Genomic DNA, 45,767 nt, shown 5'->3' with positions numbered 1-45,767 from the left:
TGAAGGTGGAAAGGTTGCCGCTGCCGTCATAGGCGTAACCAATGCTGCGGCTGCCATCTCCCACGGCGGTGATGCGTCCCGAAACGTAGGTGAACGTCAGGGTGCGGCCCAGGCTGTTCTGCACCTGGGTGAGGTTGTCGCCGGTATATGTATACTTGACCTGCAGGCCGTTCGCATGGTTGTAAGTGGCGATCTTCCCCGCAGAATTGAAGTTGAGCTTGTCGCGGTTGACTGTCTCGTAGGTATAGGTGCCATCGCCGTTCTTGATCAGCCTGACGGAATTGGCGGGAGGGGGATTGTAAGTGCCATCCGGCAGCTTGACGAAAACCTCGCCGTTCAACCCCTGGCGCACGATCACGGTATTGTCGAGCAGCTGGTCGCCGAACCAGCGCTGGCCCAGCGTGGCGATGACCATCTTGTCCAGGGGCTTCGCCGTATCGGAGAGCAGATCGAAAGAGACCATTTGCTCCACCAGGGTCGTCACCGCATCCAGGGCCGAATCCTCGCCCATGCCCTGGAAGCCGTCGCTGCTCACGAAAACACTGGAGGCAAGGTTATGGCTCCAGCCCTTGCCCAGGGGACCCGCCTGGGCACGCGCGCCCGAGCTGTAGGCTCTTTGCAGGATGAGCGCATGCGGAGGGCTTCCCACCCCCACACCGATGTCGTCATTGGCATACAGGTAGTTGCCCTTGACCATGTCGATGGGGTCGCCAAAACTCCTGCCGGTGGAATAGGTCAGCGCCGGCGGACTCCAGGAATTGTTCAGGGTGTTGCCGACGTAGGGTGCCGGCAATTGACGCGACGACGAGAACCCGCCTGCGAGATTGCCTTCTATGATTGCGCTGATGCGCACGCCGCTTGGTGGAAACGTCGAATCAAGGAATAATGGTCAGATCGGAGACACGATTCCCTGCCGCGTCGTAGATATACACGACCGACCCGGACAATGCCGGGGTGCTGAACGAAGCAAAGGTGAGCCCCAGGAACATCAACTTGCACATGCGGGAAATAGCCCCACCTCTGGGTATCCAGCCATAAGTCGCCCCAGTCAGAAATTTCATGTCGTTTCTCTCCGATGAAAATGCGGTTTCAGATGACTTGCAGACTGCCTATCCATACAATTAACTCATGCTGAGCAGTAATTTGAGAGTAAACGCTTATCATTCGCAATTGTCAAGTTTATCTTGATCCTCGTATACGGATCACATCTGGACTTGACGCAAACTTGCGTGGACTTGGCCGGAAACCGACGGCATTGGATAGCGTGGATTATCATGTGCGCAAAAGGCCGCGCTCGCTCCATCCGCGCCTCGTGGCGGCCCATTGCCACCGATATCTGCCTTGCCCGCGGTAGCGTATAATCGGGGTAGCGGCGGGTGTAGCTCAATGGCAGAGCAGAAGCTTCCCAAGCTTACGACGAGGGTTCGATTCCCTTCACCCGCTCCACTTCGACTTTCCAGGGCCTTCCACCGAACGCCAGGGAACGTCGCAAGTCATTGTCAGGATTGAGGATTTTCACCAAGCCTCGATCCACTGACATCCAGCAAAATCCACTGGCAGCCAGCTCAAACTGGTACAAAAAGTGGCCCAAACAATGCGCGAGCTTCCCTTGCCGCATTGTTGCTGGAGGAGCTGGCGTTAGAAGGGAACGATTGCATTCAACTCGCCTTCTGGAGTTGGACATATGCTCTCGGACCTCATGGCTCGGCAAGCCAAGGCCACCGGCAAGCCGTACTCGCTTGCCGATTTCGACGGCCTTTACCTCTACGTCTCCGCCATCGGCAGCAAGGTATGGCACTTCCGCTATTCCTGGCTGGGCAAGCGTGAGCGCATCACGTTTGGCGGCTATCCGGCCCTCTCCTTGAAACAGGCTCGCGACTTGCGTGAAGAGGCGCGGTCGCTGCTGGCCAAGGACATCAACCCGCATTCGGAACGCAAGCGCAAACGCCACGTGATTGTCCTGGCGGGCGAGCACACCTTCCAGGCCATCTACGACAAATGGCTGGCCCACCGCAGCCTCTCTCTGGAAAATGAGGGCCGCCAGAGCACGCCCAAACAGATCGGGCGCGTCTTCGCCAAGGATGTGTTTCCCGTATTGCGCCACCTGACCGTCTACGACGTCACTCGCGCCCACCTGCTGGACATCATCGGCAGAGTGGAAAAACGTGGCTCGCTGTCGGTCGCCGAGAAGCTGCGCACCTGGTTCAGCCAGCTATTCACCTACGCCTCGGTGGTGGTGCCCAACATGGGCGACAACCCGGCCAAGGATTTGGATGTGGTGGCGATGCCGCTGCCGCCGGTGGAGAACAACCCCTTTTTGCGCATGCCCGAACTGCCGGCAATGCTGCAGACGTTGCGCAAGTACAGCGGCCGCCTGAATACGCAACTGGGTCTACGTCTGCTGCTGCTCACGGGCGTGCGCACCGGTGAATTGCGCTACGCCACGCCCGATCAGTTCGATCTGGAGCGCGGTCTGTGGATCATCCCGGTTGTCAGGCTCAAGCAACGCAAGCAGCTCACCAAGAAGAAGCGCCAGCGTTTCGCCGACATCCCGCCGTACATCGTGCCACTGTCGTTGCAGGCACAAGAAGTCGTTCGTCATCTGCTGGGAAATCTGAAGCCAGCGCAGGTCTATCTCATTCCCGGTGATTGGTGCCTGAAAAAACCTCTCAGCGAGAACACGCTCAATGGCGCGCTCAAGCGCATGGGCTATGAAGATCAGCTCACTGGGCACGGCGTTCGCGCCACCATATCGACCGCGCTCAATGAATTGGGCTATCCGCCCAAGTGGGTAGACGCCCAACTCTCGCATGCCGATCCGGATCGGATCAGCGCGACCTACAACCACGCCGAGTACGTCGAGCAGCGCCGCGTCATGATGCAAGACTGGGCCGACCGCCTGGACTTGTTCGAGCAGAATCAGGTCGAAGTTGCCAGCACGCACCTGACCATCACGCTGCAGGGTCTGCCCACGATTGCCGGACAGGCGGCAGCGCAGCCGCCCGCCATGAATCCAAACGCCCCTCAGTTGATCGTTGCGCCTGCACCGGATGCGCCAGCGGTTCCAGCTTCCGTCTATCGACTTTCGGCGGTGCATCTGCCCGAGTACGCGCGACCCACGCTGTCAGAGGTGCAGCGCGAGCGCTTGCAATTGCTGGAGATGTTCGAGGCATCCCACAACCTGTCGGTGGCCGACTACGCCAAGCTGGTTGGCAAGTCCCGCCGCTGGATCACTTACGAGATTCAGGCTGGCAATCTCCTGTCGATCCATCTGGGTCACCGTGGACAGCGCGTCCCGGACTGGCAACTCGACCCCATCAAACGCAAGCTGATTCAGGCTGTCCTGAAGCTGGTGCCGCGCGGCATCGACACCTGGCACATCTATCACGCACTGCTGCGGCCATACGATGCCCTGGGCAAGTGTCCAGTCATCGAGGCAGTCGATCCGACCAACCTGCATCTTGCAGCTCGACTGGTCGCCGCACATGCCATAGAAACCGATGAGCTTGCAGAGCAATCGGAAGTATCTCCGGTGCTGGCCAGGCAGACTGTAGAGCGCCTGGTAAAAACGGCAATGTTGGTTGATACGCCCGAAGATCTGGTCGCCCGTTGAGCTGAGGCCGGACGGCAGCCCGTCCGGTCAAGGTCCAAGCAGGGAACCAATAGGTCGATCGTTGCATGACCACCCGCCAACTCGCGATTTCCAAGTATTGGCAGGCAGTGTTTAGCGTCGAATCTGCGCTTGGCAGTCACCATAGGCGACTTCTCTGTGATGCTATCTCGCTATATCAGTATCCTGATCGGATATGACGCCAGCGGATTTCCGCAGCCAATCCCAAGCCCCGATCAATAGATTCCGACCGCTCGCAGTTTTTTCAACCCGCTGCCGTATCAGACCATACCGATACGGTTTTGCGTGAACCGCCACTTCTCACGATCCTGATAGCGCAAGCGTCACTGTCGAGCCGCGACGGACGCTCGCTTTTCTTGTGCTCAATGGATTTTTGTACATCGAGCACACAACGCCTACTCGTTGCGCGAACTGATCAGAAGTAATCAAAAGCGGGCGTCATCACTCGCGTCTTGCGCGGACAACAGGCCGACCATGGGGACGGCTGCAAAAGCAGTCGGCCCTGTAGTTCTTCTCCTGGAAGGAGACGGAGCATGCACGAGAACAAAAATGATGCACCAACATCAAAGGTGTTCTACCGCCCGCTCGAAGCGTCCATCCGCTGGGCCGGACTGCTGCGATACGAGCAGGTGATTCTGGCTTCGGTCTCGTCGCCGATGAATCTGCCGCAGTCGCTGGACTGCCCACGTTTGGGCGAACTGCGGCTGTACACCGACCGCATCTATGACGGCATCCTCAACGGGGAACTGCCCTTCGGGCAGCACGGCATCACGACGCGCGACACCACGTTGATCGAATCGCCTGATCTGACGGTGCGCCATGTCGATCTGAAGTGCTGGATGCGCCAGCACTACCCCGAGCAGCGGCCCGGCTTTCTCTTCTCCCGCAGCGAGCGCATCACCCATCCCTTCATCTCTCTGGAAACAGGGCAAGCCATGCTGGTCGAACGCCAGGCTTTGAAATCCGTCCTGGAACAGACCAAACGTCAGCTTCGCGAGTTGCAGGACAAGCATGACGCGCTGCTCAAGCAGCCCACGGTGATTCCGGCATGCGCGCAGTGTCCGATCAGTGATCGAGCCGAGGCCACCTACCTGAACATCGTTGGCGGCCTGTTGGAGCTGATGCTCGGCCAGTCGCCATCGGGCACGCCGTACTCCAGCTTCAAGACGCAGGAGGCCGTGGTCAGCGCGCTGGTCGCCCATCACAGCGGCGCCATGGGCATCGCGGAGCGGACATTGAACGGTAAGTTTGCCACCGCCAGGCGCCGGCTGCGTAGCGCCTCCCGCTGAGATTTGCCAGCTTGTATGTGCAGTCGCGGAGATTGCATTTGCAATGTCTTTTCGCAGCCGTGTCTATTGAATAGAGGTCACGCCAACAAACGCCGCTGAGCGTTCAGGAGTGACTGCCATGTCGCAAACATCTGTACTGCAGCCAAACGAGCGCCGCATCCTGCGCTTGGAAGAAGTCGAAGCGAAATCCGGTTTCAAGCGCGCCCACATCTACAACCTGATGAAGAAACGCCAGTTCCCGCAGGCCCTGCGTCTGGGTGTGCGCGCCGTAGGCTGGGACTCCATCGAAATCGATCAGTGGATCGACGAGCGCGTCAACAACCGGGCCTGACCCGTTCTCCCGCGGACTTTTCATCTTGACACGGAGAACGCCATGCAGGTCGTATCCATCATTTCAACCAAAGGTGGGGTCGGCAAGACCACCACCGCTGCGAACCTCGGCGGTCTCGCTGCGGACGCCGGACTGCGCGTGCTGCTGCTCGACCTCGATGTGCAGCCCACCTTGTCCTCATACTATGAGCTGGCTCACCGCGCGCCGGGCGGTATCTATGAATTGCTGGCCTTCAACGAGCGCGACCTCGACCAGCTTGTGTCCCGCACGATCATCGCGGGCCTGGACTTGGTGCTCTCCAACGACCACCGAGGCGAACTGAACACTTTGCTGCTGCACGCGCCGGACGGGCGCTTGCGGCTGCGGCATCTGCTTCCGGCGCTCAATCCCCTCTACGACCTGGTGCTGATCGACACCCAGGGCGCGCGCTCGGTGCTGCTGGAGATGGCGGTGCTGGCCTCCGACCTCGCACTGTCACCCGTGACCCCGGAAATTCTCGCCGCCCGCGAGCTGCGGCGCGGCACCATGCAGTTGCTGGAGGACATTGCACCGTACCGGCAGCTGGGCATCGCGCCGCCGCCGCTGCATCTGCTCATCAACCGCGTCCATCCGGTGTCCGCCAACGCCCGCCTGATCCAGCAGGCGCTGCGCGATCTGTTCCAGGACCATGCTGACATCCGTGTGTTGGCTACCGACGTGCCGGCCATTGAGGCTTATCCGCGTGCTGCTACGCGCGGCCTGCCGGTGCATCGGGTCGAGTACCGCCAGCCAGTGGGCAGAGTCGCTCCCGCCGCGCTCGCCACCATGCGCGATCTTGCCGGCGAATTGCTCCCGCAGTGGCAGGATCGATTTGCCGCAGTGTCCGGCCGTCCGCCACAGCCTCTTGATACCAGGAGGCCCCATGGCCAACGCACATGAACTGGCCCGAGGTCACAGCCGGCTGCGCGCCCTGATCGAGTTCGCCGTGGACGAAGGCTGGCACGTCAAGCGCACGGCGGGCGGTCACCTCAAGTTCACCAAGTCAGGCTGCGCCGCGATCTACACCAGTTCGACGGCCAGCGATCACCGGGCAGCCCTCAACGCCCGTGCGCAGATCCGTCGCGCCGAGCGCGAGACCCGATCCCAAGCGCAGGGGGGCGGCCATGACTGAGATCACTTCCCAGCAGATGGCCGGCAAACTGCTTGCGTCCGGGTTCGAGCGCAGCGGCCCGTCAGCAACGACCTTGAGCGACCCGATCGCCGACACGCCCATGGTCGTGACGCTCGACCAATTGCGCCCCTACGACCACGACCCGCGCAAGAAGCGCAATCCGGTGTACGAGGAAATCAAGGCATCCATCCGCGAACGTGGCCTGGACGCGGCTCCGGCCATCACCCGGCGGCCCGGCGACGATCACTACATCATCCGCAATGGCGGCAACACGCGACTGGCAATCCTGCGCGAACTTTGGTCGGAGACCAGGGACGAACGTTTTTTTCGGATCTCATGCCTGTTCCGCCCATGGCCCGAGCGTGGCGAGATCGTCGCGCTCACCGGGCATCTTGCGGAAAACGAACTGCGCGGTGGCCTCACCTTCATCGAGCGCGCTTTGGGCGTCGAGAAAGCGCGCGAATTCTACGAACTGGAAAGCGGCTCCACCCTGAGCCAGTCCGAGCTGGCCCGCCGCCTGGCCGCCGACGGATACCCCGTGCAACAGTCGCACATCAGCCGGATGGCCGACGCGGTACGCTACCTGTTGCCCTCAATCCCGACCGTGCTCTACGCCGGCCTGGGGCGTCACCAGGTCGAGCGGTTGTCGGTCATGCGCAAGGCCTGCGAGCGCACCTGGGCGCATTACGCCAAAGGCCGCTCACTGGTTCAGGACTTCGACGAGTTCTTTCAGGAAGTGCTGTCGCAATTCGATGTCCAGGCCGACGAGTTCTCTGCGCAGCGCGTACAGGACGAGCTGATCGGCCAGATGACCGAATTTCTGGACGTCGATTACGACGTGCTCGCTCTGGACATGACCGAATCCGAGAGCCGCCAGCGTGCCTTGGTCAGCGAGCCGACGCCGCCCTCGTCACCGCCTGCCTTGCCAGAGCCAGAGGCCATCGCGCGCCCACCTGCCAATACCGCGCCACCTGCCACGAGGCCGACGGCAACGCCCTCGACGGACGAGAGCGACGCGGATGACAGTCATTCGGGCGCGGTCAGTCCGGCAGCAGATGGTGACCTGCTTCAGAAGCACATTGTCTCCCCGGCGCCGACAACCGAACGGCTTGAGTTCATCCAGCGCATGGTCGCCGACCAGTTGGGCGATGCACTGCCGCACGACTTCTCGGCGAATGTCTTGCAGTCCATCCCAGTGCAGGCTGGCGGGCTCTATCCGATCTCGGATGTCTGGTACATCGCCCCCGGCCTGGACACACCCGGGCACCTGCGCATCCACGTCGCGCAGTTTGCCCGCGAGATTGCGGTCGAGGTAGACCTGGGCGAGTGCATCGATGACCGCCCAGACGGCATCGGCTTCGCCTGCCGTGCTCGCACCACCGACCCTGCGCCGCTGGGCCGTGCCGTCCATGCGTTGTTGGCTTGCCTGGCCGGTCAGCAGCCCGCCGACGTCGGTCTGGACAACGGGCAACTCGTCATCGACCTGCCGGCGCTGCTGCACGGCCAGGGTGACGTAACCCGACGATTGAGCGACACCGCGCTGGTCAAGCTGTTCCGCCTGCTGCGACTGGCCCGCCGCCTGCTCGATCTCGAAGCCGGCGCTGCGGACTCTGGAACCTAAGCGAGGGAGGCCAGCATGTCCACAGCACACCCACTCAACCAGGCTGTCATTGCCCAGGCCCTCTATGACCTGCGCAATGGGCAACTGCGCCGCTGCAAACTGATGGGGTTTGGCGAGGCAGAGTTGGACGCCCTCAAGCATCCCGCGCTGATCAGCGTGCTGGCCAACGCCAACGTCTCGTGGTGCTCAGTGACGGTCAACCGCGAAGTGCTGCGGCGGCTGCTCCAGCAGGCACAGGACGTGGAGAAGGAAATCGCCACAGTCGATCGCATGCTCAGACTGGGCGCGAGCACCGAGATGGTCAGCAAGTTCTATGGCTTGACGCATCAGGAAGTAGCGCTTCGCCGTGAAATCCTCGGCCTGCCCAAGCGCAAGGGTCGGCACCCCGTGCTGGACGAGGAGCAGGACACGGAGCTGTGGCGGCAATGGAAGGCCGTGACCAACAGCAGAACCGTCGATCTCGAAGACGAAACCTCCATCCTCGATGCCGCCATGGACTTGGCCGAAGGCATGTCGCTGCCTCTGTCGGTAGTCTGGGCCTCGATCAAGGGCTGGGTCGATCAGGGATTGGCTTGAGTCATGGCCGTGGACGAACCCGCATCACGAGTCCGACGCCAAGGCCCCATCGCACTGGCAGCACTGTTCGATGCTGCGCTGAAAGACCTTGCCCCCAAGCCCGCCCCCAGCGCACCTGCGTCTACACCTGCACAGTCGCCCACGCCCACCTCCGGCGATGCTTTCCTGTTCAGTGGCAACCGGCACGAGACGGTGCCACGCAAGTTGTTCCTTGACCGCCGCTTGACACCGCTGGAACGAAACGCCTGGCAAGTGTTCCGGCTGATGCTCAACGACGATGGCGTGACTGCATTTCCCACCTACGAGCAGTTGCGACCCTGGCTGGCGTCCATGCCCTGCGCGGGCCAAGCCTCGCATGAAACCGTAGCACGGGCGCTGACACTGATGCGCCTGACCCGCTGGCTGAGCCTGGTTCAGCGACGGCGTGACCCCAAAACCGGCCGCATCCTCGGCAATCTGTACGTGCTGCACGACGAGTCCCTGACACCGTTCGAGGCCATGCAGCTCGACCCCGACTACCTGCAACTCGTCAGCCAGGCGCTCGGCCATTCTGCCAAGGCCGTGCAGATCGTGGGCCTGCACACGCTCAAGGAAATCGGTGAAGACCCATTACTGGCCGGACGCACCCTCCCGTCACGGTTGCAGGTGATGGCCGAACGTCTCGCCAACCAGGACTTTACGGCCAGCGATAGTTATCCACAGGAAGACGCCATTCACGATTCCGAAGAAGGGGTTCCGAGCCTTCTTCGGAATGGCGAACGCCCCTCTACGGATTCCGAAGCAGAGCCGAAACCCGCGCCAGACGTCTCTCTTCGGAATCCGAAGCAGGGCCGTACAGTACGTAGTAGTTGTATTAATGAAATACGTACTACTGCGCAGGCGCGCGCGCTGGACGATCTGCAATGGCCCAAGCGCTTTGCGCAACTGAAGGCGGAACAGCAGGCGGGTGCCAAGGTGGCACTGCAGCAGGTTGATGCCTCGCTGAGGCAGGACGTGCTGGACGAATGGGCCGCGCGTTGTAGCAACCACGGCATCCGCAATCCCGCTGGGTATCTATTCGGCATCATCCAGCGAGCCATCCACGGCGAGTTCAATGCCTGGGCCAAGAAAGACTCGCCACCGGCACCCGCTCCGCCAAACGAACGGCCACCACCCACATCGTCGGCCCAAACGCAGGGTAAGCCGGTGCCTCCAGAAGTCGCCAGGCAGCACATCGAGCGGTTGCGAGATCTGCTCGCCAGCAAGTGAGCCGGCTGACAAGGCCGTGAAGTGGACGCCCATGGATGCCAATAGAGCTATCCCCTGGGGATAGTTCCACCGTTGGGGCGGATGCCGTGCAGTCGCAAGCCTGGCCTCGAACATCTGCAGCAGCATCGGCGTTGTCCACCCTGATCCCGACGTGCAGCGTTCGTTGGCGCTCCATGGAGCTATCCCCAGGGGATAGCTCGCGCCGCAGGCGGCCACCACGCGCTGAACCGGGGTCTGGCAGGTTTCGGTTTGTTGACTGACGGCCTTCCGCTTCCTGCCGAAGCTGACCGCTCCTTTCCACACAACGAGCGGACACCATGGCAACCAATGAACCACTGCAACTGAATCTCGGCTCCCTACGCAGCGCGATGTCGCTGACGCTTCACACGCACCACGCTTCGCGCATCTGGCATGGCCGTGCCGCCGCCGAGGGGCGACCGGGCATCGTTGGCCTGAACGGCTACATCGCCCAAATGAACAAGATGCGGCGCGGTTCGGAACAGGACGACCCGTACTCGGATTGGTGGATGCTGCGCATCGAGGTCAAGCTCGACCAGACCAAGACCACGCTGCAATCGCTGTGCGAGCAGGTGGATCAGGCGCTGGCGAGCGTGCCGCCGGCACTCAGCTTAGGCGAAAACCTCAACGTCCAGCCCGTCAAGCTGCCGCTGTTCGTCAATGCGCAGTTGGGCTTTGCCGCGGTGTATCTGCTCGCCGACTACGACGACATCGCCCGCAAGCTGATCCTCGCACACCACACGGCACTGATCGATCGCTCGACGCTCGAACGCTGGCTCAACGAAGGCGCGCATGTACTGCGCAGTCTTTTCAGCCTGGCCCAGCAGTACCGCTATTCGGGCTGCACCCGCGACGACTTTGCCTCCAAGAATGCGGCTGCGCGGGCTGCGCTGGAGAAATTCGGCGAGTTGCCGCAGGACGTGCTGGAAGGCACGCGCCGCTCGAAGTTCGCTCCGCCCATCGTGCGCCGTGGCCTGCAGCAGCGTGGTGACGGTCCTGCCGCAGCCGCATCCCCCAGCGACGAGGCCGCCGCCAGCGAGGCATCCGAAGCGACGGCCGGCGAGGACGAGCAGGCATGAGCGACCCGAACTGCGACACCCGCTACTTCCGTCCTCTGCAACAGACAGCCTTCATGCGGCTGGAACACGCAGGCTCTCAAAAAGGCCTTTTAAAGCCCTTTAAAGGTAAAGGGGACTTGGAGGCCTGGGCCAGCCAGTGCTTCGCCATGCGCGACGAGTTGATTGGCTTGGCACAGCGACAGGTGCTGCAACAGGCAGCCGGGCATCCCTTCCATCTGCTGCCCGTGGAGCTGGCCCAACAGGCAACTGGCGCGGGAACGACGTTCCTTCGCTGGCGCAGGCACGACCGCTCGGCCATGGGCGTGGCCCTGTGGCAGGAACTGATGGCGAGCACCAGCACGCCGGTCAACCTGCTGGCCGACCTGCACGCGATCGAGCTTCAGCGCATCACGCTGAACATGCAGATCAGCTTGTTGCACACCTTGGGCAGGCAGGCCCAGGAGTGCGCCAGCAAGGCCGCCGAGGCGGAAGACGCCTACCTGCGCCGGCTCAAGTCCACCCCACCCGCGCTGCGCGATCGGTGATCGCGCGGGGCAACCCAGCACGCGCCCGTCACCGACCAGGTGCGGGTATTTCAACCACCACGGAGATTGCAACATGAGCACGCATTTTTCTGGCGAGGGCAACATCGGTTCGCCCCCCGAGTACCGGGAGTTCCCCAACGGCAACGACGAGCCGCGGCGCTTGCTGCGGCTGAACGTGTATTTCGACAACCCCGTTCCCACCAAAGGCGGCGACTTCGAGGATCGCGGTGGCTTCTGGGCGCCCGTGGAAATCTGGCACCGCGACACCGCGCACTGGAAAAACCTCTACCAGAAAGGCATGCGCGTGCTGGTCGTTGGCCGCATGGAGCGCGAGCCCTGGACGGACAACGAAGATCAGCCGCGCGAGACCTGGCAGATCAACGCGCGCAGCGTCGGCATCCTGCCGTTCCGCATCGAGTCTGTGACCCTCAGCCCGAAGCTGCAGGATGCGGAGGCAAAGTCCCAGGCCGCCCTGGAACCGGCTGTGCCAAAAGAGCCGCGACGTAGGAAGTGACCCGGCATGGGCCGGCCACTGTTCGCAGCTCCATGCACCCGTGAGCTATCCCCAGGGGATAGCTCCATCTACGTCCACCGGCTTCCACGCGCTCCTGAAAATCGCGGCTCCCGGCCCGCACACCCCGGCTGCACGTTATCTCCGCCCGAGCCCTTCCATCCCGTGAAAGTGGTCGCCACCGCTTGCGACTTGTTTGCTGCTGCCCCTGGTGGTGCTCGGCATCCTCGATTCCAGCAACTCAATGAACCACGGAAATCGGATGGACGGACATGCGGCTGTTCTTGTGCGAGAAGCCCTCCCAGGGCAAAGACATTGGCCGGATTCTCGGCGCGACGCAGCGCGGTGAAGGCTGTCTCAGCGGCTCCGGCGTCACCGTCACCTGGTGCATCGGTCATCTCGTAGAAGCGGCAGCCCCCGAAGTCTATGACGCGGCGCTCAAACGCTGGTCGCTGGAGCAGTTGCCCATCATTCCCCAGCAGTGGCGGGTCGAGGTCAAACCCAAGACCGCCACGCAATTGAAGGTCGTCAAAGCGCTTCTGGCGAAGGCGACCCATCTCGTCATCGCCACCGATGCCGACCGCGAGGGCGAGCTGATTGCCCGTGAGATCATCGACCTGTGCAGCTACCGTGGTCCCATCGAGCGCTTGTGGCTATCGGCACTCAACGATGCGTCGATCCGCACCGCACTCGGCAAGCTGCGGCCGTCGTCCGATACGCTGCCGATGTATTACTCGGCGCTGGCACGTTCGCGGGCAGACTGGCTCGTCGGCATGAACCTCAGCCGTCTTTTCACTGTGCTCGGGCGGCAGGCTGGCTACGACGGCGTGCTGTCAGTCGGACGTGTCCAGACTCCGACCCTGAAGCTGGTCGTGGACCGCGACCGCGAAATCGCGGCTTTCAAGTCGGTGCCGTTCTGGGGCATCGACGTGTCTCTGTCCGCAGAGGGTCAGGCTTTCGCCGCGCTGTGGGTTGCGCCCGATGACTGCACCGACGACGCCGGTCGTTGCCTGCAACAACAGGTCGCCCAGCAGGCGGCGCAGCAGATTCGCGCTGCGGGCAGTGCCCAGGTGGTGTCGGTCGAGACCGAGCGCGTGCGCGAAGGCCCGCCGCTGCTGTTCGACCTGGGCACCCTTCAGGAGGTCTGTTTCAAACAGCTTGGGCTGGACGTACAGGAAACGCTGGAGATCGCCCAGGCGCTGTACGAGACCCACAAAGCCACGACCTACCCACGCTCGGACTCCGGCTACCTGCCCGAAAGCATGTTCGCCGAGGTGCCCGCCGTCCTGGACAGCCTGCTAAAGACCGACCCGTCGCTGCGCCCGATCATGGGTCAGCTCGACCGCTCCCAGCGTTCGCGCGCCTGGAACGACGGCAAGGTTACGGCGCACCACGGCATCATTCCGACGCTCGAACCGGCGAACCTCTCTGCTCTGAGCGAGAAGGAGCTGGCGGTGTACCGGCTGATTCGGGCGCATTACCTGGCGCAGTTCCTCCCGCACCACGCGTTCGACCGTACCGTGGCTGAGTTTTCCTGCGGCCAGCAGATGCTGGTGGCCACCGGTAAACAGGTGGTCGTCAAGGGTTGGCGTCTGGTGCTGGCCGAGCCGCAAGCGGATGAGGACGGCGACGCCGCAACGCGCAGCCAGGTGCTGCCCCCGCTGCGTGAGGGCCTGGCGTGCCAGGTGGCCGAGGTCGAGATCAAGGCGCTCAAGACGATGCCGCCCAAGCCCTATACCCAGGGCGAACTGGTCAAATCGATGAAGGGCGTTGCGCGTTTCGTAACCGACCCGCGTCTGAAACAGAAGCTCAAAGACACAACGGGCATCGGCACCGAGGCGACGCGGGCCAACATCATCAGCGTGCTGATCGCCCGTGGCTACATCGTGAAGAAGGGCCGCTCCATTCGCGCATCGGATGCGGCGTTCACGCTGATCGACGCCGTGCCCGCAGAGATTGCAGACCCCGGCACCACAGCGGTGTGGGAGCAGGCGCTCGACATGATCGAGGCCGGACAGCTCACCCTGGACGTATTCCTCAGCAAGCAGGCCACCTGGATTTCGCAGTTGATCGCGCAGTACGGCAGCATGTCCCTGTCCATCAAGCTTCCCCATGGGCCAGCATGCCCGCAGTGCGGCGCACCGACGCGCCAACGCACCGGCAAGAGCGGTCCATTCTGGTCGTGCAGTCGCTACCCTGACTGCAAAGGCACGCTGCCGGTCGAATCCGGTCCGCCCAAGCGTGGCGCTTCGCGCTCGCGTAGCAGCAGCCGCAAAGGCGCCTGACCGACTCCGTTTCCCGTGGGCCGCACCCTGTTTCAAAGGCGTGGCCCGTGTCCCGCACGCCCCTGCGGGTCGCCCAGCGCGCAACGCCTTCTTGTTCGTGTGCGCGTCCCGTCCAGCCGTCCCCGGCTGCGGGACCTGAAGGTAGCTTTTCCGCGAACCGTCTCCCGCGTGTTCTGCTGGTCTGTGTTTCTCCCGCCAACTGCGAAGGGTCCCCCGATGGCTTGCCTGGCCGCGCGAGCCACCCGGAGACCCTTTGTGGTCAGCGGTATTCAGTGCCGGTGCCCACCGGCGCAAAAACGGGCTCCCTTTGTGCGCGGATGTGCGCCAGACGATGCCGGCCCCAACCACGACATGGGCCGGGTGTGATTGCTGATGAGCAGACGGTTCGAGCGACGACCGGGCCTGCAACAGCCCACGGGTGGTTACTCCCTCCCGAGCCGAAGGTCAGCGAGCCTTCGGCACCTTTATCTCGCCGATCAACGTTCCGACAGGATCACACGCTAAGGTCTTGAAAAATTGACTGTTCCGTGCGAAGTACCTCTTGAAACTGAGTGCAACGCACCCCATATAGCGTAGATCACCACAAACCACAGGGAGCTCATGTGGAGGAGACGAAGCCCTTTAGGGTCCTATGTCTTGACGGTGGCGGCATGCGCGGCGCTTACCAAGCCGCCTACTTGGCCACCTTCGCCGAGCGCATCAGTGAAAAGTTGAAGCTGCAAGGCCCTCTCGACGTCGGATCGGCCTTCGACCTTGTCGTCGGCACGAGCACGGGCGGAATCGTGGCCTGCGGGCTTGCAGCTGGCGTGCCGCTGACGCAGATGCAAGAACTCTACGCCAAGGCGGGAAAAAAGATCTTCCCGCTGCAGTGGGTCCGACCGATGCCCATCTTCGGCAAGCTCGTTCGCGCGTTCGGCATCGGCACCATCTGCGGAGACCGGGCCCTGCGCAAGACACTGACCGGCACGCTGGGGGATAGCACCATTGGGTCGGTCTACGACGACCGCAAGATTGCCTTGGCGGTGCCGACGCTCGATCTGGCCCGTCATGCGGCAGTCGTGTTCAAGTCTCAGCACCTGAAGCGCCTGAATGGGCGAGACAATAAGCGCACCCTCGTCGATGTGTGCATGGCCACCAGCGCGGCGCCCATCCTGCGCTCGATGGCTCGCCTGCAGGAGCCAGGTGGCTCCGGCGCGACCGCAACTTATGTCGACGGCGGCCTCTGGGCGAACAACCCCGGCTTGATTGGCATGATGGAGGCGACCGAAATCCTAAAGGATCGCGGTGAGAACCGCCCCATCCACCTCTTCATGTTGGGCACGTTGCCTTCCCAGGGTGGCGAGGAAATCCACTGGTGGCGGCATCGCGCCGCCTGGGGCTGGGGCTTCGGGCTCAAGGCCATCTCGGCAAGCCTGAATGCGCAAGCCGTCGGATACGACTACCTCACCAGCAAGATGGCCGAGATGCGTGGCGATTGCAGCTTCGCCTATCGACTTCCGGCTCAGTGCCCGTCCAACGAGCTGCGTGACTACCTGACCAACATGGACGACGCTCGGAAAAAGGTGCTCAACGCGCTGGTTCGCCAGGCGATCTCGGATGTCGATTTCGCGTTCGCTTCGACAGCCACCGAGATGCAGGAATTTCGTTCCACCCTGGCCACCGCCAGACCTCACCCATCGGCCACCAACCAGGAGCAGAACACCAATGGCTGAAATTGACTGCCACAGCGAGATGACCAACTTCCATCGGGATAACGTAACGCTCTCGAAGAAACAACAAAGTGAGATGCGCACGCGCCGAGACGCGGGTCGCACGCGCCTGGAGAACGGCCTCAACGAAGCCAAGAGGCCGCAGCCCAAGGAGGTTCGGTCGCAAGGGTCGTACCAGATGCGCACCATGGTGCAAGACGACGACAACGACTACGACATCGACGACGGGGCTTACTTCGCGTCCGACGATCTCAAGGATGACGCGGGCGTTGCGCTAACACCGAAGGCTGCGCGCCAACGGGTGTGTGATGCGCTGGTGTGGGATGGCCGCCTCAAGCAGGAGGCCACCGTCAAGCGCAACTGCGTCCGGCAGGTCTACGCTGCGGGCTATCACATCGACATCCCGGTGTATCGCATCGTCACCACCAGAGACAAGAACGACGATCCGGTGGAGCACTACGAGCTGGCAAGCGGTGATGAGTGGACACGCTCTGACGCTCGGGCGGTGACCCGCTGGTTCAACGGCCTAGTGGGCGAATTGAATGCCGGCGAGTCAGACGGCAGCCAGATGCGACGCGTCACTAAGTTGAGCAAGAAGTTTGCACGCCGAGTGGATTGGAAAAACAAGACCACCAGCGGGATTAGCATCACCAAGCTGGTCGTCGATCACTTCCAGTTCAGCGCCGATCGCGATGACAAAGCGTTGCGCGAAACGTGGAAAGCCATCGACAAGAAGTTGCAGAAATCTGTCGAGATCGACCATCCCGTACTGGCCAACAAGCTGGCGCAAGCGGGTGACGAAGCGGTCACCTTTTTCCGCGACTGCTTGAGCGGTGCGCTTAAGACGCTGGAGGTGCTGGACAAGTCCGATTGTTCCCGCAAGCAGGCGCGGGAAGCCTGGGACGACGTGTTCGACACTGACTTCTTCACGAAGCAACCGGACAACAACGGTGACAGTAGTGACGGTAAAGGCTCAGCCATGGCAATCACGTCGATCGAGACCGCCCGGCGCAACGATGGTGGCGGGAGGTTCGGCTGAGAACCGAGGCAGAACGCGCCCTGACGGCGGGTGAGATCGAAGCTGGCCTTGAGCAGCAACGCCCGGGCCAGTGGCAGCGTCTGACTGCAGCCCAACTGGACAAGCTCCAAAAGGGATTCGCTGCTGGTTGGCAGGTGAAAATCCCCGCTGGTTCGCTGGAACTGAAAACAGTCGACCACCTGGTGCTGGCCGTTGACGCTGCATTTCCCAACTCGCAGCCCCGGATCTTCGCGCCCGCGGCGGGCAGCGACTATAGCTGGCCGCACGTCGAACAGGCCGGGCTGCTGTGCTTGAGGTCCAGCAGGAACTCCGCGCCGATTGCGGACCGGGTGGAGATGCATCTGCGTGATGCGCAGGAACTGCTCAACTTTTCGAAGCCCAAGCGGCGCGAGGAGTTCGAGCGGGAGTTCACGGCCTACTGGTCGCATCGCGCCACGAACAGTGCTGACCGAGCGCGGGTGTGGAGCCTCGTCACCCCGGGTCAGGAGACACGAGAAGTAGCGTACTTCTTCGATGCCAGGTCGAATCGTCATGTGATCGCCGACGACAAGGAGGCACTCAAGCGTTGGCTGCACAACACCGGCGCTAATCCAGGTGACAAGCAGATCTACCCGACCTGGCTGTTCCGTCTGTCGCAGCCCTGGACGCCGCGAGAGTTTCCGGAGACCGGCGACCAGATCACCAAGTTGCTCCCGAAAGACATGGTGCGCAAGTGCCTGGAACCTGGGCTGCTGTCCCCGTTTCTTTTCGAGGTTGTCACCCAAACCGGCACCGCGTTTGCGGCCGTGGTACTGCGAGGTGCCGAGCGTCGCGATGTGATGCGCGGATTCCGGCATATGTCGAAGGTGCCGCCGGCACGAATCATCGACTCCTATGCGAAACGGCCTGTCGAGCGCTGCAAAGTTGCGCGCGTCGACGGCGCATGGATTCACGGCCGAGATCACCCTTCGAGCTATGCCCTGGTCAAGAACCGCAAGGTGGCCATCATCGGCTGCGGCGCCATCGGTGCAGCAGTGGCGCGACTTCTTGCGCAGGCCGGTGTGGGCGAGCAGATCTTCATCGACGGGGACAGTTTGACGACGGCCAATATCTCTCGGCATCCGCTGGGCACGTCCCACGTCGGTTTCAACAAGGCTTCCGCGCTGCAGGATCATCTGCGACGCGAGTTTCCGCACCTGACGTTCGATCACGCCTTTCGACGCCGTTTCGAATCGCTCACCACAAAGGATCTCGAAAATCTAGCCGGCACCGACCTGATCATCTCGGCAGGCATCGACTTCGATGGTGAGGCTGCGCTGGACCGTTGGCGGCGAAGCCTGGCACGTCCCCCAGCCCACCTCAGCACCTGGGTGGAGTCTTATGCCGCTGTGGGGCATGGCGTCTTACTCTACGGCCGGGCGTCGATCCTGACAGGCTTTGACGGCGAGGAACGACCGAATTTCCGTCTAACGGATTGGCCTGATGAATCCGGTGCCCTCATCGTCGAGGCGGGGTGCGGCAACAGTTTCCAACCCCACGGCGTAATCGATTTGCACCCGTCGGTCGGGATGGCGGCCGGGCTGGCACTTGATACGCTGCTGGACAAGGTGCCTGCCTCGTGCCGCCGGGTGTGGATGGGTGATCCTGCAGTGGTCGAAGCCAACGGCGGCATACCAAGAGAAAACTTCACCGACCGGATGACGGTGCGTGAGTTTGCCTGGCAATGATCTGTTCGTTTGCAAAGCCGATGCCCAAGCGCTCAATCATCGGGCATCTCGCCGACACCTCTCAAGCTCTTTCGATTGCCCGACTGGCCTTGCTACACGTCAGCCGACACCGTCAGTCCACCCCTTGGGCGACCGAGGCTGGCGGCCAGCTGTTCGGCACGCTCAATGCCGAACAGGTCTGCGTGATCGAGGCCTCCGGCCCGTATGCTGGTGACGAGCGCTCTAGGTATCGCTACCGCTCCAATCCCGTTGCCGCCCAGCGAGCGATTGAAGACCGACACAAGCGGGGGCTGCTGTACCTGGGCGAGTGGCACACGCACGCCGAAGACTACCCCAGCGCGTCGGGACTCGACGACGACGCCATGCGCCGCCTGATCGCCAGTTCGCAGCTGAACAGCAACGCGCTGCTGATGATGATCGTGGGTCGGGCACGAAGCACAACAGGTCTCGCGGTGTGGAGCGTCTCCAGTGAAGCCGCTCATCAATGGATTCTCAGCGCGAGCCCAGAGGAAACCTGACATGGGCATCGGCGTCACGCTTGTTCTTGCCATGATCGCCACCTCCCGACGTATGTGCTGCTCAGACTGGGTTGTCCTGGCATAGTCGCCCGGGTATTCGTCAGACCGGGAGCGACTACTTTTGCGCGCTGCCGGCACTCACCAGTCAAGCTCAAACGGCAGCAATCAGCCTCCGCCAGACAGCTTCCAATTTCAACTGATCCCTATAGCCGGACCCTGCCAGCTATGACCAGCAGGCTGAGCGATCAATCCGGGCTGGGTCGAATGCCGTTTTCCAACTGACGCAGCGCGGCCCCCGCACGAAGCTGCCCGCATGTTCGCTGATTCGTCAGCACATGCCCGCAGCCATGGGTTTCAGGCTGCCGCGGGTTCTCCCCGCGTAACCCGCCAGTCCGTATCGCATCAAGTCTGCGGACGTGCGTCCCCGTGACGCCGATGCTTTTTATCCACCGCGTGCGGGAGCTGCCATTCCGTGAGGGACAAGGCCTCGCTTTTTCAAGGAGCCTACCCATGTCCCACAAAGCCTCTTTCGGCCAGTTGGCCTTGACCTATTGCGGCAAGTTCCTGCCGCTCGAAGTCCTGCAAAGCGCCGCCGGCCACTACATCGGCACGCGCGATACCGAAGGTCCCGTTTCGCGGGAATCGCACGAATACTTCCGCAGCCATGCGGCGGCTCAACGTGCCCTCGAAAGAGGCGGCTGGTCCCAGCTCGCCATTCCCTGATCCAACTGGAGGAATCACGCCATGAATCAACTGCTGCCGCAGGACGTCGTCGATCAGATCATGCGGGAAGAGCAGCATTTCGCTGCCGCGCCCCAAGCCTTCTTCGAGGCCTGGAAGCGTGGTGCCGAGATTGCTGGTCCCGAGTGGTTCGGCGACGGCACCCGTGAAGGTCTGAACCAGGCCAAGAGCAAGTGGGATCTGCGTCCCAACATGCTGCTGCTCAATGATGCCCTCAGCGTCCTGAGCAGCGGCGAACGCATGTTCCTGTCCGCCATGGTCAGCTTCTACAACGCGCGCGAGGGCGGTGCCATGCTCAAGCGCTGCCACTTCGACGGGCTGTCGGACTTCGACGGTCTCGACCTGCAACGCCGCAAGGTCATCGCCGACTTGATGGTGAACTACAGCGGCTGGTGAGCCCGTTTCCGGCACACCCCCGTCTTTTCGTTCCCCACGAGGGACATGCGCCCACACGGCCATGTCCCTCGATTTCCTTTCCGTAGCCCAGCGTAAAGCGGCTGAATCAAAGCCAACGATCAGCGCCGACTGACGCATTTTCCCTTTTCAACCCACCGGGTCCAATTCCCGGTGGCGGGAATTGGCTCCATTATTCAATCTGGAGCGTTCCCATGTCTCAGAATCCCAATCCCTTTGTTCGCGGCTACTGGAACTTGAAAATCGTCCGCATGCTGTGCATCAGCTACGAGGACGGAAGCCCGCATGTCTGGCGAAATATCCACCCGAGCCAGCAACATCTTTCCGACCAGGAACTGATTTCATCTTCCTGCATCGTCACCAGCGATTTCGCGGTGGTCACGAACGGCTCTGAACCTATAAGCGCCGAGGTGCTGGCCGAATGCGATGCCGATGAGGGCGTTAACGGCGATGGCGTGATCGGTGCCGTGGTCTATGCCATTCATGGCGAGGACTTCGACGGTCGCCTGATCCACGTCGGTGACAGCTATTCGGTCGAGGCCGCGCGGGAAATCGTGCAGCGCCTGAGTTTCGAGACCGGCTACTACAGCCGCTGCTGGGAAATCAGCAGCGCGCACATCAGCCAGGAAACCGGCCAGTACCTCGCCAATCTGGCGGACCTCGCCACGCCGGAGGCCTTTTTGTTCATCGCCTTTCGGGTTCCGTACAGCCCGGCGATCGGCGTCAAGCTGATCTCAACGCCCTGGACGGACCAGAACCTGGAGCACGCCGATGGCATCACCGCCGAGCAGCTTCGGCAGGAGCACCGCAGCAAGGGCATGCCAGACGACCTCGCGAAAATCCTGGAACTGGCTGGCCAGGCCGAAGTGCGCATCCTCATCCTCGACGCCGACGCGCCCGTGTTGCCGGGCTTGCCGCTGGCCGAGTCCTAGCAAACACACCACGAGCCCACCTTCCTCTTTGCCCTCCATGCCAGCCCGTCTCCTTTCTAGGAGCCGGGCTGGTCCAATTTCATAGGAGCACTTTATGTTCCCCGACCTCATCTCGCCCGCACGCGACTTCGAGCATCAGCTTGGAGCCTGCGTCAACGCCATGGGCCAGGACGACGCCATCGGCCAGATCTTGGTATTCGAGCGCTTGAGTGGCACGCTGCACATGCGCCATATCGCCAGCGCCGATCTGGCCGACACCGACATTGACGACTACGAAATGGTCGTTTTCGACGGTGGCAACACCGGCGGCGACACGTGGAAGCACGTGTTCTTTCCACGTCAGCGCGAACACTACTTCGTGTACCAAGCCTGACCACCCAGCCCCTTTCGAGGGGCCTTTTCTTGTCCCGGCGCAGGAAAGCGGGTGCGGCGCGGTGCGGTTTGCTGAGCGCAGGCCGCTCACTCAAGGGCCATCCTTACCCTATGTTCGTCGGCGTTGCCGACTCATGCCCAGGCAGCCATGACCTTCAAGGCTGCAAGCGCGGGAAACCGTGCTGGTTGTTTCTTCCTACGGACGCATCGCGCCCATTCACCCACAAGGGACCTCTCCCTTGCGGGCGGGAGTCCCTTGTTCTTCCTCAAGGAGATTCACATGGATCGCTCTCTCATCAAGACCCTGATGCCTTCGCTGGTCGCAGGCCATGTGCCGCGCAACGTGCGGTCGTTCAAGTACCGCGTGTTCGATGATCAACCACAGTCCTCGACACTGGGCTTCGTCATTGATCCCCAGCCCTTCGACGGCAAGGTGGTAGCAGCCAGCGAAGACGCCATTGTCGTCAAGCTCAAGCCCAGCGAGTTCGCGGTACTCGATCCCAACCTGGTGACCACCGTTCCCAGCGAGGGCACCAAGGTGCATGTCCAACCCTATGTCCGTCGCCGTTTCGACGGCCTGCGTGCGGACACGCCAGAAGAGCGCACCGAGATGATGTCCGACGGCACTCCCTACACCGTCAAGACACACGTCCTCGGCTCCGCGCCGGCCAAGCTGCCCATTCCCGAGCCGCAGTGCTTGGAACTGGGTCAGCTCATCGAGCAGTTGGAGGAAATGCCGGCGCCCGACGGGTTCCGGCGCATCACCCACATGCTGGTCGATGCGGGCGCCCACGACTTCACCTGGGTCGATCCGAAGCCGTCCAGGATCATCGAAACGCCCCCGGCGATCAGTTTCACGGTTTCGACCGCGAAGTTCGCCGGCCAGGTGACGATCCTCTACCAGCGCGGCAGCGATACCTATGCGGTGGAGCTGCGCCGCGACGGCGAGTTGGTCGATCGGCACGACGAGGTGTACTTCGACATGCTCGGCGAAGTGCTGGAGCGGCTCATCGACGACGGACGCTGGCGTCTGATCGATGTGAGCGTGATCGGCGCGGAGACGTCCCGACGGCGCCGCGCTGTACCTGCGTGACACCACGAAAAAAACCAGGCGACATGCCCCCACAGGCTCTCCCTCCATTCGGAAGGAGGGCCTTTTTTCTGCCTGGGAGATTCATCAAAGGGAATCGCCCGGATGCCGATTGATGGCTGCCTCGCGCGCGAGGCGAGGCCATGCTGAGCCCATGCCTGCTGACGTTGTCAGCGACATGCCAGGCAACCATCGGTCTTCGAGGTTGCGGCGCAGCTCCCACTGCGTGACCGAGCCTGCTCGCACCGCATCCATCCGCGAGCGGCCACCAGTCTCTGGTGGTGGATGCTTTCGCCTTATCAACCCATCGCGGGGTTACGCACCTTTCCCCGCAGCGTGGGACTGGCGTGTCTCCGCTTCATCCCTATGGAGATTCACCATGAGCACCACGTCCAACGAGAAATCGTATTTCGACCTCCACACCTCGGGCATCGGTTACATCCAGCGTGTCCGTGAAGTGCCTGTTCGGGGCGGCCGCCGTGCGCAGCCTTTTCTGGCATGCACCATCGCCGCGCTGGTCGGTTCCGCAAAGGACCCCAACTATCGCTATTTCGACGTCAAGGTCTCGGGTGCCGAGGCCAAGAAGCTGGTCGAGCGCTGCATCGGCGTTGACGATCCCAAGCAGCGCCCGCTGGTGCGCTTTCGCCTCGGCGACCTGTGGGGCGATGCGTACATCCGCGACAAGGGCGAGCAGAAAGGCCAAGCCGCCGCGTCCCTCAAGGCGCGACTGCTCAAGGCCGAGCCACTTGACCGAGCCGAACTGGCTTCGATCAGGCATCACGAGCTGATCACCCGCGGCATCGGCTACCTCAGCCGTCCGAAGGACGTCACGCCCAAAGATGGCGACCCGTTCCTCTCTTGCACCGTCGCCGCGCTGGCCGGGCCTGTCGATGAACCGGAGTATCGGTACTTCGACACCATCGTTACCACCCCTGAAGCCGAGCATCTGGTTCGCCGGTGCGTGCAGGCCATCGAAGGGGACTGCAAGGTGCTGATCGCCTTTCGTCTCAACGACATGAAGATCGATCCGTACATCCGCACCAAGGGTGAACGCGCTGGGGAACCGGCCGCAAGCCTGGAATCGACGCTGATCCACATCGGCCTGATCAAGATCGACGGCACCAAGGTCTATCCGACGAGCCCCGCGCAAGCCGAGACGCCGCCAGCCCAGGACGCATCCGCGTCCGAAGCCGAGGACGCCGGCCCCGCTGCCGATCAGCCTGCCGAGCCCGCCGAGCGCGAGTCCGAAGGTGAAGTCGAGAAGCAGGAGCCGGCATTGGCTGCTTCGTTCTGATCGGCAAGGCCCTCGCGGGCCTTGTCGTCTTCCCAATCGCTAAGGAGAACCATCATGGCAGCCACATCGGCATCCGATAAATCGGCTTCGCCCATTGTCGTCCCCGGCCAACTCACGCTGCGCACCATTCGCGGCAAGAACGGCCCCTTCACCGTCGGTCGCCTCGCCACGCACCTCGGTACGTTCGAGGTCAAGGACCCGGAGCTGGAGCAATACCCCGAAGGCAAGTACGACGGGGAATTCATCATCAGATACATCTTCCCGAAGTCCTACCCGGTCGGTGGTGGCATGCGTTTCGAAATCCGCGCCAGTCTGGACGGAATGACGCTCTACGACATCGACAAACTGAGCCGTGACGAGGCACGCAGCTTCGCCACTCAGGACCTCGATCCACTTGATGAAGAGCTGGGCGCACAGCCTGCGGTAACGCCAGCAATGCCGGCAAAACCAGCCAAAACGTCCAGGCCCGCCAAGCCCGCACCTGTGCAGGCATCCGCAGACCCGCTGGTCGATACCACCCCCTTTGGTGTGGATGCGCCGACGCCCGTTACGGCGACTGCCTCCGGCAGTACCGAAGAGGGCGATGCCGCGCTGTTCGGCCTGCTGTGGCCGCTGGATGAGTCCGTGAAACTGGATTCGACCATCGACCGCCGCACCCTGCGCGCGCAGATCGCTCGCTTGAGCGAACTGGGTTATGCGCTGGACTTCAAGACGCAAGAGTGGAGCCGCCAGGCCGAACTGCAACCCGCGTAGTACGGAACGCTGCATCTGCGGTGTTCCTCACCCACCCGCCGGGGGCCTTCCCCTTGGGGGAAGCCTCCGGCTTCATTTTTCCCGGAGGCCTCTCATGGGCTGGTATTTCTCCCCTCAATCGCGGTCTGAACTGATCGCGGAACTGATCACACCGCAAGAGACCGAGCGCACCAGCGTGAAGGTCATCGCCCACGCACTGCGTGGCAACGTCCTCTGGTCCGTTACGCAAGTAACGGCCAAGGCCGACGGCGTACATCGTGATCTCGCGCCAGGTCAGTCCCTGCGCTATATCCGCTGCGATCTGCTGCAACGCAGCGGCGGCCAGTGGGGCTACAAGCCGCTGGACGAATCCATGCACCCGTACTACTACTCGTGCCCGCTGTCCTATCTGGATCTCGCACCGGAGCAATCCGCCGACTGGCGTGCAGGCGTTCGCGCCTACCACGCGCAGCGGCGCATACCCAAAGCAGCCCCGGCTACGACGCTGATGGCCTGAACCAGGGCGTTTGCCCTACCACCCCAAGGGGCAGCACTTGCCCCAGCGGCGCTGCTGTTCCCGCTTATCCGAGGACACCACCATGCCCGCAAACCCTTCTTCCACCACGCTGTATCGCATCGACGAATGCCCGGACGTGATGGCCGACGCTTGCGTCGGCGATGACCAGGGCAATCTGATCTTCCTGTCGATCTGGGCGCGGGACACCGCCGTCCAGCAGTTCCTGGCTCGCCTGACCCTCGGGCGCGACGAGCAAGGTCTGGAGCAGTTCCACGTCATCACTGACCAGGGCGGTAGCGTCCCGGTGTTCGTCGGCAACGTCGATCGCCTGGAAAAGCGCATGACCCGCGCCTACCGGCGAACGCTGTTCGGTTCGCTGTCCAACGTGTGGCTGTTCGACCGACGCTGCATCAAGCCCGACAAGGCCAACGCCAGCGCACTGGCATTGCTGCCCCGCGATAGCGACCACCGGCTTGACCGCCTGTGGACGTTGGTGCAGGACACCTGCCCACTGCCGTTGCTCGACCACTGGCGCGAAACCGTGCTGGAACTGCTGCAAAGCCGCGAGATGCTGACCCGTCTGCCATTCGCCCTCGGGCCTTTGGTGGGCCATCGGCTCGCCATCGACGTGCCGGCGCTGACCCAGGCGCTCGGCTCGCTGATCCGCAGTGACGTGCTCACTGCCTATCCCTATCCGGCCAAGATTTGGACACCGGAAACGGTAGCGGCTTGACCCACCTGCGAAGGCACGCCAAGGCGTGCCTTCGCCAATCATCCCCGCCAACCAGGAGACTTCCATGGCTCTCATGTTCCCGCGGCTCGCCCGCAATTTCGTGAAAAACGGGTACTTCCCGACCGACGAACCCACGCTCGAAAGAGCCCTCAATGCACTGATGCCCAGTGCGCCTGAATCCAATGGGCCGATGTGCATCCTCGATCCCTGCGCCGGCGAAGGCGTGGCAATCGCCGAAGCGGCTCATGCCCTGGGGCGCGAGCAGGCCAAGGCGTTCGCCGTCGAGTTCGACGCAGAGCGGGCGCGCCATGCCCGTGGTCTGGTCGATCACTGTCTGCACGCGGACCTGATGGACACGATGATCTCCAAACAGTCCTTTGGTCTGCTCTGGCTCAATCCGCCGTATGGCGACCTGTCCAAGGACGTCAACGGCAACATTGGCTATCAAGGTCAGGGCCGAGCCCGCCTCGAAAAGCTGTTCTACCAGCGCACGCTGCCCCTGTTGCAGTACGGCGGCGTGCTGGTCTTCATCGTCCCCGGCTACGTGCTCGATGCCGAGCTGGTCGGCTGGCTGACACGCCACTACACCGACCTGCGGATCTATCGAGCGGTGGAAACGCAGTTCAAGCAGGTGGTGATCTTCGGGCGACGGGTACGTCAGCGTGAGCAGACACCCGATGCCGTCAAGGCCGTGCGCAGTCTTTTGCTGCAGATTGGGCTTGGCGAAGTCGAAGCCGAGGAGCTGCCGAGCGAATGGCCGTTCCTGCCGTACATCGTCCCCGCCAGCCCGGCGGAGCCGGGGCATTTCTTCCGCGTGACGATGGAGCCGGAGCAGTTCGCCGATGAGGTTGGCAGACTGCAAGGCCTCTGGCCGTCGCGGGATACGCAGTTGGGGGCCGCACAGCAGACGCTGCGTCCACCGGCGCGGGCCTTGTCCCACTGGCATCTCGCCCTGGCTCTGGCCGCAGGCGCGATCTCGGGAGTCGTGCAATCCAAGACGGGGCGCGTGCTCGTCGTCAAAGGTGACACCCACAAGGACAAGACGCTCCAGCGGGAATTCACCGAGCGCGAAGACGGCTCGATCGCCGAAACCCGCATCCTCACCGACAAGTTCGTCCCCGTGATCCGCGCCTGGGACATGACGCCTGACTCCCCGACACGGGGCGAGGTGTTGACCATTCGCTGATTGTTTTTCACCGCCGACGGTTCGCCGTCGATTTTTCCACCCACCGGGGTCCAGTCGCCCGTGGCCCTCCATATCCAGGAGCCTTCCATGGCAGCCCAAGCACTTTCCATCAGCCAGACACCGAGCCTGCGCTTCTCGCCAGGCCAGGTGGTCATGACCTGCGGCGTCGATGACCTGGTCCAACAGGGCCGGCTCAACCCGACTCCCTACCTGCGTCGCCACCTCGGCGGCGATTGGGGCGACCTCGACGACAGCGACAGGCGGCAGAACGATGCCGCGCTGAAGTCCGGCGAGGATCGTCTGTTTTCTTCTTACGAGGTCACACCCGGCCTGAAGATTTGGATCATCACCGAATGGGATCGCAGCGTCACCACGCTGTTGCTGCCCAACGAGTACTGACCGCGAGTTGTCACCGCAGGCCAAGGAACGCCTGTACTGTCCAACCACCGACGGTTTGCCGTCTCTCTTCCCACCACGGGGCATGTCAGCGCCCCGCTGGGGTGGTGCATGCCCCATTCTTTTTATGGAGCATCACCATGCCCGTTGATCTCGACACCACCGCCAGCAATGCAGCGCCCGTACCGGGCGAGCTGCTCGAAGCGAAATCATCCCCTCTGACCCTGAGCCTTCAGGATTTTGTCGGCGAGTTCGGCGACGAACTACTCGACGCCCTCAACAGCGCTAATCCGCCGGTCTATACCGGCCAACCGCAGGCGCACCGGCAACTGGTGGTCGCCAGCCTCAAGCGCAAGCTGTTCCCAGCCCAGGCCGAAGTCGTCCACGCCGCCGCCGAGCTGCTGATCGACCGTGGCGAACGTGCTGCGATCGTCAATGGCGAGATGGGCTGCGGCAAGACGACCGTCGGCATTGCCACGGCCGCCGTGCTCAACGCCGAAGGCTATCGCCGCACTCTGGTGCTGTCGCCGCCCCACCTGGTTTACAAGTGGCGGCGCGAGATCCAGGAGACGGTGGCCGGTGCCAAGGTGTGGGTACTCAACGGGCCGGATACGCTCGTCAAGCTCATCAAGCTGCGCGAGCAGTTGGGCGTGCAGCCCACGGGCCAGGAGTTCTTCGTCCTGGGGCGCGTCAGGATGCGGATGGGCTTTCACTGGAAGCCTGTCTTCACCACGCGGCGCACCCGCCACGGCGACGTGGCGGCCTGCCCGGACTGCGGCACGGTCATCACCGACCTCGACGGCGAGCCGGTCAACCCGATCGCGCTCCAAGCCGAGGAGTGCCGCAGGAAGTGCGGCCACTGCGCCGCGCCCCTGTGGACACTGATCCGCCCGCGCAGTCTGTCCGGCAGCGACCAGTCCTCGGCCGTGCTCAAAGCCTTAAAGCGCATACCGACCATCGGAGAGGTCACCGCGCAGAAGCTGATGCAAAAGTTCGGTGACGGGTTCCTGGCGTCGATGCTCGGCGACAACATCCATGAGTTCATCAACCTCATGGATGGCAACGGCGAGCTGGTGTTTTCCGACCGTCAGGCCACGCGCATGGAACGTGCGATGGCCAACATGGAGTTTGGCTTTGGCGAAGGCGGCTACCAACCGTCCGAGTTCATCAAACGCTACCTACCGCAAGGCACGTTCGACCTGCTCATCGCCGACGAGGCGCACGAGTACAAGAACGGTGGCAGTGCCCAGGGCCAGGCCATGGGCGTGCTGGCGGCGAAGGCTCGCAAGACCTTGCTGCTGACCGGCACGCTGATGGGCGGCTACGGCGATGATCTGTTCTACCTGCTGTTCCGGGCACTGCCCGGACGGATGATCGAAGACGGCTACCGCCCGACCACGAGCGGCAGCATGACCTCGGCTGCGATGGCATTCATGCGCGATCACGGCGTCCTCAAGGACATCTACTCCGAGAGCGCCGGCACGGCGCACAAGACAGCCAAGGGCACCAAGGTATCGGTGCGCACGGTCAAGGCTCCCGGCTTCGGCCCGAAAGGCGTCTTGCGCTGCATCCTGCCGTTTACGATTTTCCTCAAGCTCAAGGACATCGGTGGCAACGTCCTGCCGCCGTATGACGAGGAGTTTCGTGAAGTCCAGATGGACGTGGCGCAAGCTGCGGCCTACCGCGATCTGGCGGGTCGGCTGACCGCAGAACTGAAACAGGCTCTGGCGCGACGCGATACGACCTTGCTGGGGGTGGTGCTCAACGTGCTATTGGCCTGGCCGGATTGCTGCTTCCGGTCGGAGACCGTGGTGCATCCGCGCACGCGCAACACCTTGGCGTTTGTCCCGGCTCAGTTCAATGAGTTCGAGATCAGCCCCAAGGAGCGCGAGCTGATCGACATCTGCAAAGCGGAGAAGGAACAGGGGCGCAAGGTTCTGGCCTACACGGTCTATACCGGAACGCGCGACACCACGTCACGCCTGAAGGGGCTGCTGGAGCAGGAAGGATTCAAGGTGGCGGTACTGCGCGCAAGCGTGGATGCCAGCCGCCGCGAGGACTGGATCGCCGAGCAACTGGACCGGGGCATCGACGTGCTCGTCACCAATCCCGAGCTGGTCAAGACGGGGCTGGACCTGCTGGAGTTCCCGACGATTGTGTTCATGCAAAGTGGCTACAACGTGTACTCGCTCCAACAGGCAGCACGCCGCTCCTGGCGCATCGGGCAGAAGCAACCCGTGCGCGTGATCTACCTCGGCTATGCCGGTTCCTCGCAGATGACCTGCCTGGAACTGATGGCCAAGAAGATCATGGTCTCGCAGTCCACCTCGGGCGATGTGCCCGAATCGGGGCTGGATGTCCTGAACCAGGACGGTGATTCCGTCGAAGTGGCGCTGGCCCGGCAATTGGTCACCGCCTGATTTCCACGCCACAAGCCGGCCTAGCGCCGCCGGCTTTCTGTTCTTCCCACCTTGCAGCCCCGTCCGCGTTCTTCGTGGGCGGGGCTGCGTTTTTCTCTCATTCCAAAGTGTTCCCGTGAAGGCCGAGCGCTTGCCCAAGGCAGCAAACCGGGCACCACCCAGTTCGCATTCCTGGCTGACCGCACGGCATCGCGCCGCCAATGTATCGGCATCGCAACAGAAGAGCCGATGCCATGCCCGCCATCCATGTATCCCGGCGTCTGGTCGGCGCTGGTCTCCTGGCCGCTGCCCTGGCCAGCGGCTGCGCCACCACGACCGCGCCACTGGCACCAGACGCCATAGAGGAAATCGCCTCCGTTCCCCAACCCGAGGCACCCGAGTTCATTCCCGTCGTGCGCTATGGCCGCTACACGCTGGTCGAGCTGGCACCCTCGGCAGCGCAGCGTGACTTGCTGTTGCAGACCATCGATGTGTCCATGCCGGAGGATGCCCGTGCCACGGTGGGCGATGGCCTGCGGCATGTGCTCAAACGCAGTGGCTACCAGCTTTGCGAGACGGCCCACGCCGTGACTGAGTTGTATGCGCTGCCGCTGCCGGCGGCGCACCTGCATCTTGGCCCCATGACCTTGCGCGATGCGCTGCTTACCCTGGCTGGCCCGGCCTGGGAACTGCACGCGAATGACCGGGCACGGCAGATTTGCTTTGAGCAGGCTGGAGGCAGTGCGACCGCCGAGCACGCACACGAACCGTCTGCTGCCGAGGCGGTGCAGACGTTTCCGCTGATGCCTTCGGTTTCGGGAGGCCAGCCATGAATGCCGCGCAGTCTCCCCGTCACCCGATCACCGCCATGATGTTGCAGAGCCTGATGTGGCTCTGGCTGATCGGCCTCAGCGTTTTCGTCGCTCTCGGCTACCAGGCGGTGAACGAGCAGGCCGACCAGGAGCGGCTTAATTCCCGCCTGCAAGGTCTCGAAGCGCAGGCGGTGGGTCTGGCCGAGGCCATTGAGGCCATCCAGCAGCGTCCAACCGTCGCAACGGCGGCAGACCTTAAAGACACCCGCGAACTCCTGGAAGCACGCGCTGCGCAGGTCGAGACAACGCTGAGCGGCTATGCCGCTACTGACGACCTTCAGGCGCTGCGCACGGAGGTCGAGCAAATCAAGACGCGCCAGACCGTTGCGCACACCGCAGCACCCGCTCAGCCGCGCACACCGCGCAGGCCCACCGCCAAGCCGGAACCGCTGCCGCTGCCGTTCCGCATCGTCGGCGCCGAACTTCGCGCCGGCCAGCGCAGCCTGTCCGTCGCGCCGAGCAGCGGGGACTTCACGCCCGATCAGCTTGAGGTACTGCTGCCCGGCGATTCGCTCGGCCCATGGCGCTTTCAGGCGGTCGAGGGCAACTCCGCCGTGTTTCAGGCCGGCGACCAGACCCGTCGCGTGGCGATCCCTTGAGCTGAGGACATGACATGAAGCCTGCCATTATCCTTTCCGCGCTTCTGCTGGTGTCTGCCCAGTTGTCCGCTTGGGCGCAGCAACCGACCACGGCCCCCGCCGGCAATGACCAGAGCCAGGAGCGTCCGCTGGTCACTCGCGCCTTGGACGACCGGGTGGCAAGCGACTGGGGCTTGCAACCGCAGGAGTGGGCGCGCTATCGCGAACTGATGGATGGGCCGCTGGGTATCTACTCACCCAACCTGGACCCGCTGTCCGCCCTGGGCATCGAGGCGCGCACCGACGAGGAACGGCTCCGCTACGCAGAGCTGCAGGTACAGATCGAGGCACGCCGTGTCGAGAAGCTGCTCGCCTACCAGCATGCCTACGACGAGGCCTGGCAGCGCCTGAATCCCGGCATGCAGCGGGTGAACCTGCCTGACGACAAGCCCGACACCGGCACAAGCGCCAATCCCTTGCGCGGTTCAGGCCGCACGGCAGTGTTCATCAAGGACGGCTGCGCGGCCTGCGGGCAGCTCGTGCAGCGCCTGCAATCCTCTGGTACCGAGTTCGACCTGTACATGGTCGGCAGCCGCCAGGACGACACACGTATCCGCGACTGGGCCAAGCGGGCGAACGTCGATCCGGCGCGCGTGCGCAGCGGTGGCATCACGCTCAACCATGATGGCGGGCGGTGGCTGTCGCTGAGCTTGCCCGGAGACCTTCCTGCGGTCGTGCGCGAGGTGAACGGTCAATGGCAGCGCCAGCCATAGTGGCCACCTCCGTTTCGCAGTGCTTGCGCGCACTGGTGATCGCGGCGGGCCTGTGCGCCTGCGCCGCCCATGCCCAGGAGCTTCCGCCACCGGCTTACCAGCTTGCCGCACAGCGCGCAGGCATCCCCTCGACGGTGCTCTACGCCGTAGCCTTGCAAGAGAGCGGCATCCGACGCAATGGACGCATCGTCCCGTGGCCGTGGTCGCTCAACGTCGCTGGCCAGTCGCGTCGTTACGCAACACGCGCCGACGCCTGCGCCGGTTTGCAGCAGGCGATGCGCGCCACGCCGCACACGCGCATCGACGCGGGCCTGGGGCAGATCAACCTCGGCTACCACCAACAGCGCTACGCCAGCGCGTGCGACCTGCTCGACCCGTACCGCAATCTTTCCATCGCCGCTGAAATCCTGAAAGAGCAGCACACCACTGGCGAGGACTGGTTGCTGGCAATCGGTCGCTACCACCGTCCTGCGGGCGGAGAACCTGCCGCCCGTTACCGGCGGAGCGTGTCGCGCCACCTTGCCCGTGTGCAGGGCACGCACCCAACCACCGCGGCCCTCGCTGCGCGCCAGGAGGCATCCCCATGACGAACCTCCCTCTGAGCAACTTCACGCTGAAGGGTCTGCTCGTGCTGCTGGCGGCTCTGCCGCTGTCCTCGCGTGCCGGCGAGCCGCTGATCGTGGTCGAAGACCGTGGCGGCGCGTCGGCGCTGCCGTACTACGAGGCTCTGAACCTTCAGCCGCGCGCCGATGCGCCGGCCCGACCGCCCATCCCAATGCTCCCGGTGCCCGCCACGCCCATGGACGAGGCCGCGATGTTGCCGGTGCGCAGTGCCAAGCTCACGCCTGGCACCGTCGCGCGGCGGGTGATAGAGGCACCGGGCCTGCGGCCCTTTGTGGTCATCGGCGACGACGAGGCGTCCCGCGCCTGGCTTCGTCGTCAGGCGGCCTCGCTGCGCCAGCGCGGCGCGGTGGGCCTGGTGGTTAACGTCGAGACCGTGCAGGGCCTGGCACGGCTGCGCGCCCTGGTGCCGGGCGTAGCCCTCGCGCCTGTGGCCGGTGACGACCTGGCCGAGCGCCTGGCTCTGCGACATTACCCGGCGCTGATCACAGCCACCGGCATCGAGCAATGAAGCCATGTCGGGGAAACAGCCGGTCGAGGTTTTGCTGCGCCCAGCGGTGGAGTTCTATACCGTCGCGGCGTGTGCAGGCGCCGCGTTTCTGTCCCTGGTGGCCCCGTGGTCGCTCGCGCTGAGTCCGGCCATGGGCGTCGGCAGTGCGCTGGCGTTCTGCGCCTACGGTGCCATCCGCTACCGCGATGCCCGCGTCATCCTGCGCTACCGGCGCAACATTCGCCGCTTGCCGCGCTACGTGATGACCAGCAAGGACGTACCGGTCAGCCAGCAGCGTCTGTTCGTGGGGCGCGGGTTTCTGTGGGAGCAGAAACACACCCATCGGCTGATGCAGACGTACCGACCGGAATTTCGCCGCTACGTCGAGCTGACGCCGGCCTACCGGCTGGCGCGCAGGCTGGAGGAACGGCTGGAGTTCGCGCCGTTCCCGCTGTCCCGGCTGCCCGCGCTCACGGGCTGGGATGTGCCTTTCAACCCGGTGCGCCCGCTGCCGCCTGTGGGCGGCCTGCCGCGCCTGCACGGCATCGAACCCGATGAGGTGGACGTCAGCCTGCCGCTGGGTGAGCGCGTCGGGCATTCGCTGGTGCTGGGCACCACGCGCGTGGGCAAGACGCGGTTGGCCGAGTTGTTCGTGACCCAGGACATTCGACGCAAGAACGCCGACGGCGAGCACGAGGTCGTCATCGTCATAGACCCCAAGGGCGATGCCGACCTTTTGAAGCGGGTGTACGTCGAGGCCAAACGCGCGGGCCGTGCGGGTGAGTTCTATGTCTTCCACTTGGGCTGGCCCGACATTTCCGCGCGCTACAACGCTGTGGGCCGCTTTGGGCGCATCAGTGAGGTGGCCACCCGTGTTGCAGGGCAGCTCTCCGGGGAAGGCAACAGCGCGGCATTTCGCGAGTTTGCGTGGCGCTTCGTCAACATCATCGCCCGCGCCCTGGTGGAACTGGGCCAGCGCCCGGACTACATGCTGATCCAGCGCCACGTCATCAACATCGACGCGCTGTTCATCGAGTACGCCCAGCACTACTTCGCCAAGACCGAGCCCAAGGCCTGGGAGGTGATCGTCCAGATCGAGGCCAAGCTCAACGAGAAGAACATTCCGCGCAACATGATCGGGCGCGAGAAGCGCGTGGTGGCGCTGGAGCAGTACCTCTCGCAGGCGCGCAACTACGACCCGGTGCTCGATGGCCTGCGCTCGGCAGTGCGCTACGACAAGACCTACTTCGACAAGATCGTCGCATCGCTGCTGCCGCTGCTGGAGAAGCTCACCAGCGGCAAGATCGCCCAGCTTCTGGCCCCAAACTACTCCGACCTGGCCGACCCGCGTCCGATCTTCGATTGGATGCAGGTAATCCGAAAGCGCGCCGTGGTCTATGTCGGCCTGGATGCGCTGTCCGACGCCGAGGTCGCCGCAGCGGTCGGCAATTCCATGTTCTCCGACCTGGTTTCGGTCGCAGGCCACATCTACAAGCACGGGATCGACGACGGCCTGCCGGGCGCATCGGCCGGCTCGCGCGTGCCGATCAACGTCCACGCCGACGAGTTCAACGAATTGATGGGCGACGAGTTCGTGCCGCTGATCAACAAGGGCGGCGGCGCTGGCCTGCAAGTCACCGCGTACACGCAGACCCTCTCGGACATCGAAGCCCGCATCGGCAATCGGGCAAAGGCCGGTCAGGTGATCGGCAACTTCAACAACCTGTTCATGCTGCGCGTGCGCGAGACGGCTACCGCTGAATTACTGACCCGGCAATTGCCGAGGGTCGAGGTCTATACGACCACCATCGTCAGCGGCGCGACCGACAGCTCCGACATTCGGGGCGCGACAGACTTTACGTCGAACACCCAAGACCGCATCAGCATGTCCAGCGTGCCGATGATCGAGCCATCGCACGTCGTCGGCCTGCCCAAAGGCCAGTGCTTCGCGCTGCTGCAGGGTGGCCAGCTTTGGAAGGTGCGCATGCCGTTGCCGGCGCCCGACCCGGATGAAGTGATGCCGGAGGACTTGCAGCAACTGGCTGGGCGCATGCGTCAGAGCTACAGCGAGGCCACACAGTGGTGGGAGTTCACCAGCTCCCCGGTCTTGCAGGACGCGGCCTTGCCGGACGACTTGCTCGATGAGGCGGCCAACGCCACACCCATCACCGACACGGGCGACACGACCAACGAAGAGGCCGCGCCATGAGCGATGCCGCCGCCACTGCGCAGCGCGAGCAGAACCGCCGCCAGGGCCTGATCGGCGGCACCATCACCTTGCCGTTCCGGCTGCTTGGGGTACTGGTTGGCTCGCTGCTGTTCTCGATCCTGATGGAGTGCATCGGCATGCACCTGTTCTGGAAAGACCAGGGCTGGCAGCACTCCCAGCAGATGTTGCAGTACGAGTTGGGGCACCTGTCCGAGCACTTCACGCGCAGCGTGGTCGTGCAGGAGCCGGGGCGCACGGCGCATGCGCTGGTGGATACCGGTTATGAATGGGTATTCGTGCGATCAGGGCTGCTGGAGCGCATGAGCCAGACCGCAGAGCGCGCCCGTGCGCCCAGCCAAGGACAGGCGCGGAACTTCCGTTACTTCATCAGCCAGGTCTATGTCTGGACCGAGAGCTACCTGATCGCCGCCGCCTTCACCACACTCACTTTTTTGGTGCGCTTGTTGGTCCTGGCGCTCACGCTGCCGCTGATTTTCACGGCGGCATTTGTCGGTTTGATCGACGGTTTGGTACGCCGCGATGTACGCCGGTTCGGGGCGGGCCGCGAATCCGGTTTTATCTACCACCGAGCAAAAGCCAGTCTGATGCCGCTGGCCCTGCTGCCCTGGGTCACGTACCTGGCCTTGCCGATCTCGGTACATCCGCTGCTGATCCTGCTGCCGAGCGCGGCCTTGCTGGGACTGGCCGTGAGCCTGACTGCAGGGAGCTTCAAGAAGTATCTCTAGGCGATCAATCCGGTCATCCGCAGGTTCTTATTGTTTGCGGTCTGAAACGCCTCTGATCGCCACGATCAAACCATTGCTGATCACACAGGAATGGCGCGATGTTGGCTCCGATCTGGCTGCGCGCCGCGCATCGCGGCGTGCCCACTTTTCTCGTGACGGCCCTACTGATGGGGCAGTCTTCGATGGCGTTGGCCGAATCCCCGATGCAGCGTCAGGAGCTGGTTGCCGCGCTGCGCCAGCTCGACGCGCTGGAGCGCACCGTCGCAGATAGCGCGACGCATACCCCCATCACACCGGGCGAGCGCTACCACTTCGATTACCCGCGACTACTGGCTGACCTTGAGCGTGTGCGCGCTGGCATCCTGACCCATCTCACACCGTCGCGCGCCCAGCCGCGCGACCTCTCCGAACTGGCTGGCGATTACCGCACTGAGCGGGCCGCCCCGCCATCGCTGCCGACGACTGCGCAGGGCAGACCATGAACGGCGCCCAGGTCTCGGCATTTCAAGTCAACAGCGGCATCGCACCATCCGCGATGGCGACCGTCCTGGTCGGCGTCGTGTTCGCGGTTCTGCTCGTCTGGGGCGTCTGGGCCATCCGAACGGCCTACGTGGGGTGGGCCGAGAACCGCCTCAACCAGCGTCAGTTCCTCGGCGTCTGCATCCGCTTCGTCGCAATGTACCTCGTGCTGACATTCTTCCTCCTCTCCTGACCTGAAGGGTTTGACCATGCAAAACCGCATCCTCACTACTCGCTTTGTCCAACGCGCCGCCGTCGCCCTGGGTGCCGCCGCGCTGCCCGCGCTGACGTTCGCGCAAGGCCTGCCGCAGTTGGAAAACCCGACTCGTGGCGCCGGCAGCGGCATCATGGACACGATCAGGAACTACGGCTACGACATCATCATGCTCGTGGCCCTGCTGGTGGTGGCGTCAATGTTTATCGGCGTGTGCTATCACGCCTACGGCACCTACGCGGAAATCCACACTGGCCGCAAGACGTGGGGCCAGTTCGGCCTCACGGTCGCCATCGGTGCCGTGCTGCTCGTGATCGGCATCTGGCTGCTCACCGAAGCAACCGGCATCCTGTAAGCGAGGACGGGCCATGTCCGAGCAACAGCATGTCCGTGCCGATGGGACAGTCACGTTCCTTCCACACCGGCTCAACAGGCACCCGGTGGTCGTGCGCGGCCTCACCGCCGACGAGTTGTGGATTTGCTGCGGCCTGTCAGGCGCCGCCGGCCTGGTGGTCGGCGCTCCGTTGTCCTGGGTGTTCCGCACGATTGCCATCGCGCCGACCTTCGTTGTCTTGGGCGTGGCGCTGGGCGTGTTCATCGGCGGCGGCATTCTGCGCCGCCTCAAGCGTGGGCGTCCCGACACTTGGCTGTACCGGCAGTTGCAATGGCGGATTGCCACGCGCCATCCGCTGATGGCCGGTTGGGTGGGCGGCCATGTGCTGATCTCGCGCTCTGGCTTCTGGACTACCCGCAGGGGCATGCACAGGGGCGCACGATGAGCCGTTTCAAGAACGAGATCACCCACCTGCAGGCGCACATCAGGACGCTGCGCCTCGGCGCGGGTGCGCTGGTCGTCGTCGCCCTGGTCATGGGCGGAGGTTGGTGGAGCGCACCGCGCGACCTGACCATCCACGTCCCGCCTGACCTGCGCTCCGGCAGTACCCGCAAGTGGTGGGAAGTACCGCCTGAATCGGTCTATGCGTTCACGTTCTACGTGTTCCAGACCCTCAACCGCTGGCCGACGAATGGCGAAGAGGACTACGCACGCAACCTCCACACGCTCTCGCCGTACCTCACCCCGTCCTGCCAGGCCTTCCTCAAGGCGGACTACGACTATCGCCGCAGCACCGGCGAGCTGCGCCAGCGTGTGCGTGGCATCTACGAAATCCCCGGCCGCAGTTATGGCGACAACCCCACGGCGCGCGTGCGTGTGATTTCCGACCGCGACTGGGTGGTGACATTGGACATCAGCGCCGACGAGTACTACGGCGCCGAGCAGGTCAAACGCGCCTTGGTGCGCTACCCCGTAAAGGTCGCGCGGGTGGACGTCGATCCAGCACGCAACCCATTCGGCCTGGTGCTCGACTGCTACGAAGGCACGCCCCAGCGCATCAGCGCACTGGAGCCGACGCGCCCAGTGCCTGGTGGAATGACGCCGCAAGCGCCTCAAGGAGGTAATTCCCCATGAAGCATCCTGTACTCGCGCTGCTGGGGCTGCTGGCCGTGGCTGCCACAGTGGTCGCGTCCCCCGCCGTCCAGGCGGTGGAAATCCTACGTTGGGAGCGCATGCCGCTGGCGGTGCCGTTGAAGGTCGGCCAGGAGCGCATCGTGTTCATCGACCGAAACGTGCGCGTGGGCGTGCCTGCGGGCGTCGGTGAGCGGCTGCGCGTGCAGAGCGCGGGCGGCGCGGTGTACCTGCGTGCCAGCGAGCCAATTGAGCCAACACGGCTGCAATTGCAGGACGCCGACACGGGCGCGCTGATCCTGCTCGACATTGCGGCGGAACTGCCCAAGGACAGCGAAACTGAGCTGGAGCCGGTGCGCATCGTCGAAGGCGACAGCAACCCGGCGCGCTATGGCAGTCAGCCTGACGGACCCGATACACCCCAGACGCGCGTCCAGAATCAGGCGGACACCCGGACGACGCGGCGCGAGACGCCAATCCCCGTCGTGTTGACACGCTTTGCGGCACAGAACCTCTACGCGCCGCTGCGCACCGTGGAACCCTTGCCAGGCGTTATTCGGGTCAACCTGCGCCGCGACCTCGACCTCGGCACGCTGATGCCGACCTTGCCGGCACGCGCGGTCGCGGTCGCCTCGTGGCGACTGGAAGACCAGTGGGTCACTGCCGTGCGCTTGACCAACAGCAGCAACGACTGGATCAACCTCGATCCGCGCATGCTGCACGGTGATTTCCTCACCGCCACCTTCCAGCATGAGGCGCTCGGCCCACGCGGAACATCTGAGGACACGACCGTCCTGTACCTGGTGACGCGCGGGCACGGCCTCGCGCAGTCGCTGCTGCCGGCGATCCATCGCTTCGACCCTGCGGTGCATCTCCCGCAGCCCAAAGCAGCCGCCAGCGACGACAGGGAGGCCCGCCATGCGCAGTAACGGACTCCTGAAGTGGCTACTGATCCCCGTGGCCCTGCTGGTGCTGTTTGTCGCCATCCGGCTGTTCTCTGGAGGCGGTGCGTCGGCGCCGCCCACAGCAGATGGCGGCGGCAGGCTCACGCCGGAGGAAATGAAGGCGCTGGGCATCGAGGGCGATACCCCGCGCGACACCGTGGCGACGCTGGTTGCCCAGGTGAAGCAGTTGCGCACCGAGCTTCAGACCGCGCTGTCCGACAACAGGTCGCAGCGCGAGGAGAATCAGCGACTGCGCCAGCGCGAGAGCGCCATCGACCAGCGCATCAGTTCGGCCCTCGAATCCGAGCGCTCCGACCTGCGCCGTGACCAGCAGCAGGCGGCCAGCACGCGCCAGCGGACCGAGGGGCTGCTCGCCGACCTGCAGCAGCGCCTGGACAGCATCGGCGGACGTGGCGGTGGCCATGCCGATTTGCCGGTGGGGCTGGGACTGCGTGACGGCGACGAGGCTGGCATGGAAGGCGGTATGCGCTGGGTGGAGCCTGATGACGCGAAACAAAGCGACAGGCGCGGCAGGTCGAATGGCGGCATAAGCTTCCCCACCAGCTTCGGTTCCGCACAGAGCACGCTGGAAACCACAGCGCACACCGTGGCGAACGCGGGCGCACGCGCCGCTGGCGTCAAGACCGCGACGCCCGTCTACACCGTGCCGACCAACTCAACGCTGATGGGGTCGGTGACAATGACGGCGCTGATTGGCCGCGTGCCGATCGACGGTACGGTGAACGATCCGTACCCCTTCAAGGTCTTGGTCGGGCCGGACAATTTGACCGCGAACGGCATCGACATTCCCGATGTGGCCGGAGCCGTGTTCTCCGGCACCGCATCGGGCGACTGGACGCTTTCGTGTGTGCGCGGCCAGGTGCGCAGCATCACCTTCGTGTTCCATGACGGGACCATCCGCACCATTCCCGAGGATCGCGAGGGCAACCAGCAAAACAACCAACAACGCGACGGTCTGGGCTGGATCAGCGACCCGCACGGCATTCCCTGTGTCAGCGGCGAGCGGCGCAGCAATGCGCAACAGTACCTCGGCACCCAGGCGCTGATCACGGCGGCTGGCGCCGGCGTGGCCTCACTGATCGAATCCGACAGCGGCAGGGCGTCCTATGTCGGCGCCGACGGCTCCATCGGTAGCGTGGGCATCAGCGGCCAGGAAGCCGTGGGCCGGATTCTCGCCAGTGGCGTTCAGGACATGTCGAGCTGGGTCAACAAGCTCTACGGCCAGGCCTTCGCTGCCGTTTATGTGCAGCCCGGTGCCAAGGTCGCCGTCCACCTAGAAAAGCCGCTTGCCATCGACTTCGACCCAGAAGGCCGGAAGGTCGATCACCGCGCAGGAGAAAGCCATGCTCTCGAACTTGAATAGCTGGGCTCAAGGCCTGGCGCTGGCCTTGGCCGTCGCGCTGCTCGGCGGCTGCGCCACCAGCAAGGAAAAGCTGCTGACCCACGGCGACAGCACGATGATGGACATCTGGAAACAGAACGCCGGTGATGGCGGCGGTGGCGCCGGCCAGGTGGCGCGCAGACAGTTGCTTGATGCGCGCCAGAGCCTTCGCCGTCCGCTGACCGAGGCCGACGTGCAAGCCGTACCTGCCGAGCAGATGCGCTACACGCGCACCGCGCGCAATGAGGTCTATCGCCAGTTCCAGCGCCTGCCCAACCCCGACCTCGTGATGTACGTGTATCCCCATTTGGCGGGCACCGACCCGGTGCCGATTCCGGGCTATACGACCGTGTTCCCGCTGTACCAGCGCGTGCAGTACGCCATGCCAGGCGAGCGCGTGGAGGACTACTGATGCGTTGGAAACTCCCCTGGCCGAAGCTGGCCGCACCGAAGCTGGACGCGTCCGGCGCTGGCGATGACGAGCAGCCGGATGGCTGGCAGCGCCACGTCGAGGCACTGCACCAGGCCGGCATCCCCGAACCCGGCACGGCGGTGCAAGGTCACAGGCCGGCGACCATGGCAGACGAGCAGGCACTGTACGAGGTCGCGCCGTCGTTCGTGGAACTGCTGCCTTGGGTGGAGTTCCTGCCGCAGTCGAAGGCCATGTTGCTGGAGGACGGGCAATCGGTGGCGGCCTTTTACGAGCTGGTGCCGCTGGGCACCGAAGGCCGGGAACCCGGCTGGCTCGCGCAGGCCCGCGATGCCTTGGAGAACGCGCTACAGGACAGTTTCGATGAACTGGACGAAACCCCCTGGGTGTTGCAGCTCTACGCCCAGGACGAGTCCAGCTTTGATCAGTACATGCAGACCCTGCGCGACTATGTGCAGCCGCGCGCCCGTGATACAGCGTTCAGCGAGTTCTACCTGCGCTTCTTCGGGCACCATCTGCGCGCGGTGGCCAAGCCGGGCGGCCTGTTCGAGGACACGGTGGTCACACGGCTGCGCTGGCGCGGCCAGACCCGGCGCGTGCGCATGGTGGTATACCGCCGCGTGACCGGGCAAGGGCAAAACAGCCGCCGCGGGCAGACGCCCGAGCAGATGCTCAATATCGTCTGCGACCGCCTGTGCGGCGGACTGGCGAACGCCGGCATTCAGGCCCGGCGCATGGTCGCGGCAGATGTTCATGACTGGTTGCTGCGCTGGTTCAACCCGCGCCCCACGTTGCTCGGGCCTGGGGCCGAAGACCGGGAGCGCTTCTATACATTGGCGCGCTACCCCGACAGTGCGGAGGAAGGCGAGGACGGCGAGATCGAGCTGGCGAGCGGACGGGATTTCAGCCAACGGCTGTTCTTCGGCCAGCCGCGTTCCGACGTGGCGCACGGCACCTGGCATTTCGACGGCATGCCGCACCGCGTGCTGATCACCGACCGCCTGCGCATGCCGCCAGGCACGGGACACCTGACCGGCGAGACGCGCAAGGGCGATGCGATCAACACGCTGTTCGACCAGATGCCCGAGGACACCACCCTTTGCCTGACGCTGGTCGCGACGCCGCAGGATGTTCTCGAAGCGGATCTCAATCATCTGGCGAAGAAGGCTGTGGGCGAGACGCTGGCGTCGGAGCAGACGCTCAAGGACGTGCATGAAGCCCGCTCCTTGATCGGCAGCGCGCACAAGCTCTATCGTGGCACGCTGGCGTTCTACCTGCGCGGGCGCGACGAGGCGGAACTGGATCGGCGTGGCCTCGACCTGGCGAACGTCATGCTCAACGCCGGTTTGCAGCCGGTGCGCGAAGACGACGAGGTGGCACCGCTGAACAGCTACTTACGCTGGCTGCCGTGCTGCTACAACCCCGGCCAGGATCGGCGCAAGTGGTACACCCAACTGATGTTCGCCCAGCACGCGGCGAACCTCTCGCCCGTGTGGGGCCGCGCCCAAGGTACGGGGCACCCCGGCATCACGATGTTCAACCGCGGCGGCGGGCCGATCACCTTTGATCCGCTCAACCGCCTGGATCGACAGATGAATGCCCACCTGTTTCTGTTCGGCCCGACAGGTTCAGGCAAGTCGGCGACCCTCAATAACCTCTTGAATCAGGTCACGGCGATCTACCGTCCCCGCCTGTTCATTGTCGAGGCCGGCAACAGCTTCGGCTTGTTCAGCGACTTTGCCCGGCGCCTGGGTCTGACCGTGAACCGGGTCAAACTGGCCCCCGGCTCGGGGGTGACGCTCGCGCCGTTCGCGGATGCGCGCCGGCTGATCGAGACGCCCAGCGACGTGCAGACGCTTGACGCCGATGCCCTGGACGAAGACCTGCGACCCGATGCTGTGGCCATGGAGGCAGATGAGCAGCGCGACGTACTGGGCGAATTGGAGATCACCGCGAGGCTGATGATCACCGGCGGCGAAGATAAAGAAGAAGCCCGGATGACGCGAGCCGACCGCTCACTGATCCGTCAGTGCATCCTCGATGCCGCCGAGCACTGCCACAGCAAGGATGGCGAGAAGCGAACCGTTCTCACGCGCGATGTGCGCAACGCGCTGCGCACGCGCAGCCAGGACCCGACGCTGCCGGAAATGCGGCGTGTGCGATTGCTGGAGATGGCCGACGCCATGGACATGTTCTGCCAAGGCACAGACGGCGAAATGTTCGACCGCGACGGTTCGCCGTGGCCCGAAGCCGACATCACCCTGGTGGATCTGGCGACCTATGCCCGCGAAGGTTACAACGCGCAGCTCTCTATTGCCTACATCAGCCTGATCAGCACGGTGAACAACATTGCCGAGCGCGATCAGTACCTGGGCCGCCCGATCATCAACGTCACCGACGAAGGACACATCATCACTAAGAACCCGCTGCTCGCACCCTACGTGGTGAAGATCACCAAGATGTGGCGCAAGCTGGGGGCCTGGTTCTGGCTCGCCACACAAAACATCGACGACTTGCCGCGCGCTGCAGAGCCCATGCTCAACATGATCGAGTGGTGGATCTGCCTGTCGATGCCGCCCGATGAGGTGGAGAAGATCGCGCGGTTCCGCGAACTCTCGCCTGCGCAGAAGGCGCTGATGCTTTCCGCGCGCAAGGAAGCAGGGAAGTTCACCGAGGGCGTCATCCTCTCCAAGAGCCTTGAAGTGCTGTTTCGGGCCGTGCCACCGAGCCTCTATCTCGCGCTCGCGCAGACCGAACCCGAGGAAAAAGCCGAGCGTTACCAGCTCATGCAGCAACACGGCATCAGCGAACTCGATGCGGCCTTCAAAGTGGCCGAGAGAATCGACCAGGCGCGCGGCATCAAGTCGCCAGCCGTGGGTCTGCCGCAATAGCCGCCGGAGCCTGCCGTGAAGCCAAAACGTCCTTCCATTCCTATGCCGGTACAGGCGTTCCGCCGTCGGCGCTCGCGCAAGCGCTGGCCCTGGTTCTTGACCGCTGGATTGATCACGCTGCTGTTGATCTGGCTCGTGGCACCCGCACCCAGCGAATCAGAATCGCAAGCTCCCGTGCCGATCAGCACGGCGCAGATGGCCGGGCCTCCCTGGCAGATGGGCAACCCCAAGGGCCGGTTCACGCTGACGCTCTATGCCGACCTCGAATGTCCGTTCTGCCGAGCGTACTTCCCGCAGCTCAAGCGCTGGGTGTGTGCCAACGCGGACGTAGCGCTGCAATGGCAGCACCTGCCGCTGGCTGCGCACGAACCAGCCGCCTCCGTCGAAGCGCGCCTGGCCGAGTGCGCCGCCGAAAGTGGCGGGCATGCTGCGTTCTGGCAGGCCATTGAATGGATCTATGCGCACACACGTAGCGACGGCCTGGGCTTGCCCGAGGGTCTGCGCTATCCCGGCCTCAACCCAGCCGTCGAGCAGTGTTTGGCCAGCGAGCGACCGGATAGGGTGATTCGCGCTCAGGCCAAGGAAGCCACCAAGGGCGGCGTGACCGCGACGCCTTCGATTCGTCTGCAGGATCGCCAAACCGGTCAGACAATCGTGCTGCCGGGGCCGATCGAAGGCGATGCACTGCTGTCGGCCATGGATATGCTGGTGGCTGAGGATGCCGCCGCTCCACCGACCACCGAAATGCCTGCCGACGTTGTCGGCGACATGCCCAGGTAGCCTGCGGTCATTGAGGCTACGACGCAGCACGCTGCGCTGACCGCGACCCGTTCGCCTCGCATCCTGGCCGCGAACGATCACCGCAGCAGCGGTGATGGATGCACCTTGTTCCGTTGTTCCATTCCCTGGAGGGCCTGCCCTCCAGGGACATGTGCGCCCTCCGATTTCCCTGCCTGGAGGTTCGCCATGTCTGTCGTCATCAATGACTCCTGTCTGGAGTCACTTTCCGATATTGCCGCTCAGCACGAAGACTGGATCGTTCAGCAAGCCATCGTGCTGCTGGAGCGACGGGTTTTCAAAGCCGGGCCACGTCTTGAACGGCCCGCTGCGGTCAGGGACTACCTTCGCTTGAAGCTGGTCGCCGAGTCCAACGAGATCTTCGTCGTTGTATTCATGAACAGTATGCACGACGTGCTGGCCGTGGAGCCGATGTTCCATGGAACGATCAATGCGACCTCGGTTTATCCGCGCGTCGTGTTGCAGCGCGCTTTGCAACTGAACGCCGCTGCGGTCATCTTCGCCCATCAGCACCCCTCGGGCTCCACCGAGCCATCCAATGCGGATCGCGTGCTGACCGAGCAGTTGAAAACCGCCTTGGCGCTTATCGACGTGCGGGTGCTCGACCATTTCGTGATTGGTCAGGGCACGCCGTACTCGTTCGCCGAGTCGGGTCTTTTGTAGGAAAGCACGTGGTTCACTGATCACAGCGGGGGCTTCGGCCTCTGCTTTTTTCCATGCGGCAGCACCGAACAGGTATGTGGGGTGCCCGCGATGCGCATTGTTTGTTGGGGC

At 63.7% G+C, this 45,767-nt stretch carries 48 protein-coding genes and 1 tRNA gene; 47 read left to right on the top strand and 2 right to left on the bottom strand.

Translation table 11 applies throughout. From position 1 onward, the window contains the following. A partial coding sequence (locus tag BT108_RS11655; protein WP_218184860.1) for a DUF6531 domain-containing protein occupies positions 1 to 853 on the bottom strand: 853 nt, incomplete at its 3' end. A 22-nt stretch (positions 854 to 875) separates the two neighbouring features. Continuing rightward, positions 876 to 1,061, bottom strand: a complete 186-nt coding sequence (locus BT108_RS13600; protein WP_143142483.1) for a hypothetical protein — start codon at positions 1,059 to 1,061, stop codon at positions 876 to 878. A 311-nt stretch (positions 1,062 to 1,372) separates the two neighbouring features. Between BT108_RS13600 and BT108_RS11650 the strand changes: the two genes are divergently transcribed. The 47 genes from BT108_RS11650 to BT108_RS11420 all read left to right on the top strand — a co-directional run bounded on the left by BT108_RS11650 (position 1,373) and on the right by BT108_RS11420 (position 45,656). Continuing rightward, a tRNA-Gly gene (locus BT108_RS11650) sits at positions 1,373 to 1,446 on the top strand. 238 nt (positions 1,447 to 1,684) lie between these two features. Continuing rightward, entirely contained in the window at positions 1,685 to 3,613 is a 1,929-nt protein-coding gene (locus BT108_RS11645) for a tyrosine-type recombinase/integrase (RefSeq protein WP_072294748.1), read from the top strand. A gap of 551 nt (positions 3,614 to 4,164) precedes the next feature. Continuing rightward, entirely contained in the window at positions 4,165 to 4,920 is a 756-nt protein-coding gene (locus tag BT108_RS11640; protein WP_003158603.1) for a hypothetical protein, read from the top strand. 118 nt (positions 4,921 to 5,038) lie between these two features. Continuing rightward, complete coding sequence (locus BT108_RS11635; protein ID WP_003158604.1) at positions 5,039 to 5,251, top strand: AlpA family transcriptional regulator; 213 nt, start codon at positions 5,039 to 5,041, stop codon at positions 5,249 to 5,251. Positions 5,252 to 5,293: 42 nt separating this feature from the next. After that, entirely contained in the window at positions 5,294 to 6,169 is an 876-nt protein-coding gene (locus BT108_RS11630; protein ID WP_003158605.1) for a ParA family protein, read from the top strand. Then, positions 6,153 to 6,401: a hypothetical protein gene (locus BT108_RS11625; RefSeq protein ID WP_072294747.1), complete on the top strand. Its 249-nt coding sequence runs from the start codon at positions 6,153 to 6,155 to the stop codon at positions 6,399 to 6,401. The genes BT108_RS11630 and BT108_RS11625 overlap by 17 nt, the downstream gene beginning before the upstream one ends. Beyond that, positions 6,394 to 8,022 carry a ParB family protein gene (locus BT108_RS11620; protein ID WP_072294746.1) on the top strand — a complete coding sequence of 543 codons (1,629 nt, stop codon included), beginning with the start codon at positions 6,394 to 6,396 and terminating at the stop codon, positions 8,020 to 8,022. The genes BT108_RS11625 and BT108_RS11620 overlap by 8 nt, the downstream gene beginning before the upstream one ends. A gap of 15 nt (positions 8,023 to 8,037) precedes the next feature. Then, the gene (locus BT108_RS11615; protein WP_022579830.1) at positions 8,038 to 8,598 is read left to right on the top strand and encodes a DUF2857 domain-containing protein; all 561 of its coding nucleotides are present in this window, start codon (positions 8,038 to 8,040) and stop codon (positions 8,596 to 8,598) included. Positions 8,599 to 8,601: 3 nt separating this feature from the next. Further along, positions 8,602 to 9,846, top strand: coding sequence for an STY4528 family pathogenicity island replication protein (locus BT108_RS11610; protein WP_072294745.1), 1,245 nt, complete (start codon positions 8,602 to 8,604; stop codon positions 9,844 to 9,846). Positions 9,847 to 10,163: 317 nt separating this feature from the next. Beyond that, positions 10,164 to 10,943 (top strand): PFL_4669 family integrating conjugative element protein, encoded by a 780-nt coding sequence (locus BT108_RS11605; protein ID WP_072294744.1) that lies wholly within the window; start codon positions 10,164 to 10,166, stop codon positions 10,941 to 10,943. After that, positions 10,940 to 11,467, top strand: a complete 528-nt coding sequence (locus BT108_RS11600; RefSeq protein WP_065985245.1) for a DUF3158 family protein — start codon at positions 10,940 to 10,942, stop codon at positions 11,465 to 11,467. Before BT108_RS11605 ends, BT108_RS11600 begins: the two co-directional genes overlap by 4 nt. Positions 11,468 to 11,540: 73 nt before the next feature. Further along, positions 11,541 to 11,981 (top strand): single-stranded DNA-binding protein, encoded by a 441-nt coding sequence (locus tag BT108_RS11595; protein WP_072294743.1) that lies wholly within the window; start codon positions 11,541 to 11,543, stop codon positions 11,979 to 11,981. A gap of 269 nt (positions 11,982 to 12,250) precedes the next feature. Then, on the top strand, positions 12,251 to 14,263 hold the full coding sequence (locus BT108_RS11590; protein WP_072294742.1) for a DNA topoisomerase III: 2,013 nt from the start codon (positions 12,251 to 12,253) through the stop codon (positions 14,261 to 14,263). 551 nt (positions 14,264 to 14,814) lie between these two features. Next, positions 14,815 to 15,975 carry a CBASS cGAMP-activated phospholipase gene (locus tag BT108_RS11585; protein ID WP_369817130.1) on the top strand — a complete coding sequence of 387 codons (1,161 nt, stop codon included), beginning with the start codon at positions 14,815 to 14,817 and terminating at the stop codon, positions 15,973 to 15,975. Continuing rightward, positions 15,968 to 17,011 (top strand): cyclic GMP-AMP synthase DncV-like nucleotidyltransferase, encoded by a 1,044-nt coding sequence (locus tag BT108_RS11580; RefSeq protein ID WP_072294739.1) that lies wholly within the window; start codon positions 15,968 to 15,970, stop codon positions 17,009 to 17,011. Before BT108_RS11585 ends, BT108_RS11580 begins: the two co-directional genes overlap by 8 nt. A 134-nt stretch (positions 17,012 to 17,145) precedes the next feature. Next, positions 17,146 to 18,717, top strand: coding sequence for a ThiF family adenylyltransferase (locus BT108_RS11575; protein ID WP_072294738.1), 1,572 nt, complete (start codon positions 17,146 to 17,148; stop codon positions 18,715 to 18,717). A 20-nt stretch (positions 18,718 to 18,737) separates the two neighbouring features. Beyond that, on the top strand, positions 18,738 to 19,235 hold the full coding sequence (locus BT108_RS11570) for a Mov34/MPN/PAD-1 family protein (RefSeq protein ID WP_177257311.1): 498 nt from the start codon (positions 18,738 to 18,740) through the stop codon (positions 19,233 to 19,235). A gap of 510 nt (positions 19,236 to 19,745) precedes the next feature. Beyond that, on the top strand, positions 19,746 to 19,958 hold the full coding sequence (locus tag BT108_RS11565; protein ID WP_003158617.1) for a hypothetical protein: 213 nt from the start codon (positions 19,746 to 19,748) through the stop codon (positions 19,956 to 19,958). Positions 19,959 to 19,979: 21 nt separating this feature from the next. Further along, positions 19,980 to 20,372, top strand: a complete 393-nt coding sequence (locus BT108_RS11560; RefSeq protein WP_072294734.1) for a hypothetical protein — start codon at positions 19,980 to 19,982, stop codon at positions 20,370 to 20,372. A gap of 212 nt (positions 20,373 to 20,584) precedes the next feature. Next, a complete protein-coding gene (locus BT108_RS11555; protein ID WP_072294733.1) occupies positions 20,585 to 21,322 on the top strand; it encodes a DUF5983 family protein in 738 nt (245 codons plus the stop codon). A gap of 94 nt (positions 21,323 to 21,416) precedes the next feature. Further along, positions 21,417 to 21,695: a hypothetical protein gene (locus BT108_RS11550; protein ID WP_003158620.1), complete on the top strand. Its 279-nt coding sequence runs from the start codon at positions 21,417 to 21,419 to the stop codon at positions 21,693 to 21,695. A gap of 279 nt (positions 21,696 to 21,974) precedes the next feature. Further along, positions 21,975 to 22,787, top strand: coding sequence for a GTPase (locus BT108_RS11545; protein ID WP_072294732.1), 813 nt, complete (start codon positions 21,975 to 21,977; stop codon positions 22,785 to 22,787). 376 nt (positions 22,788 to 23,163) lie between these two features. Continuing rightward, positions 23,164 to 24,078, top strand: coding sequence for a DUF3577 domain-containing protein (locus BT108_RS11540; RefSeq protein WP_072294730.1), 915 nt, complete (start codon positions 23,164 to 23,166; stop codon positions 24,076 to 24,078). A 54-nt stretch (positions 24,079 to 24,132) separates the two neighbouring features. Then, complete coding sequence (locus tag BT108_RS11535) at positions 24,133 to 24,831, top strand: DUF3275 family protein (RefSeq protein WP_072294728.1); 699 nt, start codon at positions 24,133 to 24,135, stop codon at positions 24,829 to 24,831. A gap of 94 nt (positions 24,832 to 24,925) precedes the next feature. Then, positions 24,926 to 25,327, top strand: coding sequence for a hypothetical protein (locus BT108_RS11530; RefSeq protein WP_072294726.1), 402 nt, complete (start codon positions 24,926 to 24,928; stop codon positions 25,325 to 25,327). Between the two features lie 82 nt (positions 25,328 to 25,409). Then, a complete protein-coding gene (locus BT108_RS11525) occupies positions 25,410 to 26,060 on the top strand; it encodes a hypothetical protein (protein WP_072294724.1) in 651 nt (216 codons plus the stop codon). A gap of 40 nt (positions 26,061 to 26,100) precedes the next feature. After that, a complete protein-coding gene (locus BT108_RS11520; protein ID WP_255369712.1) occupies positions 26,101 to 27,246 on the top strand; it encodes a DUF6094 domain-containing protein in 1,146 nt (381 codons plus the stop codon). Positions 27,247 to 27,333: 87 nt separating this feature from the next. Continuing rightward, positions 27,334 to 27,645, top strand: coding sequence for a hypothetical protein (locus BT108_RS11515; RefSeq protein ID WP_072294722.1), 312 nt, complete (start codon positions 27,334 to 27,336; stop codon positions 27,643 to 27,645). Between the two features lie 137 nt (positions 27,646 to 27,782). Beyond that, positions 27,783 to 30,062, top strand: coding sequence for a helicase-related protein (locus tag BT108_RS11510; protein ID WP_072294720.1), 2,280 nt, complete (start codon positions 27,783 to 27,785; stop codon positions 30,060 to 30,062). A gap of 233 nt (positions 30,063 to 30,295) precedes the next feature. Then, positions 30,296 to 30,874, top strand: a complete 579-nt coding sequence (locus tag BT108_RS11505) for a PFGI-1 class ICE element type IV pilus protein PilL2 (RefSeq protein WP_072294749.1) — start codon at positions 30,296 to 30,298, stop codon at positions 30,872 to 30,874. Then, positions 30,871 to 31,512, top strand: coding sequence for a hypothetical protein (locus tag BT108_RS11500; RefSeq protein WP_072294719.1), 642 nt, complete (start codon positions 30,871 to 30,873; stop codon positions 31,510 to 31,512). The genes BT108_RS11505 and BT108_RS11500 overlap by 4 nt, the downstream gene beginning before the upstream one ends. A 14-nt stretch (positions 31,513 to 31,526) precedes the next feature. Further along, a complete protein-coding gene (locus BT108_RS11495) occupies positions 31,527 to 32,264 on the top strand; it encodes a TIGR03759 family integrating conjugative element protein (protein WP_072294717.1) in 738 nt (245 codons plus the stop codon). Then, entirely contained in the window at positions 32,246 to 32,851 is a 606-nt protein-coding gene (locus BT108_RS11490; RefSeq protein ID WP_072294715.1) for a transglycosylase SLT domain-containing protein, read from the top strand. Before BT108_RS11495 ends, BT108_RS11490 begins: the two co-directional genes overlap by 19 nt. Continuing rightward, a complete protein-coding gene (locus tag BT108_RS11485; RefSeq protein ID WP_072294714.1) occupies positions 32,848 to 33,396 on the top strand; it encodes an integrating conjugative element protein in 549 nt (182 codons plus the stop codon). The genes BT108_RS11490 and BT108_RS11485 overlap by 4 nt, the downstream gene beginning before the upstream one ends. A 4-nt stretch (positions 33,397 to 33,400) precedes the next feature. Continuing rightward, the gene (gene traD, locus BT108_RS11480; RefSeq protein WP_072294711.1) at positions 33,401 to 35,584 is read left to right on the top strand and encodes a type IV conjugative transfer system coupling protein TraD; all 2,184 of its coding nucleotides are present in this window, start codon (positions 33,401 to 33,403) and stop codon (positions 35,582 to 35,584) included. After that, complete coding sequence (locus BT108_RS11475; RefSeq protein WP_072294709.1) at positions 35,581 to 36,330, top strand: TIGR03747 family integrating conjugative element membrane protein; 750 nt, start codon at positions 35,581 to 35,583, stop codon at positions 36,328 to 36,330. The genes traD and BT108_RS11475 overlap by 4 nt, the downstream gene beginning before the upstream one ends. Before the next feature lie 98 nt (positions 36,331 to 36,428). Beyond that, positions 36,429 to 36,812 carry an integrative conjugative element protein, RAQPRD family gene (locus BT108_RS11470; RefSeq protein ID WP_072294707.1) on the top strand — a complete coding sequence of 128 codons (384 nt, stop codon included), beginning with the start codon at positions 36,429 to 36,431 and terminating at the stop codon, positions 36,810 to 36,812. Beyond that, positions 36,809 to 37,042 carry a TIGR03758 family integrating conjugative element protein gene (locus tag BT108_RS11465; RefSeq protein ID WP_058137610.1) on the top strand — a complete coding sequence of 78 codons (234 nt, stop codon included), beginning with the start codon at positions 36,809 to 36,811 and terminating at the stop codon, positions 37,040 to 37,042. Before BT108_RS11470 ends, BT108_RS11465 begins: the two co-directional genes overlap by 4 nt. Before the next feature lie 16 nt (positions 37,043 to 37,058). Beyond that, the gene (locus BT108_RS11460) at positions 37,059 to 37,418 is read left to right on the top strand and encodes a TIGR03745 family integrating conjugative element membrane protein (protein ID WP_058137609.1); all 360 of its coding nucleotides are present in this window, start codon (positions 37,059 to 37,061) and stop codon (positions 37,416 to 37,418) included. A gap of 13 nt (positions 37,419 to 37,431) precedes the next feature. Continuing rightward, entirely contained in the window at positions 37,432 to 37,842 is a 411-nt protein-coding gene (locus tag BT108_RS11455; RefSeq protein WP_072294705.1) for a TIGR03750 family conjugal transfer protein, read from the top strand. Beyond that, positions 37,839 to 38,531 carry a PFL_4703 family integrating conjugative element protein gene (locus tag BT108_RS11450; protein WP_072294703.1) on the top strand — a complete coding sequence of 231 codons (693 nt, stop codon included), beginning with the start codon at positions 37,839 to 37,841 and terminating at the stop codon, positions 38,529 to 38,531. The genes BT108_RS11455 and BT108_RS11450 overlap by 4 nt, the downstream gene beginning before the upstream one ends. Beyond that, a complete protein-coding gene (locus tag BT108_RS11445; RefSeq protein WP_072294700.1) occupies positions 38,528 to 39,457 on the top strand; it encodes a TIGR03749 family integrating conjugative element protein in 930 nt (309 codons plus the stop codon). The genes BT108_RS11450 and BT108_RS11445 overlap by 4 nt, the downstream gene beginning before the upstream one ends. Beyond that, on the top strand, positions 39,447 to 40,856 hold the full coding sequence (locus BT108_RS11440) for a TIGR03752 family integrating conjugative element protein (protein WP_072294698.1): 1,410 nt from the start codon (positions 39,447 to 39,449) through the stop codon (positions 40,854 to 40,856). Before BT108_RS11445 ends, BT108_RS11440 begins: the two co-directional genes overlap by 11 nt. Then, on the top strand, positions 40,837 to 41,286 hold the full coding sequence (locus tag BT108_RS11435; protein WP_072294696.1) for a TIGR03751 family conjugal transfer lipoprotein: 450 nt from the start codon (positions 40,837 to 40,839) through the stop codon (positions 41,284 to 41,286). The genes BT108_RS11440 and BT108_RS11435 overlap by 20 nt, the downstream gene beginning before the upstream one ends. Continuing rightward, on the top strand, positions 41,286 to 44,195 hold the full coding sequence (locus BT108_RS11430) for a conjugative transfer ATPase (RefSeq protein ID WP_072294694.1): 2,910 nt from the start codon (positions 41,286 to 41,288) through the stop codon (positions 44,193 to 44,195). Before BT108_RS11435 ends, BT108_RS11430 begins: the two co-directional genes overlap by 1 nt. Positions 44,196 to 44,210: 15 nt before the next feature. Beyond that, positions 44,211 to 44,975, top strand: coding sequence for a DsbA family protein (locus BT108_RS11425; RefSeq protein WP_072294692.1), 765 nt, complete (start codon positions 44,211 to 44,213; stop codon positions 44,973 to 44,975). A 186-nt stretch (positions 44,976 to 45,161) separates the two neighbouring features. After that, positions 45,162 to 45,656 carry a JAB domain-containing protein gene (locus BT108_RS11420; protein ID WP_072293666.1) on the top strand — a complete coding sequence of 165 codons (495 nt, stop codon included), beginning with the start codon at positions 45,162 to 45,164 and terminating at the stop codon, positions 45,654 to 45,656. The last annotated feature ends 111 nt before the right edge of the window (positions 45,657 to 45,767 follow it).

Source organism: Nitrosovibrio sp. Nv17 (assembly GCF_900119085.1).
Taxonomy (GTDB): domain Bacteria; phylum Pseudomonadota; class Gammaproteobacteria; order Burkholderiales; family Nitrosomonadaceae; genus Nitrosospira.
The sequence above is the reverse complement of the archived record's forward strand: the minus strand, read 5'-3'. Positions and strand labels throughout refer to the sequence as shown.

Coding starts and splice junctions, on each gene's coding strand:
- BT108_RS11615 (WP_022579830.1), top strand. CDS start 8,038: ATGTCCACAGCACACCCACTCAACCAGGCTGTCATTGCCCAGGCCCTC.
- BT108_RS11635 (WP_003158604.1), top strand. CDS start 5,039: ATGTCGCAAACATCTGTACTGCAGCCAAACGAGCGCCGCATCCTGCGC.
- BT108_RS11580 (WP_072294739.1), top strand. CDS start 15,968: ATGGCTGAAATTGACTGCCACAGCGAGATGACCAACTTCCATCGGGAT.
- BT108_RS11555 (WP_072294733.1), top strand. CDS start 20,585: ATGTCTCAGAATCCCAATCCCTTTGTTCGCGGCTACTGGAACTTGAAA.
- BT108_RS11570 (WP_177257311.1), top strand. CDS start 18,738: ATGCCCAAGCGCTCAATCATCGGGCATCTCGCCGACACCTCTCAAGCT.
- BT108_RS11435 (WP_072294696.1), top strand. CDS start 40,837: ATGCTCTCGAACTTGAATAGCTGGGCTCAAGGCCTGGCGCTGGCCTTG.
- BT108_RS11645 (WP_072294748.1), top strand. CDS start 1,685: ATGCTCTCGGACCTCATGGCTCGGCAAGCCAAGGCCACCGGCAAGCCG.
- BT108_RS11505 (WP_072294749.1), top strand. CDS start 30,296: ATGCCCGCCATCCATGTATCCCGGCGTCTGGTCGGCGCTGGTCTCCTG.
- BT108_RS11545 (WP_072294732.1), top strand. CDS start 21,975: ATGGATCGCTCTCTCATCAAGACCCTGATGCCTTCGCTGGTCGCAGGC.
- BT108_RS11445 (WP_072294700.1), top strand. CDS start 38,528: ATGAAGCATCCTGTACTCGCGCTGCTGGGGCTGCTGGCCGTGGCTGCC.
- BT108_RS11485 (WP_072294714.1), top strand. CDS start 32,848: ATGACGAACCTCCCTCTGAGCAACTTCACGCTGAAGGGTCTGCTCGTG.
- BT108_RS11515 (WP_072294722.1), top strand. CDS start 27,334: ATGGCAGCCCAAGCACTTTCCATCAGCCAGACACCGAGCCTGCGCTTC.
- BT108_RS11500 (WP_072294719.1), top strand. CDS start 30,871: ATGAATGCCGCGCAGTCTCCCCGTCACCCGATCACCGCCATGATGTTG.
- BT108_RS11590 (WP_072294742.1), top strand. CDS start 12,251: ATGCGGCTGTTCTTGTGCGAGAAGCCCTCCCAGGGCAAAGACATTGGC.
- BT108_RS11530 (WP_072294726.1), top strand. CDS start 24,926: ATGGGCTGGTATTTCTCCCCTCAATCGCGGTCTGAACTGATCGCGGAA.
- BT108_RS11495 (WP_072294717.1), top strand. CDS start 31,527: ATGAAGCCTGCCATTATCCTTTCCGCGCTTCTGCTGGTGTCTGCCCAG.
- BT108_RS11600 (WP_065985245.1), top strand. CDS start 10,940: ATGAGCGACCCGAACTGCGACACCCGCTACTTCCGTCCTCTGCAACAG.
- BT108_RS11470 (WP_072294707.1), top strand. CDS start 36,429: ATGTTGGCTCCGATCTGGCTGCGCGCCGCGCATCGCGGCGTGCCCACT.
- BT108_RS11620 (WP_072294746.1), top strand. CDS start 6,394: ATGACTGAGATCACTTCCCAGCAGATGGCCGGCAAACTGCTTGCGTCC.
- BT108_RS11465 (WP_058137610.1), top strand. CDS start 36,809: ATGAACGGCGCCCAGGTCTCGGCATTTCAAGTCAACAGCGGCATCGCA.
- BT108_RS11460 (WP_058137609.1), top strand. CDS start 37,059: ATGCAAAACCGCATCCTCACTACTCGCTTTGTCCAACGCGCCGCCGTC.
- BT108_RS11420 (WP_072293666.1), top strand. CDS start 45,162: ATGTCTGTCGTCATCAATGACTCCTGTCTGGAGTCACTTTCCGATATT.
- BT108_RS11630 (WP_003158605.1), top strand. CDS start 5,294: ATGCAGGTCGTATCCATCATTTCAACCAAAGGTGGGGTCGGCAAGACC.
- BT108_RS11640 (WP_003158603.1), top strand. CDS start 4,165: ATGCACGAGAACAAAAATGATGCACCAACATCAAAGGTGTTCTACCGC.
- BT108_RS11510 (WP_072294720.1), top strand. CDS start 27,783: ATGCCCGTTGATCTCGACACCACCGCCAGCAATGCAGCGCCCGTACCG.
- BT108_RS13600 (WP_143142483.1), bottom strand. CDS start 1,061: ATGAAATTTCTGACTGGGGCGACTTATGGCTGGATACCCAGAGGTGGG.
- BT108_RS11440 (WP_072294698.1), top strand. CDS start 39,447: ATGCGCAGTAACGGACTCCTGAAGTGGCTACTGATCCCCGTGGCCCTG.
- BT108_RS11535 (WP_072294728.1), top strand. CDS start 24,133: ATGGCAGCCACATCGGCATCCGATAAATCGGCTTCGCCCATTGTCGTC.
- BT108_RS11490 (WP_072294715.1), top strand. CDS start 32,246: ATGGCAGCGCCAGCCATAGTGGCCACCTCCGTTTCGCAGTGCTTGCGC.
- BT108_RS11560 (WP_072294734.1), top strand. CDS start 19,980: ATGAATCAACTGCTGCCGCAGGACGTCGTCGATCAGATCATGCGGGAA.
- BT108_RS11605 (WP_072294744.1), top strand. CDS start 10,164: ATGGCAACCAATGAACCACTGCAACTGAATCTCGGCTCCCTACGCAGC.
- BT108_RS11450 (WP_072294703.1), top strand. CDS start 37,839: ATGAGCCGTTTCAAGAACGAGATCACCCACCTGCAGGCGCACATCAGG.
- BT108_RS11565 (WP_003158617.1), top strand. CDS start 19,746: ATGTCCCACAAAGCCTCTTTCGGCCAGTTGGCCTTGACCTATTGCGGC.
- BT108_RS11540 (WP_072294730.1), top strand. CDS start 23,164: ATGAGCACCACGTCCAACGAGAAATCGTATTTCGACCTCCACACCTCG.
- BT108_RS11595 (WP_072294743.1), top strand. CDS start 11,541: ATGAGCACGCATTTTTCTGGCGAGGGCAACATCGGTTCGCCCCCCGAG.
- BT108_RS11455 (WP_072294705.1), top strand. CDS start 37,432: ATGTCCGAGCAACAGCATGTCCGTGCCGATGGGACAGTCACGTTCCTT.
- traD (WP_072294711.1), top strand. CDS start 33,401: ATGTCGGGGAAACAGCCGGTCGAGGTTTTGCTGCGCCCAGCGGTGGAG.
- BT108_RS11430 (WP_072294694.1), top strand. CDS start 41,286: ATGCGTTGGAAACTCCCCTGGCCGAAGCTGGCCGCACCGAAGCTGGAC.
- BT108_RS11625 (WP_072294747.1), top strand. CDS start 6,153: ATGGCCAACGCACATGAACTGGCCCGAGGTCACAGCCGGCTGCGCGCC.
- BT108_RS11525 (WP_072294724.1), top strand. CDS start 25,410: ATGCCCGCAAACCCTTCTTCCACCACGCTGTATCGCATCGACGAATGC.
- BT108_RS11550 (WP_003158620.1), top strand. CDS start 21,417: ATGTTCCCCGACCTCATCTCGCCCGCACGCGACTTCGAGCATCAGCTT.
- BT108_RS11610 (WP_072294745.1), top strand. CDS start 8,602: ATGGCCGTGGACGAACCCGCATCACGAGTCCGACGCCAAGGCCCCATC.
- BT108_RS11475 (WP_072294709.1), top strand. CDS start 35,581: ATGAGCGATGCCGCCGCCACTGCGCAGCGCGAGCAGAACCGCCGCCAG.